The organism is Kitasatospora sp. NBC_01246 (assembly GCF_036226505.1).
Lineage (GTDB): Bacteria > Actinomycetota > Actinomycetes > Streptomycetales > Streptomycetaceae > Kitasatospora.
On the sequence record NZ_CP108484.1, the window covers coordinates 6,341,059 to 6,398,729 of the forward strand.

Sequence of the window (57,671 nt, forward strand, 5' to 3'; positions counted from 1 at the left end):
ACTCGGTACCTGGCCTGACGAGGGCCTCCTCAAGGCGGCAATCAGTCTGCCGGACGCCGCGACGCACGTCCGGTCCGCCCACGGCGACAGCTCCAACACCGGATCCGACCCGAACACCGCCCCGGAGCAGGCCCCCGACAACTCCTCCGTCGCCATCACCGCCGTCGACTGCCTCGACCAGCCACACCCGAGGGACTCGCAGCCCTACTGGGACCTTCTGGAGCACGCCAACCAGGAGGCCGGAGTGTTCGGCACCTCCGCCGTGCTCGCCGAACTCACCTGCAAGGACTGGCCCGCCGGGCGGCAGCAGCCGCACCGCGTGAACGCCGAAGGCCTGCCCCCGGCCCTGGTCGTCGGCACCACCGGCGACCCGGCCACGCCGTACCAGTGGTCGCAGGGCCTCGCCGCCCAACTGCCCGGCGGCATGCTGCTCACCTTCGAGGGGTCCGGCCACACCGCCTACGGCCGCAGCAACGCCTGCGTCAACGACGCCGTGGACGCCTACCTCATCAACCTCAAGCCGGTTCCGAGCGGGACGATCTGCTGAACGGCCGCGACTCCCGTCGCGCCGCCCTCGCCCCCGCTCGCCGCTCGCACCACTGGAGACCTTCCACATGCCCGTCGACATGTCCCCGGACTCCTTGCCCGCGTCAACACCCTTCCAGCCCCTGCAGCCCGACGACCCGGCCGAAGTAGGCGGCTACCGGCTCCACGCCCGGCTCGGAGCGGGCGGCATGGGGCGGGTCTATCTGTCCTACACACCCGGTGGCCGGCCGGTGGCCCTCAAGACGGTCCGGCCGGAGTTCGCGCAGGACACGGAGTTCCGGTGGCGCTTCGCGCAGGAGGTCACCAACGCCCGGCGGATCCACGGGCTGTACACCGCCCAGGTGATCGACTCCGACACGGACGACGGCGTGCCCTGGCTGGCCACCGCGTACGTTCCGGGCCCGTCGCTGCACCAGGTGGTCCGGGAACACGGTGCGCTACCGGTGCGCACGGTCCTGCTGCTGATGAGCGGGATCGCGGAGGCACTGCAGGCGATCCACGGCGCCGCGGTGGTGCACCGGGATCTCAAGCCCGCCAACGTACTGCTCGCGGCCGACGGTCCGCGCGTGATCGACTTCGGCATCGCCCGCGCGGCCGACGCCGTCGCGCTGACCGGCACCGGCTTCCGGATCGGTTCGCCCGCCTTCATGGCGCCCGAGCAGGCCCTGGGCCGGCCGGCCACGCACGCGACGGACGTCTTCGCGCTGGGCTCGCTGGCGGCGTACGCCGCCAGCGGCACCCAGCCGTTCGGCGAGGGACCGGAGACCACGGTGCTGTACCGGGTGGTGAACGAGCAGCCGGATCTCGGCCGGGTCCCGGGCGACCTGCACGCGATGCTGCTGCGATGCCTGGCCAAGCAGCCCGAAGACCGGCCGACTCCCGCCGAGATCATCGAGGCCGCCCGCAACCCCCCCGCTGCGGGCGGGGGGCTGCGCTTCGCCGACGACTGGCTGCCCACTCAGATCAGCACCGACATCACCTGCCGCTCGGACCTGCCGCAGGACTTGCCCCCCCGAGGTCGTTGCCGTCCAGGCCCTGCCCCGTTCCTACGGCGCTGCGCAGCCCCCGCCCGAGGTGCGGACCGCCTTGCTTCCGCCCCCACTGCCGACGGGTGTCGCTCCCGTGCTACCCCCGATGGGCAAGCCCCGCCGCAAGACCGCGACCTGGAAGACGGTACTGCTGTTGTCGGCGTTGGTGGTGGCTCTCGGCGGCACGGTCGGCGGCGTGCTCCTGTCCGACAAGCTCGACCGGATCCTCGCAGCCACGGGATTGGCCGGCGACAGCCCGACGGCCGGTGACACCGGCCCGGACACGGCGGCACCGGCGGCCGACGGCCCGAGGCCGACCGACCCGGCGAGCACGGCCGCGTACACCGCGGCGTACACCGAGGCGATCCTGACCGCACCCGACGACTCCTACGACTTCGACCTCGAGACCGGCAAGTTGATCCCCGCGCAGTCCACCGAGTGGTCCGTAGGGCACGACGCCAACGAGTTCCTGGTCCCGACGGGAAGCGACGCCGCCATCACCCCCAGCGGGCGGCCAACCCCGGCCGATTGCTCGACGGCCATCGACCGGCATCCGGCGCCGGCCCTCGACTTCAGTGACCTGCCGCCCGGCCGAGCCTTCTGCCTGCGATCGAGAAGCACTCACGCCATAGCGATCGTGCGGGTCATCTCCGTGACCGGCAACGGCCCGGTGAAGGTCTCGATGGACCACTACCGCAGCGACAGCTAACCCTCCCGCTCCCATCCGGCTGCCGTCGCCGGAGCATGAGCCGTGAACGCGGCGGGCGAGTGCGGTGAGGAGTCTCCCGTCCTGAGACGACTCCGGTCGTCAATTGCGCGGCTGCCGAGGAGCCGGCTTCACCCGGGCACGCGGCGGCGTATTCCGGGGTGATGTCCGCGCAGCTATCCGCCGGATCAGGGGTGCCGTCGGGTGCGGGAGCCGACGGCGGGAAGTCAGGGTCGGGGCCGGCGGTGAACCACTTGGCCTCGGTGGAGGGCACGAACACGTTCGGATGAGGTGTCACGAGATGTCACGGCTCTCACGCGCCTCTCACGGACTGACCGTCATGAGATGACATCAGGCATCCTGCGGGTGGACGAGATAGGCCCCGACCTGCGTCATTCCGACTGATGAACACCGGTCGGACACCCTCTCGGCCGCGGGAGGTCAAGGGGTCGCAGGTTCAAATCCTGTCGTCCCGACAGTGATGTCGGACCGCTGGCCTGGGAGCGATCCCAGGCCAGCGGCCTTTTTGTTGATGGGCCGACAGGTGGTCGGCGATTGTGGTGCCGTCGTCGTGGGTGCCGGCGACCGGGCCGTTGTCGGGCGGGGTCAGCGGCGGCTCAGGATTTCGGCGAGGCGGCTTACTCCGTCGGTGCCGTGGCCGAGGGCGATGGTGCGGCGGACCAGGCCCTCGGCGGCGCGCATCAGTCCGGACTCGATGCCGTGCGACTCGGCGGTGTGCACGACGTGGGCCATGGTGGAGACCGCCGAGGTGAGCGGGTTGATCGCGCCCGAGTAGCTGCCGCTGTCGAAGTCCTCGGCGAACTCGGCGAACAGCGGGGGCAGGATCGCACCGATTCCCTGGGCGAACGGCGCCAGCTCCCGCCCGGCGATGCCCTCGGCCTTGGCCAGCGCGAGCGCGTGCACGAAGCCGGCCATCGCCGTCCAGAAGATGTCCAGCAGCGCGATGTCGAAGCCGGCCGCCCGGCCGATCTCCTCGCCGAGGTGGGTGTGGGCGCCGCCGAGCGCCGCCAGCACCGGCGCGTACCGCTCGTAGAGGTCGGCCGGTCCGCTGTGGATGAGGACCGCCTCCGGTGTGCCGATGCTCGGGGCCGGCGTCATGATGGCGCCGTCCAGGTACCCGATGCCGTGCTGCACCGCCCAGGCAGCCGTGGCCCGGGCGCGGTCCGGCGAGTCTGCGGTCAGGTTGACCAGCGTCCGGCCCTTGAGCGCGGCCTCCACCTCCTCGCGGTGCAGCACGGCGTCCGAGGCGTCGTAGTTCACCACGCAGATGACGGTCAGCTCGCTCGCGGCCACGGCCTCCTCGGGCGTGGCCGCGCTCACGGCGCCCCGGGCGACCAGTGCGGCGTCCCGGCCCGGGGTGCGGTTCCAGACCGTGGCGTGGACGCCGGCGTCCAGGAAGGCGCCGGCCAGGGCGCGTCCCATCGGCCCGAGACCGAGCACGGTGACGGTGGGCCGGGTCAGGTTGGTGGACATATTTCATCTCCTGTAGACATGGTGGTGGACAGCGACGACTCCGGGGGGAAGAGATGACGCGCGGTCAGGCCGTGAACCCGAACGTGTGCGGGGTGACCGCCGTGGTCGCCGTGATCGACGGCAAGTGGAAGACATCCCTGCTCTGGCTGCTGGAGGCCGGCCCGCAGCGCCCCGCCGAACTGCGCCGACTGCTGCCCGGCCTCAGTGAGAAGGTCCTCACCCAGGCCCTGCGCGAGATGGAGTCCGACGGCCTGGTGCACCGCGAGGTGTACGACGTCCTTCCGCTGAAGACGGTCTACTCCCTGACCGACTTCGGCCGCCGACTCTCCGACGCGCTCGGCCCGATCTCCGACCTGGGCCACGAGCGGCTCGACCGGATGGCGGCCGAGCAGGCCGAGCAGGTAGGACGGGTCGAACTGCCGGTCTCCTGACCTTTCTGTCATCTCCCTTCGCCCCCTTCTGGGCACCAGTCTCGTGGCGCTGCATGCGGCTGCCCAGTACGCACAAAGAAGTGGCTACTGGGTAGGGACGCGCTGGTCGCCAGGTGACGGGACCACACCGCCGATATCGTGGCTGTCCGGCCGGACGGACAAGGGGCCGGTACTTCCCTGGGCCGGTAGCCCTCCGGCGGTTGACTGCGTCGGGTACGACACCGACCGACAGGGAGCGGCCTGTGGAGAAACCGGGTTCGAGGACTTGCCCCAATTCACCGGGACCAGCGGGAGGAGCGTGCGCTGCCGGTGGCTCGTCGCCACCCCGGAGGACTCGTGGCGGGTGCCGTCGCCTCCGGCCTTACCGGTGCTCTCCCGCTGGATGCGGGGGCGGCGCGGCGGCGACCGAGGCGTGGCGCGGGCAGCATCGATGACCCGAGCCGAACCCGCAGACGCTGGGTGCGGCGATCCACCATCCCATCCGGCTCGCCATGATGGCCTTCCTCTCGGGCGGTGCCAGGCGGACATGGCTCTCACCGTCCCGGGAGGGTCCGGGGGCACTCGACCGGCACTTGGCCGGGCTCCAGGCCCTCGCCGCCGGAGCCCGCCAGGTCGGATCGCGGGCCAGGCAACCGCCCTCGGACACGGCAGCAGGCTCTCGCGCGGGCTGAGCCGGAGCGTGGGCATCGGCAGCCGGTCAGGTCCGGTGCGATTCGCCGCTGTCCGGCGCCGGGGCGATCGCGTCGGTCGGTGACGGCTGTCTGGTCGATGTCGCCGAGCTCCACGCAGGTGAGTTCAGCATGGACGAACGGCGCGTCGCCCGCCGCGGCCACATCCTCGACTGGAACCGCGCGCCGGGCGGTAGGCAATCGTTCCGACAGGGCCGGCTCGTTGCCCGCGGCGATGGTTCGGCAGAGTTGATCGGCGCGCGCTCCTGCGGACTCGAAGGCGGACCCCAGCTGGCCGGCACACTACTCACGGGCCGGGGCTAACGCGGCCTCCGCGCAGATGCTCGGCCAGCCTGTGGAGTTCGTCGCGGCTGGCGGTTCAATGCCCGGCTCGCGCTCCTTCGGCACACTCGAGCGGATGCACGCGTGGGGCCGGTCGAGGAACGTGTCCCGTCCGGCGAGCACCGAGTAGCCGCCGACGCCCTTCGTGTCGCCCTGGACGCGGGGCGGGAACGACGGTAGCCCCCGAAGGCCGCCGCGGCGAGGTAGCGGGCGGACTCGTTCACGTATACGGCGACGGCCGGGTTCTGGGGCTTAAGTCTCGATCTTGCCTGGACCCCCGGATCAGGCTGCAGGACACTGCCATCAGGGCCACGCGCAGCAGCTGCTGCCCGGAGACAACCCAGGCTGGCTGGAGAGGGCCTCTGCGAGCCCGCGGCCGGGAGTCCTGGTGGTCAGCCTTCCGGGACCCGGCCTCTGCGCTTGTCCGGGCCTGCCGCAGTGGCGGAGGTGGACCCCCAGGCGGCGAGAGAGCTGCGGCTCGGAGGATCGGACGGGCAGTGCGGTGTGCTCGGTGCCAGGCCTCCGGTCGGCTGGTCCTCGCCTGTAGGGTCCTTTGAGCTGGCTGCTGATCCCTGCCAGCCGGGCAGGACTCGGCGATCCCGACCTCGCCATGTACGCACACTCTCGACACGGAGGACTGATGCCGACCCCCGGCGCTCCCGACATCCTGGACCTGTTCGCCGGCCCCGGCGGCTGGTCCGAAGGCCTGCGCCGATACCACGGCCTCACTGACATCGGCATTGAGTGGGACGCTGCCGCCTGCCAGACACGGGCTGCCGCGGGGCATCCGACTGTCCGCGCGGACGTCGCGCAGATCGCAACCGCGCCCATGTTCGGCCGCATCCGCCGTCTCATCGCCTCCCCGCCCTGCCAGGCCTGGTCGCGAGCAGGCAAGCAGCTAGGGCTGCAGGACCAGCCCCACGTTCACCAGGTGATCGACGACCTCGCCCGCGGCCGGGATACCCGTGCGGAGCTGCTGGCGGAATGCCTGGATCCCCGCTCCCTGCTCGCTGCCGAGCCGATGCGCTACCTCCATACCCTGCGGCCCGAGGACACCGTCATGGAGGAGGTACCCGACGCGCTGCCGTTGTTCCGCCACTACGCGGAGATCCTCCGGGGGTGGGGCTACAGCGTCTGGTGCGGCAACCTGAACGCGGCGGACTTCGGTGTGCCGCAGAGTCGGCGGCGAGCGCTCCTCATCGCGTCCTGCGTGCGTACCGCCCAGCCCCCCGAGCCCACCCACACCGAGCACGGCGAAGAAGGGAACCTCTTCGGCGAGTCCCGCGCCCGCTGGGTGTCCATGGCAGAGGGTGTTGGCTGGGGGGCCACCGACCGGCCCGCGCCCACCGTCACTGCTGGCGGTGGTAAGACCGGCGGCGCCGAGCCCTTCCCGACGCAGGCCCGCCGCGCCCTGGACGTATCCCGGGAACGCGGTGCGTGGAAGAACCGCATCGCCGCGTCGGACGGGGCGCGCATCACCGTCCGGGAAGCCGGCGTGTTGCAGTCCTTCCCGGCGGACTACCCCTGGCGGGGAACACAGACGAAGCAGTATGAGCAGGCCGGCAACGCCGTCCCGCCGCTGCTAGCCGCGCACGTGGCTGCGGCGGCCTTCGGCCTGCCCCAGCCACAGGAGGAGGAAGCAGCAGCGGTGCTCTGACCAGTCCGTTCCGTTCGACTCCATGAGACTGGGACCGTCTTCGTGCCGCTGGTTGGTGTGACTAGACGGGCGCGTCTTCAGGCTGGCGTCTCCGGCCTCCTGGACCTTTGCCTTCCTCCGTCGCTTGCATGACTTGCGGCGCGCTGACGGCAGCTCGGCGTTTCCGGCCGTCCGGGCAGAACTCCCGCTACCGCTTCTGCCGTACCCCGCAATCGGCCCGGGGCGAGTTCCGCACGTCCCAATCCGGATAACCCGGACACGCAGGCAGGGGCGACGCCTGGGTTGATGCCAGCCGCCTTGCTGAAGCTGTCTGTGCTTGATGCCAGACTGCAGCGCGTGACGATACAAGAGGGTCTGCCGTTCCCGCAGGACGCTGTTCAGGCTGGCATGCAGGAGTCGCGGGCGTTGGCAGCGAAGCACTCCCGCCGCGACACGTTCCGCACCTGGGATGTCCCGCGTGACGACATGAGCAAGATACCGCGTGAGTGGCGGATTCAGCCCGGCCTTGTGCAGCAGGTCCCCGATGACCTTGCCGAGTTCGTCGAGTGGTTCGACGGCCAGCCAGAGGCGCGGGAGCGCTTCCGATGGGCGTTGCGTGACTCCCTCGATGAGCTGCTCGACGGTCAGCGGACGGGGCGCTGGGCTTACCAGCACCTGACGAAGACCGAGAAGACATATCTGGGGACCGCCGTCGAGGTGAACCTCACGAAGGAGTTCGACATAGCCAACGGCAAAGACCTCGACTGGTCCATCGCCGACGTGGACATTGACTGCAAGTTCTCTAAGGATCTCGGCGGCTGGGAGATTCCGATGGAGATGTACCAGTGCGCTGACCACGGCGAGCGGGGCGGCCGCGCCGACCATCCTGCACTGGTGGCCTGGATGAGTGACGACACGAGTGAGTGGGCCGCGGGCATCGTACGGATCACTGATGAGCGCCTGCGCTGGAGGAAGGGGCTGGATGCAAACGGCGACCGCGTTCGTGCGTACAACCGGGACAACAAGCGCAAGCTTGCCGACACCGCCAAGTCTGACGTGTACTGGCTGTGGGGTGGCCTCCAGACAGATCTGCCGACGAACCTGCTGCTCCGCCTGGATATCGGTACACGCGAGCGGATCCTCACAGCGTCGCTGCCGCGTCGGCCGTCGTCGGGCCAGCAGCGGCTGAATCAGCTGTTTCGCGAGGTGCAGGACCGGATTGTCGGCCGACAGACCGTATTGACCGTCGGTCAGCAGGACGACTCGCCTAAGCGTGCCCGCGACGCACGCAATGATCTTCGTCCGGAAGGCATCGTCGTCCTGGGTCATCAGGGCTCGCACCCGCACGTCGCCCGCGCGCTCGAACTGCCAGCACCGGTCAAAGGTGAGTGGATCTCCACCCGCCTTGCCCCTGTCTCACCTGATGATGAGCGACCGAAGTTCTCGCTGGACGGCCAGTTCTGGGCACGCGCTCGTGGGAATGAGCCGACCCATCCCGCGCCTGATCTTCCTGACAAGCGAAAGATCGATGGGCAAATGGATTGATCAGGCCAGCGATCCATCTCCGCCTTGTCCATCCCGGCGTCGGGTAGACGGCTGGCCGGTCCGGCTGAGGGCAGCGGAAATAGGCGGAGTCAGCCGCTCGCGAGCCTCCATGGGCCTGGGGCAAGTGGTGGCAGTTCAAATCCTTTCGTCCGGGCAGTGATGCCGGAAGGCTGTCGGCTGGGAGGAATGCCAGGCCAGCTGCTCCTTGTGTGATGCGGCATCAGGTTCGACGCCGGGTTGCTGCCGTCCTGTTCGGGCCCACTGGGGACCAGGGTGCTCCCCGATAGGCCGGCCCGAGCGTGGCGGGCGGCGTACCTGGTTTTCGGGTTGTTGTAAGAGACCCGGGGTGGCCGGAGCGCCGCGTCCCGGGGCTGGATCGGGGTGGTGGGCTCCGGCCGGGTGTGGGTGGGTCAGAGGATGAGGTAGATCGCGGCCGCGAGGATGACTACCAGGCCGAGCACGGTGCCGCAGAGGATGAGGATGTTCCGGCCCTGGGGGTCGGGTGGGGGCGGAGGCGGCCGGCGGGGTGGGGACGGGACCGGGGGCGGGGCGGGGCGTCGGTCGGGTGGTGGGGGGTCGGGCGGGGCGGAGGGGCGTGGCGGGTCGGTGGGTGGGGTGAGGGTGCCGGGGGGGAGTTCGTGGAGGAGGCGTTGCCACAGTTCGGGTGGGAGGTCGGGGGGTGCGGCCTTGGCGCCGGGGGGTGGGACGAGGTGGCGCAGCAGCTCGTGTTCGACCGCGGTGCCCTCGTAGAGGAGCGCGCTCAGCAGGGCGTCGAGGGCCGGTGCGTGGCGCCGGTCGCGGACGTGCGGGGCGACGGCCCACTGGAACAGCCAGGCGGCGCGGCGGGCGAGTTCGGTGGTGGACTCGGCGGACGGGTCGGGCCGGCCCCGGTCGGTGCGGTAGAGGTACAGCCGTTGGTCCAGGACCTCCGCGCAGAGGCGGTGTTCGTCCTCCGGGTGCCGCTGGGGGCTGCGGCGGTGGAGGACGAGCAGCAGGCGGCGGGTGGCCGGGTCCGGGAGGTCCTCCTCGCGCAGGATGTCGAGCAGGGGCCGGTCGCCGATGCCGTCGGTCAGCCGTAGCAGGTAGGGCAGCAGGTCGTTGGTCGAGCCGGGCCGGAGCAGGGCCCGGCGCAGTTCTTCGGTGGGCGGCACCGCCGGCGGGGCGGGGCGCTTGGGCGGGACGTAGACGGGCTGGTCGTCGGGGTCCGGGGCGGGGACTGGGTCGGGTTCCGGGGCGGGGACTGGGGCGGGGCCCGGGGCGGGATCCGGTCTGGCCGCCCGGACGCCGAGGGTGCGGGCGAGGCGCCGCAGGCGCTCCTCGGCCGGCCAGGTCGCGGCGTCCCGCAGCTCGCCGGTCAGTTCGGGCAGACCGGCCGCCCGGCGGCCGGTGGTCTCCAGACAGCGTTCGACCAGGCGGGCCGCCAGCTCGTGGGCGAGGTCGGCCTCGGGGCGGCGCGGGTCCACCCGGGAGCGGGGCTGCTGCTGCCCGGAGTCGGTCGCCCAGTCGGCGACCCAGGTGACCAGCAGGTCGTGGCGGTCCGTCACGTCGTAGGTCGCGAAGGTCCACGGCTGCTGGAGCCAGGTGTGGCCGAAGATCTCGTGCAGGCCGCTGATCACCGCGGCGGACGGGTTCCGCTCGGGCCAGCCCGGTAGGGCGTCGCTGCGCAGGGAGAGGCGGTGCCGAGGACGGCGCAGCAGGGCCGCGGTGGCGACGGTGAGCGCGTCGGTCACCCCGGCGATCCGGGCCGGGGTGTCGGCCCAGGTCTGTTCGGCGCTGTCCCGCAGCAGGGCCCGGGAGACGGGCGGGCAGCGGTCGGTGGCCTCCTCGGCGAACCGCTTGGTGCCGAACGACCAGTCGCGCAGCGCCAGGGAGAGCCGGGCGCCGAGCACCTCCTGCTGGCCGAGCAGCAGGTGGCAGGCGGTGTTGGGCCGCCCGCCCAGGTCGGCGGTCGGCCACCGCCGGATGACCGCCGCCTCGCCGCGCTTGGTGACCGTCCGGACCAGGCTGGGGCGCAGCGCGCCGTCCACCCTGAGCAGCGGGGCGAGCTCGCGGGCCAGCTCGTCGGCGCGTTCCGGCGGGCAGGACCACGCGGCGGCGGCCATGCCCGCGCCGCGCCGCCCCAGATTGCCCTGCCAGCGGAACACGATCTGGTCGACGGTGCTGTCCGGGGCAGTGGCGCCCGGGGCGCTCATCCGGTCACCTCCCCGGGGGCGTGGCCGTCGGCCAGCTCGATGATGCCGTGCATGGCGAGCAGCGAGATCAGCGGCTCCAGCACCCGCTGCGCCCGGACGCCGCGCGGGTAGCGGCTGTCCTCCTGCCGCCCGCCGGTGGCGGAGGAGATGTGCAGGGTGCAGTGCAGGGCGGTGTCGAAGGGGCGCAGCCAGGCCTTCCCGGCGTGGCGGTGCAGCAGCGCGTACACGTCGCGGCTCTCCTCAAAGAGCCGTCGGCGGCTCAGCGGAAGGTGGCCGGGCTCGGTCAGCCAGCGGTCCACGGGGGGCTCGGAACGCAGCAGGTCGGCCTTGGCGACCACGACCGCCGAGGGGACGGTGAGGTACGGGCCGTTGCGGGGGATGCGGTCCAGGGCGGTGGCGAACGCCGGGTCCCCGTCCCGGTTGACGTGCAGGCCGAGCGCGGTGCGGATCTCGTCGAGCTGCGGCAGCGGCATGGCGAGGGTGGGGTCGACGACGAAGACCAGGGCGTCGATGCCGAGGAGGAACCGCAGCAGCGCGTCGGTGCGCAGGAGGTCCTCGCCGGCGAGGTCGAAGAAGGCCAGCGGGCGGACCCGGCCGCGCGCGTCGGTGATCAGCAGGGACTCCACGAAGCGGGCGGAGTCGCCGGCGCCGAGCCCGGCGGTGTGGGCGAGCACGTTGCCGTCGCGCAGCGGCACCACGCGGTCGTTGAGGAAGCTGGCGTGCTGCTCCGGGTTGACGGACTGCCAGCTGACGCCGTAGGGCTTCAGCCGGTCGTCGGCGATCTCGGCGATCATCTGGGTCAGCAGGTGGCTCTTCCCGGTGTTCGACTGGCCGATCATGGCGACGGTCAGCGGACGCCCGTTGGTCAGGTAGGGGACGGGGATGTGGTGCGGCGGCGTCGCCGGACCGCCCTCGCAGAGCTGGAAGGCGCCGCGCAGCTCGTCGGCGAGCACCCGCGGGTTCTGCTGGTCGGCGAACCGGTAGGGCTGGAGGTCCTGGACGGCGTCGGGCACGTAGAGGGCGTTCGGGTCGAACCGGATGGGTTCCAGGCAGTAGGGGCAGAGCACGCCGCCGGGGTCGGCGGCCGGGTACCCGTACGGCGCGCCGTCCGGGCCGGCCGTCGCGTCCTGGTCGGCGGCCGCCGGGGCGCCGTACCCGGGGAGCGCGGCGTACCCGGGCAGCCCGGTGTCGCCGGGGTGCTTGAGGGCGACGGCCCGGTCGAACTCGGCGCGGTGCCGGCCGAGGCCGTCGCCGCCGGCGGTGCGGCCCGCGCCCGGGCGCCGGTCGGGCGCGAGCAGGCCGAGGAGCGCGGCCGGGGCGGGCCGGTCGGCGGCGCGGGGGGCGAAGGAGGACCGCATGGTGTGGGCGAGCGAGCGGTGGTCCGCGAGGTCGGCGGGCTCCCGGTCCGGGTCGCCGGGCCGCCCGGTGACCAGGCGGTACATCACCTGGGCGGTGCTCCAGAGGGCGTCCCGCGGGTCGGTGCGTCCGGTGCCGCCGCGCACCTCCGGCGAGGCGTACGGCGCGGGGCCGCGCGGGGTGCGCGGCCGCCCTGTGTGGGCCACCGCGTCCAGGCCCCACAGCTGGACGGCCCGGCCGTCCCAGCGGACGGTGGCGGGGGTGATGCCGTGGTGGACGAGGCCGAGTTCGGCGAGCAGGGCGGTGGCGTCGACGAGGTCCCGTTCGACGGTGCGCAGCTGGGTGACGGCGAGGCCGTGCAGCCGCGCGGCCGGGGTGCCGCGCGGCGGCCGGTAGAGCACGAACGGCTCGGCGACGTCCAGGTCGTAGCCGATCACCACGGGGAAGAGCCGGGCGAACTCGGTGTCCCCGAACGTGCGGTGCAGCCGCAGGGCGGTCGCCGCCTCGGTGTCGAGCGCGTCGCGGGCGGCGTCCGTGACCCCCGTGCCGGGGGGCGCCGCCGCCCGGACCTGCACGCACTTGACCGCGCCGTCGAGCAGGGTGTTCCGCATCAGGGGGGCGTCGCGGACCACCGGCCCGGTCGGGTCGGGGCCGAACCTCGCGGTGGCGAGCAGGCGTCGCCCGGCGGGCGTCAGGTAGGGCAGGTCGACGCCCTTGGGGCGGCCGGGGTCGCCGGGGCTCCGCGGCCGGACGGGCCCGGTGGTGCTCACCACTGCTCCTCCTCCTCGGGCAGCGAGACGTGCCGCTGCCGGACGGTCTCGACGACGCCGGCCCGCAGCGCGGTGAGCCGCAGCTGCCCGGCGTAGCGGCCGGCCGCCGTCCGGACGTCCCGGACCTCGGGTCGGCCGGGCGAGGTCCGGTGCCCGCCGGAGCCGTCCTGGGCGGCCTCCGGGGCGAACCGGATCAGGGCGACGGCGTCGGGGTTGCGGCTGAGCAGGTCCAACTGCTCGGCCGAGTTCAGCTGCAGCAGGCCCTGGCCGTCCTGGTCGGGACCGGCCGCGTCGGCGGCCCGGCGGATGTCGATGCCGAGCAGCCCGGCCGGGCCGCTGCGGGCCCGGTGCGGCGCGGCGAACGGCGGGGCGGGCAGGACGTCGTTGCGCCGCAGGTGGTCACGGGCCACCGCGAGCAGCTCGCGCACCCGCTCGGCGATCCGCTCCTGGGCGGCGTCGCCGGCGTGGCCGCGCTCGACCGCGCCCCAGTAGGGCTCCAGGGCGGTCAGCGTGGCGTCCGTGAGGTCGCCGGCCAGGGTCGGCACCAGGTCGGGACCGCCCTTGGCCTCCCCGCGCTCCAGCCAGCGCGGGCCCGCGGCGGCGGTGCCGGGCAGGGGCCCCGCCGGGCGGACGGGGTCGGCCGTCCGGGCCTCCTCCCGCCGCTCGCTGCCGCCTCCGGAGGGGACGCTGGTCCAGTCGTACTCGTCGGGTTCGTCCGGTTCGGCCGGCTCGTCGCCCTGGTGGTGGTCGTCCCGCCCGTACGGGGTGGACGCGTCGTTCCCGGGTTCGTCGTCGGCGGTGCGGCCGAGCCAGTCGTCGTCGCTCTCCGCCATGGCCTCGGGCGGGTCGGCCCCGAGGTCGCGGGTGGCCTCCTCCTCGGCGGCGGTGACCGAGGCGCGGAGCACCCCGACCACCGACAGCGCCGCGTCGGCGCAGTACCGGCGCTCCTCGACGGCCCAGAACTCGCGCAGGGCGCGGGCGAGGAGCTCGTCCAGGCTGTTCAGTCCGTCCTGCAGCGGTGTCACACCGCGTTCCAGGCCCCAGCGCTGGGCGTGGTCGTGCCAGGTGCGCAGCAGCAGCCAGCCCCCGAGCCCGAGCCCGGCCGGCAGGCCGAGCGCGCCCGCCCAGACCGGCAGTCCGGCCGCGCCGGCGGTCGCGGCCGCCACCGCGGCGCCGAGGAGGGCGGCCACGCCGAACCGGCCGGCGTCGGAGGCCCGGCCCGGGCCGCCGGGCAGCCGGGTGACGGCCCGCAGCATGCCGAGCACGAGCAGCACCGGGACGGTGAGCGCGGCCGGCAGCGCCGGCCAGGTCCAGAACCCGCCGAGCGCGCCGGCCAGCCCGGTCAGGGCCAGCACGCCGGAGCCGGGCGGGTCGGGCGGCAGCGGACGGTCGGGTGGCGCGGCCTCCCGCAGCCGGTCCAGTTCGGCGATCCGCGGGGCGTTGGAGAGTGGCTGCACCTGCTCGGCGAGCAGCGACAACTGCTGCTCCACCGAGCGCAGCGACAGGCCGTCGCGCAGCAGCCCGAGGGCGAGGCTGCGCAGGCTCTCGCCGATCTGCTCGCCGGTGGTGGTGGCGGGATCCACGGCGACGCCCAGCCGGGCGAGCCTGGTCGCGGACTCGGCCGCGGACTGAGCGCCGACGGTGCCGCCGTCGCTGCGCAGCACCTTGCCGATCAGACTGCCGTAGCGGTCGAGCGCCGACCGGGCCCGGTCGAGCGCGGACTCCAGCTCACGGCGGCCGGCCCCGTTGACGAGTCCGGCCGGACTGCCGAGGGTGACCAGTTCGGCCTCGGCGTCCGACAGCGCGTCGACGACCTCGTGGCGCACCCGGGAGGTCTCGCCGCCGTCGACCGGCCGCCCTGGGGTGCCGGTGGTGGAACCGGCGACCAGACCGGCGAGGGTGGTGGGCAGGGTGGCGCCGGTCAGGACGGTCGGACCGGAGGTGTGCGAGCCGGCGAAGCGGAGCAGCGCCTCGCTCCAGGCCTGGCCGCGGACCTCAGGGGAGAGGCCGTGCTCCAGGACGCGCAGGGCCGGGGCGGCCACGCCGTCGGGCAGCGAGCCGAGCAACTCCAGTGTCTCGTCGAACAGTTCGGGCATCGCGAGGACGTCGACCAGGACGGCCAGGGCCTGCGGGTCGGCGGGCCCGGCCTGGTCGGCGGCGCCGTGACCGGCCTGGAGGTCGCCGGCCCAGAGCAGGCCCGCCTCGGGGGCGCGCAGGGTGGCGGGGCGCACCAGCCGGCGCTCCGCCGGGAGGTCCTCGTCGGAGCGGGCCGGGAGCCCGCCGACCAGGAGGCAGAGCACCCGCACCCGGCCGGGCGTGCGGTAGCCCATGATCTGCTCGAACCGGGTGCGGTGCTCGTCCAGCCCGGCGGGGGTGTCGACCACCAGGAAGCGCTGGTCGTGCGGTTGGACCAGGCCCTGCGTCGCGAGCCGGGCCGAGACGGCCGCCCGCAGCACGGCAGGGTCCTCGCCGGCGAGTTCGGCGGTGCGCAGATCGAGGTGGACGACCGGCGCGGACTGCGACAGGGGAGTGCTCAAGCGGGCTCACCGCCCCGGCGCTCCGTGCTGCCCGGCTCGCCCGGCTCGTCCCACCAGGAGGTGGAGCGCGGCTCGTCGGGGAACTCCCGCGGGGGTTCGCCCCGGGCGGCGGACCGGTCGGTGCTGCGGTCGGTGCTGCGGTCGGTGTCCCACCCGGTGTCCCGGTCGCTGCCACGGTCGGCGCTGCGGTCGGTGTCCCACCCGGTGTCCCGGTCGGGGCGTCCCATGAACCCGGTGTCCGGGGCGGGCTCCTCCCGCCGGTCCGCCGGCCGGGGGGAGGGCTTCGTCCAGTCGTCGTCGTACGCGGCTCCGGCCCGGTCGGCCCGGTCGGCCCGGTCGGCCCGGTCGGCGCGCGACTCGTACGCGGCTCCGGCCCGGTCGGCGCGGCCGGCCCGGTCCTCGTACGGGTCCCGCTCCCCGCCGGCGGTGCCGTGGCGGTCGTCGTCGTACGGGTCCCGCTCGCCGCCGGTGCGCTTCGGGGCGGGCTCCCAGCCGCGCGCGCGGCCCCGGCCGTCGGGCCGGTCGGCCGGGCGGGCGGTGCCGAAGTCGTCCTCCTCCCGCACCGGCGGGACGCGGGTGCCGTACGCGTCCTCCTCGGTGTCCTCGACGGCGCGCGGGGACAGCTCCCCGCGCTGGATGACGTCCAGCAGCGTCTCCAGGTTCGGCTGGACGGCCCGCTGGTCGCCGAACTCCAGCTTCAGCGCGGCCGGCAGGGTGTCCGCCCAGAACTGCCAGAGCGGGCGGAACCAGCCGTCGACCCGCTCCCCGCCGATCTCCCGGCGGGACCGGAGCATCCGCAGCTGCTGCGGGGCGATCTGCTCGACCAGCCGGACGAACAGCGGGTCCGGCCGGCTGGCGGAGCGGGTCAGCCCCGCCGGGCGGGCCGCCATCAGCCGGCTGCAGTAGTCCTCGACCGTCCGTTCGTCGTCCAGCACCGTCCAGCGCTCGTAGGCGCGCAGCAGCTCGGCCCAGCTGGAGACCCCGTTCTGCTGCTCGCCGAGCCGCAGCCGCACGCCCGGCACGTCCACGCCGCGGTCGCGGAACAGCCGCAGCCGGATCAGGTGCGGGGAGTCCTCCGGCCCCTCCAGCACGTCCACCTGTCCGTTCCAGAGCAGGCTGAGCAGCCGGTGCAGGATGAGTCGGCGGTCGGCCTCGGTGGAGACCAGCCAGTCGTCGCGGTGGCCGAGCCGCTGGCGCCAGCGCAGGACGTCGTCGCTCTGCTCGTTCTCCTTCGCCTTGGCCCACTGGCGCAGCATCTTGCGGGCCTCCGGCACCTGGGTGAGGCTCATCTCGCTGCGGAACAGCACGACCGTGATCGACTGCGTCTCGACGCCCCGGAACTCCGCCCGGGCGTCCTTCGGCAGCCGCAGCGCCTTGCGCAGGAAGTCCTCCACCTCGTCCGCGGACTTCACCCGCGGGTACGTCACCAGAGCCTTGAGCGGGCCGGTGCCCTCGGGCACGAACCCGGCCGGCAGCAGCCCGGCCAGCTTGCGGCCGAACTGCTCCAGCGCCTCCTTGCTGACCTGCTCGGCGTCCTCCGTGCTCCCGGCCGCCGCGGCCAGCAGCACCCCCATGGCGGGCAGCAGCGGGCGCTCCTCCAACTGCTCCCCGCTCTCCGCGAAGAGCCGCTTGACGCCCGCCTCCACGGCGGTTTTCACCTCGCCGACCGCGTTGCCGGGGTTGCGCCGGCTGAGCGCGTTGGCGGAGCGCCACTCCTCGCCGCCGACCAGGCGCATCAGCAGCGCGGCCTCGTCCTCGGTCTCGGGCAGGCCCTCGCGCGCGGTGAGGCGGGTCACCAGGTCGTCGTAGAAGTGCTTGAGGTCGCGCTGCGGCGGCAGCAGGTAGGAGACGCCGGTGCGGTCCTCGTAGAGCGTCTGGGACTGCTCGGCGAACGCCCTCGGCTCGTCCCGGGCGTGGTTGCGGAAGGCCGTGGCGAGCCGGCCGACCTCGGCCTCCAGCGCGCGGGCGGTCGGCTCCCAGCGCTGCTGCTGGCTCTTCCAGCCCTCGTGCCACAGCTGCCGGCTGCGCCAGCGGTACCAGGCGTCCTGGGCCCGCAGCACGGCCTGGACCTCGTCGTCGCCCCAGCGCGGCTGGGCGAGCCCGCCCATGCGGCGCCGGATCCTCGGGGCGGACGGCGGCTGCTCCCGGGTGCCCGGCGGCAGCGGGGGCGTGTGGGTGCGCTGGTCGAGCAGGCCGAGGAAGCCGAGGCGGGCGAGGTCGTTGCCGTCCTGCGGCACGCCCCGCACGATCCGCTGCACGGTGAACGGGTCGACCTTCGCCAGCAGCCGGTCGACCGCCCTGCGGGGCGCGAAGTCCTTGGCCATCTCGGCGGTGCGGACCGCCACCTGCCGGGCCAGGTTGGCGAGTTCGGACTGCATGTCGCCGAGCCGGGCGGCCAGCCCGGCCTCGATGGCCGAGCTGCCGCGCGGCTCGGGAGACGGCGGCTGGATCTCCAGGGCGGGCCGCAGCAGGAGCTCCTCCAGGCCGGAGTCGGTGAACATCTGCTTCACCAGCTCCTCGGCGGAGTGGCCCGGGCGGTGCGTGCGGTCGTCGAGCTGCTGGACGGAGGCGCGCAGGATGCGGCCGGATACGAGCGAGGCCAGTTCGTCCACCGGGGCGGTCATCGAGGCGACCAGGCTGGTGGAGACGCCGCGGCGGCCGATGCCGGACGGCGCGGTGGCGGCGCGCTGCGTGCCGCGGTTGATGAAGCTCGCGGCGAAGGTCTGGTAGTCGTCGTCGGCCCGGGTGCGGGCGGTGCGGCCGTCGCCGAGCTCGGTGCCGATCAGCGACATCACCAGCGACACCATCGAGCGGCGCAGGTCGTCCGGCCGGATGCCGGCGGTGCGGTTGAACAGGAAGGCCGTCGGCAGGATGCCGGTGCGCAGCCGGATCGGGGCGGTGTGCGGGTAGCGCACGCGCAGCGTCAGGTCCTCGTCCAAGTCGCCGAGTTCGGCTCCCTCGACCGGGGCGTTCTGCTCGTCGACCAGGCGGAAGAGGTCGACCAGGGCGCGGGCCGAGTTGAGTTCCGCCTCCCGGCCGCCGCCGCTCGCCGCCGGGAACGCGGAGGGCATCACCACCAGCGGGTAGATCTTGACGCCGTCGAAGCCCTTCTCCCGGAAGGCGTGGTTGATCAGGTACAGGTAGTCCAGGAAGATCCCGGCGCCGGTGCCGCCCGCGACGGAGAACGCCACGAAGACGTCGCAGCCGGAGACCGGGCCGCCGCCGAGCTGGCTGAGCACCCCGCCGGAGCGGGCGAGCGCGTCGATGGCCTGCATCAGCGGTTCCAGGACCGGGTCCAGCCCGCCGCGGAGGGTGCCGAACAGCCCGGCGCGGCCGACGGTGGGCAGCTGGCCGGCGCCGTTCTTCAGCGGTACGACCCGCGGCTCGTTGTTGCGGGGCGGCAGCCAGGCGGCCGTCTCGTCGGGCAGGCTGGCCCGCAGCATCTTGGTGACGTCGGGAGAACTGTCGAAGTTCGGCAGCAGGTCGTGGGTGGAGCGCGAGGTGCGGCTGAAGACGGGACGCAGCGCCGGGGCGGCGGAGGCGTGCGGCAGCCTCGACAGGTCGGTCTCGCTGAAGTCGGCGTAGACGAACTGCAGGCAGTCCGGCAGCTGGTAGGGGGCCATGGCGCCGAGGCCGGTCAGCGCCGTGCCGTCCGGCCCGCAGAGTTCGGCGCGCAGCCGCCGGTCCAGCTCGGCGCCGACGAGGCCGCCGGTGCCGCCCAGGCCGACGAAGAGCATCGGCTGGAAGATCTTCATGTGTTCCGCCTCCATCCGGCCGCGCGGTGCGGCCGGTTCGGGTGTGGGGTGGGGCGAGGTGGACGTGCGTGGGGTGGGCGTGGGTCGGGGTCGGCGTGGCTGGGGCGGGCGCCCGGGTCAGAGGTAGTCGGAGGACGGCGTGGACGGTCCCGTCGCGAACGGCCGTTCGTCGGATCGCGGTGGTGGCAGGGTCGGCCCGGTGCGGCGGCCCGCGCCGAGGCCGAGGCTCAGACCGTCGGCGAGCGGAACGGGGGTGTCCGCGCTCAGCCGCGAGGGCGACCGGCGGCGGATCTCCAGCACCGCGCCGCCGTCCTGGCTGCGCTGCACCCGGTACGTGCCGCCGGGCCGGCGGACGATGCGCGGGTGCGGCCCGCCGACACCGCTCACCTCGAACTCGTACCAGCCGCGGGAGCCGGCGGACGCGGTGTGCTTCCCGATCTCGCGCCCGCCGTCGTCGAGCAGGAGCAGCTCCAGCCCGGCCGGGGTGCTGCGGTCGCGGGTGATCCGGCGACGGACCAGCAGGCCCAGCACGGCCAGCACCACGACGGCGCCGGCGAGCGCCAGGGCCCACCACCACTGCTCCAGGAAGGTCGGCGGCGGGGTGACGGTGAGGGAGAGCGGGCTGTCGACCAGCACCCGGTCCCGGTCGGAGGTGTCGACGACGGTGACCTTGCCGCCCACCGTCACGCCGTCGTCGCCGAGCAGCCGGCCGAACGCCTTGGCGCTGCCCACGGTCAGGGTGACGTCGACCGTGCGCGACTCCTTGGGCGCCAGCGTGACCGAGCCCGGGGACACCGTCAGCAGGCCGGCGGCGAGGTCGGTGACGGCCGGGCGCAGGGTGTGCGGCACCGCGTCGTCGTTGCGCAGGGTCAGGGTGCCCCCGACGCCGTCCCCGGGGTGGGCGCTGGCGCCCCCGTCCAGCGAGAACGACGCGGTGACCAGCGGCACCGCCGGGGAGACCACCGAGGCGGCCGGGCGGTTCTCGTCGGCGGCCAGGCCGGAGGCGGTCAGGGTGCCGGAGGCGGTGATCCGGCCGGTGGCGCCGGCGGGGACGGTGACGGTGCCGGTGAACGTGGCATCGCCGCCCTTCGCGTCCGGGGCGGCGCCGTCGTCGGCCAGCGGGACCGGGACGGACGGGAAGCCCTCGCCCGCCAGGACGGCGGTGACGCCGAGGTCCTTGAGGTCCTGCTGGTCGGTGATCGCCAGGCCCTTGCGGGTCTGCAGCTTGAGCGTCACCACGGCCTTCTCGCCGGCCCGCGGCGACGGCGGGGTCAGCGTGATCGAGCTGTTCAGGGCGCCGCGCCAGAGCACGCTGACGCTGGCCAGCTGGTCCCGGTGCCCCTCGGGGGCGTCCAGGTGGACCCGCCAGTCGCCCGGCACCGGGTCGGTGATGCGCAGCGACTCGACGCTCTGGTCGCGGCCGGAGAACTCGAACGTCGAGTCGGGGTCGGACCCGGGCCCGGTGATCTGCTTCCCGGAGGGGTCGAAGTACGTCGCGGTGACCTGCGGGTCGCCCTTGTCGACCACGATGCTGCCGACGGTGGCGAGCGGGGAGATCCGCACCGGCAGGTCGGCCGGCGGGTGGCCGGTGTTGCCGGGCTCGGCGCGCAGGCAGTGGGCGGCGGCGAAGGCGGCCTCCAGCGCGGTGCCGACGGCGCCCGAGTCCTGCACCACCGAAGCTCGGGGCCTGGCGCCGGGCAGGCTGACGCAGCCCTCCTGGAAGCCGCCGGCCGCCATCCGGTCCAGGGCGGCCCGGTCGATCTCCGCGCCGAAGCCGAGCGGCCAGATCTGGATGTTGGCGGCCTTGGCGGCGGCCAGTGCCCTGGTCAGCGCCTCCTCGCCGGCGGCCGCCCGGTGCGCCGGGTCCCCGTAGGCGGGGCTGTCGCTGACGTCCAGCTTGCCGTCGGTGAGGACGAACAGGACCCGGGGGACGGCCGGGTCGGTGCCGTCACCGAGCCGGCCGACGCCCTGGAGAACGGCGTTCGGGAAGTCGGTGCCCTGGCCCTCGTCGGGGGCGCGGCTGTGCAGCTTGGCGATGCAGGTGCCGATCCGGTCGCGGCCGGCGGCGTCGAGGACGGTCGGCGGGCAGACCTCGTCCACCGGGTGCTGGCCCGCGTTGTCCGCGCTGGCGAAGCCGAACACGCCCACCGTCGAGGCGGGGTGCACCTCGCCGAGGGCGATCCGGACGGCGGCGGCGCGCTCGCGTTCGAGGTCGGCGGGCTTGAGGCTGCCGGACTCGTCGACGGCGACGGCGTAGTTGACCGGGCCGATGGACGCCGACGGTGTGCCGGGCGCGGCCGCGGGCGCGGGATCGTCGGCGGCGGCCGGGCCTGTGGGCAGGCCCGTGGTCAGCAGGGCCGCCGCCGCGACGACGGCCGCGGCGCGACCGAGGCGGTGGCGCGGCCGCCGGGGCCGGGCCGCGGCGGCCGTGGCGCGCCTGCGGGAGGGCCCGAGGGACAGGTGGTGCACCGTCATCTCCTCTGGATCAGGGTGCGTGCTCCCGGCCGACCGGTGTGGCCGGCCGGGGAGTCGGCGGGTGGGGGCAGGAGGGTGCGGTCAGGCGAGCAGCAGCCCGGCGGTGGTGAGGGCGGCGCCGGGCGCGAGGCAGCCGACGCCCCAGCGGATCCAGCGGTACTTGGCGGCGAGGATGGTGCTGACGTCGACGGCCTGGACGAGCAGCCAGCCGACCGGGTCGCGGCCCGCCGCCGCGACCCGGTCGGCCAGCGCCGTCCGGCCCTCGGCCGGCAGCAGGTCACCGAAGTAGGTGACGCCCTCGTGATCGCGCTGGGTGCCGGTGCGGGGCAGGATCGCCCGCACCAGCGCCACGGCTCCGGCCGCCCAGAGCGCGCCGCCGAGGGCGAGCAGGACGGCGGCGAGGCCGGTGGGCCGGCCGTCCGGCCAGCTGCGGCCGAGCAGCAGGGCCGGCAGGCCGAGGGCGGCGGTGAGCAGGATCGAGGCCTTGGTGTCGGCCCGGCCGATGTCCTCGCGGACGGCGGCCAGCAGGCGGTCCGCGACGAAGCGGGCCTCGTCGGGGGCGGGTGCCTGCGGGGACGGGGATGTGGTCGGGGACGGGGACGTGGTGGAGGTGGCGGCGGGGGGCGGTATCGGGGGCACGGTGGTGGTGCGGGGGTCGGGCACGGCTCACCACCCGCCGTTCGGCGACCAGGGCCGGTCGTCGTCGCGGGCGTCGTCGGGGGCGTGGTCGGGGTCGTGATCGCGGCGCCGGCCCCGGTCGCGGTCCGGGCCGTGGTCGTCGGTGCGCGGGGTGCCGGTCCGGTCGGTCCGGAGCCCGGGGGCGTCGCGGGCCGGGGCGGGTTCCCAGTCGTCGAAGGCCTCGCTGGGCCGGCGTCGAAGCCGGGTGTCGGCGGCGGGCCGCTGCGGCGGAGCCGGGTCGGCCTCCAACCAGGAGGGCGTGTAGGGGCGTTGGCCACCCGGACGGTCCGTCCGGTCGGTTCGGCGGTCGTCCGGCTCGGACCACCGGTTCTCGCGCCGCTCCGTACGGCGGTCGTTCCGGTGCGCGGCCCCTTCGTTCCGGGCGTCGCCGGGGCCGTCCGCCCTGGTGCTCCGATCGTCCCGGCGGTCGTTCCGGCGGCGCTCGCTCCGGTTGGTGTCGCTCCGGTTGGTGTCGCTCCGGTGGTCGTCGCTCCGGTGGTCGTCGTGGCGGTCCGACCGGTCGTCCCAGCTGCTGCGGCGCTCGTCCCACCGGCTGTCGTTCCAACCGTCGGTCCAGTCGCTGTTCCGGTCGTCCTTCCGGTCGTCGTCGCGGCTGCCGTCGCGATCGTGCCGGCGGTCCGACCGGTCGTCCCGGTGCTCGTCCCAGTGGCCGTCCGGGCCGTCGTCGTGCCGCCGGCCGGGCGGCAGCTCGCGGCGCGGCGGTGCGGGCCGCACCGGCGGTCGGCCGAAGCTTCCCTCCACCCGGTACGCCCCGGTGCCCAGCAGCTCCCGGACCTGGCTCTCCAGCTCGGCGGACTGGATCACCCCCTTCTCGACCAGGTCCAGGGTGTGGTCGAGGAGTTCGCGCCGGTCCTGGCGGGCCTCCTGGCGCAGCAGCTCCATGAAGGCCCGGGCCTCCGCCGGGTTGTCGGCGAGCATGAAGCAGATCTGGCTCCACTCGCCGCCTTCGAGCATCACCCGGAACTTCTGCATCCGCAGCTGGAGCAGCTCACCGCTGTGGTGTTCGCCGGCCAGGTCGTGCGCGTGCTCCCGCTCGGCCATCGTCCCGCGGTGGTCGTCGTCCCGGACCTGCTCGGCCTGCGCGATCGCCTTGCGGTCCACCGTGAAGCGGATGTACAACTCGGCCCGCAGGCCGAGGTCGTAGCCCAGGTCGTCCCACTGGCCGTTGCGGCAGGCGGACTTGACGGCGCGGTCGGCCTCGGTCGCGGCGGTGATCGGGTAGCCCGCGCAGACCCCGCGCAGGCGCTCGGTGAGCGGGGCCCGCATCCGGACGGCGACGTTGGTGACCTGCTCGTCCACCACCTTGAGGTAGTCGGTGACCGTCCACTGGATGTCGGCCTCGACCTCGAAGAAGGTGGTGCCGCCCGCGGCCGGGACCTGCAGCGACACCCGGGTCATATGGGTGCCCCGCGCCACCTCGCAGACCGTCACCGGCCGCGCCATGAACGGGCGGCCGACGTGCTCGCTGCCCCGCGCGGTGATGATGCTGTGGCCGCCGTTGCGGTAGAAGAGCACCTGGGCGACGCCGGCACCGGGCTGCGGGAGGCCGCCCTCCGGGCGCGGGTACTCCTTGAGCAGCGGGCCTGCCGGGTGCACCGAGGAGGCGCCGCCCCGGCCGGGGGACTTCCGGCCCGCCTTCGGGTCGTCCGTCATCGTTCGTCCTCCTCGGTGTCCCTGCGCTGCCGGTCCGTGCGCTGTTCGTCCGTGTGCCGCCGGTCCGTGCGGTTCGGGTCGGGGGCGGTACGGCTCCGGTCCGGACGGCCGACGGGGGCGGGCCGGGCCTCGGGGGCGGGGCGGCCCTCGGTGGCGAGGTGCCAGAGGCGGCGGGCCGCCGCCTTGTCCAGCGGGGCGTCGGGATCCTTCATCATCCGGCGCAACAACCAGTCCAGGAGCTGCCGTTCGCGGTCCCCGCCGAGCAGTGACGGCAGCAGTGCGGCCAGGCCCCGCCCGGTGTCCGGCCCGCCCTCCAGGCCGCCGTCCTCCTCGGGGACGGCCCCGCGCAACCAGTACTCCAGACAGTCCGTGGCGGCCTCGTGGGAGCGCGGGGTGCGCAGCGCCGTCCACATCAGGTCGGCCAGGGCCCGGACCCGGTCCGGCCGGGTCACGGCCAGGGCCAGCGGCAGCGGCCAGTCCAGGTGGTCCGCGAGGTCCGGCGAGGCCTCGCCGTCCCAGACCTCGCCGACCGTGGTCACCGCCAGCCGGACGATGGTGAGCAGCCCCAGGTCCTGGTGCGGCACGCGGCGGTCGGCCGTCCAGTCGGCGATCCGGCGCAGGACCGCCCGGTCGTCGGGGCCGGACAGCAGCCGGACGGCGCTGTGCGAGACGAGCGGCGCCTGGTCGTCGTGCTCGTCGGTGCCGATCCGGGCCAGCCGGTCCAGCGCCTCCTCCACCGGGGCGATGTGGCCGAAGCCGAGGGCCATCGCGGCGGTCCAGCGCAGCCGCACCGAGTCGGACCTCGTCCAGTCCCGGACCAGGGCCCGGACGGCGGGCCGGTGGCTCTCGTGCCGGGCGGTCTGGTCGAGCACGGTGGCCGCGAAGGCGCGGCGCTGGGTGGCGGGGGCGGTGGCCATCGGGCGGACCAGCTTCTCGTAGCCGGTGGCGAAGTCCCGGGAGCACAGCTCGCCCGAGGCCAGCGCGGCCCGGACCCAGACCTCGGGGCGCGGGTCGTCGGCGAGCAGCCGCATCCAGCGGATCACCGGTTCGCGGGCCGGGTGGTGGCGGTCCCAGACCTCGGCGAGGACGGCGGCGGGCAGGGCGGCACCCCGGTAGCGGACGATCCGGGCGGGTGCGCCGACACCGGCCGTCTCCACCTCGCCGTCGGTCAACTCGGCCCGCAGGAAGGCGAGGTCGGAGGCCGGGTCGTCGCAGAACAGCGGCCGGGCGGGCGCGTTGGCGGGATCGCGGGCGACCGCGAACTCCCAGGTGAGCAGGTGCGCGGCCTCCGCGACGGTGCTGTGCGCCGAGCCGTTCAGGACGGCGAGGGCGATCCGGGACGCGGTGGGGTGCAGCACGGTGGCGGCCGAGCGGCCGCTGTCCCCGGCGGTGTCGGCGATCTCGCGGTCGGCGCCCGCGAACCACTGCTGGGCCTGCTGCGGGGCGAGGCTGGCGCAGCCGTCCAGCAGGTCCTGGCGGGTGAGCCGGCCGAGCACGTGGGCGGAGACCAGGTCGGCGAGCAGCTCGGCCTCGGCGGGGCGGAGGTCCTCCAGGCCGACGGCGGCGCGCACCTCCGGGTCGTCGACCAGTTCCTCGGCACGCCCGAACGCGTCGGGGTCGGTCCGGAACGGCTCCCCGGTGGACCCTGCTGCGGACCCGGCGTCGGACTCCGCGTCCCGCTGCTCGCCGTCCGCCCCGGCGGGCTCCGCCGCGAGGCGCTCGGCCAGCCGGGCCCGGAGCAGTTCCTCGGTGGGCGCCGGCGGGCAGATCAGGCCGTACCGCCCGGCGAGCAGCGGGGCGGCGGTGGGGCCGGCGGCGACCACCAGGACCGCGAAGGAGTCCCGGGCGACGAGGGCGGCGGCGAGCGCGTCGAGTTCGAACTCGTCGGGCGGCAGTACCGTGCGGCCCCCGCCGGACGGGAGTTCGAGCAGGTAGCCGCGGTCGCGGTGCTCGCCCTCGGCGACCACGGTGGTCAGCCGGGGCACCCGGGTGTCCGGCGCGATCCGGGAGACCCGGGCGGGCGGCTTCTCGCCGACCGCCCCGCCGGGCTCCGCCCCGGCCGCGGGCTGGGCGGGGCCCGCCTGGGTCAGTTCGTCGAGCAGCGCCAGCGCGGTGCACGTCCGGCCGGTGCCCGGGGCGGCGGCGAGCACCAGCACGCGTTGGCGGCGCAGCGCCCGCTGGAGGCCCACGTACCCCTCCGGGTCGCGGTAGATCCGGCGGACCCGGCGCAGTTCCGCCTCCGGCACCGGGCCGCTGACCGCGCCGACCGCCTGCCGGCCGTCCAGGCTGAGGTGGACGTCGCCGATGTGGGCGCGGTGGAACACCGAGCGGTCGAAGAGGTTGTGGTCGCCGCCGACCTGGTAGGAGGACCGGGCCGAGCGGTGGGCGCGGGAGGTGGCGGCCATCCCGGTGGCGGCGCCGCCCTCGTCCTCCTGCTCGTCCAGGAGGCGGTCGCGGCTGCGCTCGCGGAAGCGGCCGGCGGCGCGCTCGCGTTCGGAGCGCTCCTGCTCCTCGCCGTCCTGTTCGGCGCGCCCCGGCTCCTCCCGGTCCGCCTCGGCGCGCGGTGGATCGTCCCCGGTGCGCACCGGCTCGTCGCCGGCCGCCGGCTGCGGCCCGCGGTCCCGCTCGGGGCGGTCCGGCCCGGGGCGCTCCCGGTCGGCGCGGTCGCGCCCGGGGCGGTGCTCACCGCGGCGGTCCCGGTCGCCCGGCTCGCGGCCGCGGTCGTGGTGCCCGCGGTTCTCGGGCCCGCCGGCCCGGGGCTCCGGGCGGGCCTCCGGCCGCCGGGCGGCGCGCTCGCGCGGCTCCTCCGCCCTGCGCTCGGCGGGTGCCTCGGTGGTGCCGGCGGGCTCAGCCACGGCGGTCTCCCTCGGTGGTGCGGCCGATGTGGACCGGCGCCTGGTACGTGTTGTCGTGGTGCACCGAGAGGTCGCCGGCGACGGTGGTGCCGTGGGGCAGACCGGTGGCGACCGGGTCCGCGGCGGGCCCGCGGCGGGGCTCGGTCCGGTGCGGGGCGCTCCCGGCCGCGTGGTCCGGTGCGCCCGTCGTCCCGCCGTCGGCCGTCCCGCCGCGAGCCGGCTCCCCTGTGGTCGGCTCGTCGGCGGGCGGCCCCTCGGCGGACGTGCCGCCGCCCTCGGGTACCGGGACGGGCCGTGGCCTGCCCGGTAGCCGGAGCCAGGCGTGCACCCCGCCGTCCTTGAGCCGCAGTCGCGCCGGAGCGTAGTGCTCGGGGTCGACGAAGCGGCCGCCGTGGCAGACGACCTCCCGGTACAGGGAGTCGGAGACGACCACCACCAGGTCGGCCCGGTCGCGTTCGAGCAGCCGGCGCGCGGCGTCCGAGTCGGTGAGCCGGCAGGCGAGGTCGACGGCGTGGCCGCTGATCCCCTGGGCGTCGTGGGTGACGGGGCCGACGTGCAGGCCGATCCGGAGCCCGAGCGGCATCCGCAGGTCGCGGTTGTCCTGGCGCAGCTGCTCGTGCACCTCGGCCACCCAGACGCCGATGATCCGGGCCGGCGGGACGGTCGAGGCGATGGCCGCCAGGATGCCGTCGCCGCGGTCCTCGCGGTGGACGAGCCGGGCCGGCACCCCGGCCCGGGCGAACGCCCGGTCGAGGACGGCGTAGAGCTGCCGACGCATCCGGGTCTTGCCCTGGTCGTCGTAGGACCCGGACCGCCGGACGTCCACGCCCACGACCAGCTCGTACACCGCGTCGACTGCCTGGTCGTCCACGTCCACCCCCATGGTTGTCTCTGCCACGTCGTCAGAATCGCCTGCCGCGCGCCGGGTTGTCTGTGACCGTTTACATGCGCCGTGCGGTGACGCCCGGCCGCGCCTCAAGTGCGCCGTCGCGCCTCCGGCCGCTGCTCGGCCGGTCCCCGCGCGAGCAGCAGCAGCGGGGCGGGGGCGAGGATCTCGACCTGCCGGGTGCCGGTGCGCACCAGGCCCTGGTCGCGCAGGAGTCTGAGTGCCTTGGCCACCGCCTCGCGGGTGGCGCCGACGGTCGCGGCGAGGTCCTCCTGGGCGAGGTGGACGACCGCGGCGGCGCCGTCCCGGCCCGGCCGGGAGGTGGCGTCGGTGCCGGAGAGCTCCACCAGGCGGCGGGCGAGTCGCTGGACCACGGTGAGCGAGGCGAGCGCGGACCGTTCGCGGTCCGAGTCCCTTAGCCGGGAGGCCAGTTGGGTCATCACCTGGCTGCCGACCCGGGGGCTTTCGGCCAGGAACCGGCGGAAGCTGTCGCCGGGAATCACCAGGGTCTTGACGGGCCCGAGCGCCTGGACCGTCGCACTGCGCGGTCGCTGGTCCAACGCGGCCAGCTCGCCGATGAGTTCACCCGGTCCGCGCAGGCCGAGCACGAGCCGGGTCGCCCCCCGGTCGATGGCCGTGAAGACCATGGACCAGCCGGCCAGCACCAGCAGGACGTGCGTGGACCGGTCGCCCTCGGAGAGCAGGTGCTGCTCCGGCCGGAACGTCCGCTCGGCCCCGAGCGAGACCAGGGCTTCGAGATCGTGGGCGGTGAGTGTTCGGGCGAAGGGCTGGTCGCCGCCGAGCAGACCCATGTCACCTCCTGGTCCTCACCAACCGTCTTGATCCGCTCCGACGTTGGGAGATCGTAGACCTGCCGGAGGAGGAATTTGGCCGAATTTCTCGCGGCGGGAGCGATGTGGTGCTGGAGGGATTCACGAGGCTGGTGTGACATCTCCGCGAGGAGTCGGCGGTGCCCGGGCCGTACGGCGAACGGGCAGGTCGGCAAGGCGATCGCGGGAAGAGCGGCGCGGTTTGGGACACGATTCAGACATCTCTTGGCAACAGTGCGGTGTACACGCTCGATGCGCCGTCGTGCGCCCCCGCGCACTGCGCCCCGGGGGGCGTCCGGCGAACCGGCCGGGTGGTCCCGGTCATGCCGGGTGGCCAGCGGCGGCGGGCGGGTCGGAGGTGGCCTGCGGGGCCGGGTGGGCGGGCCGTCCGACGGCCTTCTCCACCGTTCCGGCCAGTCGAGTCCGGTCCCTTGACACGATCGGCACAACTTCACCACTCTTGGCCCATCGCCGAGCTGGTGTGGACGACTGACCCATGGTCATTCATCTCAGCTGATGGCGTTGTTGCCAGCCAGTCATCGAAGGAGGTGTGTGCCATGAAGAAGATCGTCGTCCGCAAGGCCGGCCCGGTTCGCCTCACCAGCGCGGCCCGTGCGCTGTACCTGCCGTGGTCCTGCGCCGTGCAGAACTGATCCATCCCCCCGGGCAAGGGGGCACACGGTGCCGGCCGGACCCACGTGCGGCCGGCACCGCTCCACCTCGCCCCTCCGCCTACCTCCCGCAGGAGGATCCGTGCACTCCTCCACGGACAGCGGCTCCGCCGCCCCGGGCGTCGACCTGGACCGTGCGGTGCCACTGCGTCGCCTCGTCTATCTGCAGGAGGCCGACGAAGTCACCATCGGCAGCCCGGAGACCGACACCTACGCCGTCTTCCCGCCCGACGGCGCCGAGCTGGTCCGGATGCTGGCCGACGGCCGCACGCCCCGCGAGGCCGCCGAACGCTACGAGGCCGCGCACGGTGAGAGCGTCGACATCGCCGACCTGGTCGAGGCCCTCGTCGAGCTCGACCTCGTCCGCTCCGCCGGGGAACCGGTGGGACCGGACGGACCGGCGGGCGGTGCCACCCCGGTGCGCTGGCAGCGGCTGGGCCGGCTGGTGTTCAGCCGACCGGCCTTCGTCGGCTACGCACTCGTGACGGCCCTCGCCGTCGCCGAGATGATCCGGGTGCCCCGGCTGGTCCCGCGCGTCGACCACATCTTCTTCAGCTCGTCCTACACCCTCGTCGTGCTGATGCTGTTCGTCGGCCAGGTGCCGCTGCTCGCCCTGCACGAGGCCTTCCACGCGCTGGCCGGACGCCGGCTCGGCCTGCGCTCGCGGCTCTCCGTCGGACGCCGGCTCGTCTACCTGGTCCTGGAGACCTCCCTCGACGGCCTGGTCGGCGTGGAGCGGCGGAAGCGCTACCTGCCCATCATGGCCGGCATGCTGGCCGACACCCTGGCGATCGCCGTGCTCACCCTCGTCGCGGACCTGACCCGTGACACGAACGCCGGCGTCGCGTCGATCTGCCTCGCGATGGCCTACGCCACCGTACTGCGCCTCGCCTGGCAGGGGTTCTTCTACCTGCGGACCGACCTCTACGTCCTGCTCAGCACCGTCCTGGGCTGCGTGAACCTGCACGCCGCCGCGGCCGACGTGCTGCGCAACGCCGTCCGGCGCGGCACCGGACGGCCGCCGCTGGACCTGTCCGTCCACCACCCGGTGGACCGCCGCGTCGCGCGCTGGTACGCCTGGCTGATGCTGGTGGGCTACGTGTTCACGCTCACGATGTTCGCCGGGGTCGTCGTACCGACGGCCTACCGGCTGCTGCACGACATGTGGCTGCGGCTGACCGGCCAGGCCTCGCTCGCCGGCCGGCTCGACTCGCTCGCCCTGATGCTGCTCAGCGCCGCGCAGACGGTGGCCGTCCTCGTGCTCGCCGCCCGCGAGCGGCGCGCCGCCGCCTCGGCCTGACGCCCGCCCCCGCCCGTGCGCGGCTCGCCGCCCCGGCCCGACGCCCGAACCGACCCCTCTCTCCTGCGCCACCGCACGAAAGGCAGCTGTGTCATGGCCGAGCACCGCCACTACTGGGTCCGCGCCGCCGGGCGTCCCGCCCGCGCCGACGCCCGCGAGCGGCTCGACCTGCCGCCCGTGCTCTCCCTGGTGAACGCCAACCGCCGGCTCCGGGGGCCCTACACCGCCGTCGGCGCGATCCTGCGCGCGATCGTCCCGGACGCGCTCGCCCGCTGCCCCGAGGCCGTCACCGGGCACGACATCGAGATCCTCTCCACCACACCGGAGTTGCGCGACCTGGTGCCGGCCATCCGGGAGACGCTGACCTCGCTGGCGGTGCCCAAGGAGCGCACCCGCTTCTACTCGGCGCTGCGCACCCTGCGGATCGCCCACGGCCTGGTCGAGTTCCTGGAGGCGTACCTGCGCGCGGTCGGTTCCGCCCCGCGCACGCTGATCGTCGACGACGCCCACGCGGCCGACCCCACGGACGCCGAGTTCCTCGCCGTCCTGCTGCGGCGCGTCGATCCCGCGCTGCTCACCGTGGTGGTCACCACCGGCGACGAGCCGCCCGTGAGCCCGGCCGGCCTCGGCAGCGAGGACCTGCCGACCGCGCTGGCCGCGTACTGCACGGTGGTCGGCCCGGTGGTTGCCTCGGTGGTCGTCCCGAGGGGGGAGGGCGGCGCGCCGGACCAGGGGCGGCCGGCGGGTTCGTCGCCTTCGTCGCCTTCGGCGGGTTCGGCGGGTTCGGCGGGTTCGGCTGGCGAAGGCCCGGCCGGGACGCCGTCGGCCGCCGTGCTCGGCCGCCGGCACATCGACGGGGACGGCGTGGGCGACGACCCGGACGAGCTCGCCGCCTACCTGGCCCTGCCGCCCACCGAGCGCGCCCGGCTGCACGACCTGCGACGGGCCGAGCTGGAGACGGCCGGGGAGTCCTCGCTGCGGCTCGGCGCCATCGCCTGGCACGCGGAGCACGGCAGCGACCCGTCCGGCGTCGGGGCGGACACGCTGCGCCACGCGCTCGACCACTGCATGGACCTCGGCTACTACCACGCCGTCCTGGACCTCGGCGAGCGCGGCCGGCGGCTGGTCACCCACGAGAGCCACCCCACCCACTGGTGGGCCTTCACCACCAAGATGACCACCTCCTTCGCCGCGCTCGGCCTCGCCGAGCAGGCGCTGCCGCTGTACGACGAGGCCCGGGCGCTCAGCTCCTCGCCCGAGGTCCACATGCAGGCCGCGTACGCCACGGCCATGCTCCACACCCGGCACTTCGGCGCCGACCGGCGCGACCACCAGCTGGCCCGGAGCTGGGTCAACCAGGCGATCGCCTTCGCGAAGTGGCACCCCGAACCCAAGGAGCGCGAGGCGCGGGTCGTGTTCAACCGCAACGGCCTCGCGCTGATCGAGGTCCACCAGGGCCGCCTGGAAGCCGCGCTGGAGCTGCTGGACGCCTGCATCGCCCGGCTCGACGAGACCCTGGAGGAGCACGAGCACGCGCTGCACCGCTCCGTGCTGCGCTACAACCGCGCCCAGGTGTACGCGGGCCTCGGCCGCCACACCGACGCCGTCGCCGACTACACGGCGGTGATCGAGTGCGACCCCAACTACGCCGAGTACTACTTCGACCGGGGGATGCTCTGGCGCGACCTCGGCAGTCCGGAGCAGGCGCTGGCCGACTACGACCGCGCCATCCGGCTGTCGCCGCCCTTCCCGGAGGCGTACTTCAACCGGGCCGACGTGCTGGCCGAACTCGGCGAGACCGAGGCGGCCGCGGCGGACTTCGGCTACGTACTGGAGCTCGACCCGGCCTTCGCCGACGCCCGGCTCAACCGGGCCGCCCTGCTGTTCGAGGCGGGCGAGCACGAACGCGCCCTGGGCGAGGTCGGGACCGGATTGGCGGCGACTCCGGACAGCCCGCAACTCCTCTGCCTGAAGGGTCAGCTGCTGGCGGCCGAGGGCGACCCCGCGGCGGCGTCCGAGGCCTGCCGGGCCGCGCTCGCCGCCGACCCCGAGTACGCCCAGGCGTGGGCCCTGCTCGGCGAACTCCGCTACGAGGAGGGCGACCTGGACGGCGCGAGCGCCGACCTGGCCCGTGCGGTCGAGCTCTCGGCGGACCCGGGCATGCGGTTCAACCTGGCCGTGGTCCACCACGACGCCGGACGCTACGGCGAGGCCCTCGGGCTGCTCGACGAGGTGCTCGGCGCGACCGAGGACGTGGACGCCCGCTTGCAGCGGGCCCGTTGCCTGATCGGGCTCGACCGGGCGGACACCGCCAGGGCCGACCTGCTCGCCTGCCTGGAGGCCGACCCCGGGTCCGCGGAGCAGGTGTACGAGCTGATGCCCGACCTGGCCCGGGTCTGAGCGGGGCGGGGTCTGCGCGGGGGCCGTTCCTGAGCGGGCCAGTTCTTGATCCGGCCATTCCTGATTCGGCCCGTTCCTGAGCGGGCCCGCCGGTGCCGCCCCGGCCGCCGATGCCGCCCCGCCCACCGATGTCGCCCCGCCGCCCCGCCGCAGACGCCGGGCGGCGGGGCGGCCCCATGCCGTCAGTGCCGGAGCGCGGCGCGGCCCAGCTCGTCGCGCACCCGGGCGCGGACGTGCGCCACGGCGGGCGAGCCGGTGTAGGCGGCGGCCACCCGGACCAGCCAGGCCGCCTCCTCGTGGATGCCCGCCGCCACCGGGTGGGGTACGCACCCCTCGCCGGGGTGCCCGGCGAACCGGTGCCCGGCCCGGGCCGCCTCCAGGGCGGCCGCGATGGCGGCCGCCTCCACCACGGCCGCCAGCTCCTCCGCTTCGGCGGGGCCGACGGCCTCCGCCACCCAGTGCCGCACCTCGGGATGCAGATGGGGACGGAGGGCGAGCTGGCCGTCGCGGATCTCGATGATCCGCCGGTACAGCGCGAACTGGATGTCGCGGCGAAGCGGCCCGCCGGCGTCGCCGAACAGCCCGGTCTGGGCGGCGAGTTCGATCTCCGGTAGCGCCGTCCGCATCGCCGACCAGAGCGGACCGAGCCTGCGGTGATCGTGCCAGGCCCGGACGCGTCCGGCCCAGTCCGCCCAGCCGGACGCGGTCGCACCGGCGAAGCCGAGCGTCACGCAGACGGCGCCCGCCAGCGCGGACACTCTGCTCTCCGCGCCGTTCTCGTGGCCCGTGGCGAGGATGTTCGCCAGGTCGTGCAGGGTGTCCGCGGTCCACAGCAGGCCCGCCAGCGCGCTCAGTGCCATCAGGCGCAGGCCCAGCCGGAGGACTCCGCGCGGCAGGCACCGCGCGCAGCGCCCGATCAGGAAGCCGAAGACCGCCAGGCACCACGCGGTGTGGAGGGCGAACAACGTGACGTAGGCCGCCAGGACGGGCCGGCCCGCGGCGTCGACGCCGACCTCGGCGCCCCGTCGGACGGGCGAGGCGGCGAGGAAGAGGGCGACGCCCAGCAGGACGGTGACGGCCGTGAGGGCGGTCTGCCGCCGCACCGCGCGCCGCGCCGCCGCAGCCGGCCGGGTGGAGTACGCCATCATGGCCAGCGCGCCGGAGGCCGTGACCTTCAACTGGTCGGCCACCAGGGTGAGGTGGCTAGGATCGGGGAGCAGGGCGGCCAGCGCCGGACCGGTGGCGGGGGCACTCACCGCCATCCCCGCGCCGATCAGCGCCCCGCAGGCGTAGCCGTGGTGGAGCGCCGGATCGGACCGGCGTCCCCGGTCCATCAGGATCTTCCAGACCGTGCCCAGCAGTGCGACCGCACCGGCGAAGTACCCGGCGGCGTTGGCCAGCTGGTCACCCACGGCGGGCCGCGCCGGGCCGCAACGGCCGACCGAACACGTACCGTAACCGGACGACCTGGTCGGCGAGTTGGCCGACGGCGGTGGAGCGCGGCCGGTGCAGCGCGCGCTGTAGCGCGAGGGAGGCGACGAGTTCCGCCTCCTGCTCCATCCGCTGCGTGTAGCCGGACCGGCCGAGCACCCGGCGCACCAGGTCCTCCGGCAGCAGCGTCGTCAGCGCGGGCGACACGGCCGGGGCGGCCCCGGGGCCGCCGGTGTGCCCGCAGAGGAGGTGGCCGATCTCGTGCAGCACGATGTGCTGCTGGTGCAGCGCCGTGGTGTCGGCCGGATAACCGATGTAGTCCGCCCGGTCGGTGGTGATCAGCACGCCGCACGGCGAGTGCTCCGGACCGGAGAGCGGCATCAGTTCGATGGGTCTGCCGCGCCGCACGGCGAGCGCCTCGGTCAGCGCCGGTATGCCGAACGGTTCCGGAATCGGTATCGACTCCGCGACCCCCCGACATCGCTGCCAGAGCCCCTGCTCAACCCCACCCGGATACCCCACGATTCGCCCCCCTGGCGGTCGACCGGGAGGTGATACTACGGACGCGGCAACGCCGAGGGAATCCGCTTCACCATCTCGGAGCCGCCGCGGCAGCTACCGGCCGCCGGCCTCGCGGCGGGCGATCGCCTCGATCATGTCGCTGATCGTGCCGAGCCCTTCGGGGGAGAGGGTCACCGCGCGCAGCGCCACGTCCCGTACGCCCGCGTTGCGCAGTGCACCGAGCAGCGCCAGCTCCTCGGCGATCCTGGCACTCTGCCGGTCGTCGAAGAAGTACGTCGGCGGCACCTGGAAGAACTGCGCCAGCGCTTCGAGGTGACGCTTCGTCGGGTTGTTCCGGCGGCCGGTCCGGAGCTGCCAGAGGTACGTCGCCGAGAAGCTCTCGCCGGTCGCCTCCCGACAGGCCCGGGCGACCTCCTCGTGGCTGTACGGCTCACGGTCGGGACGGCGGACCACGTCGAACAGCCGGTCCAGCTTCGCCGCGAGCGTGGACGCACCGGAGTCCGCATCGGGCACGGCACACCTCTTCCCTCACCCCGGGCGCACGCGTCGTCCGTGCGCGGATCGACCTCTCGCGAACCGAGCCCCCAGTCTAGTTGCTCCCCCACGCGGGGCACCGGCCCGGAGAGCAGCCTCCTGCCGGAGCAGGTATGCGGCCCGAACCAGCCGCCCGGGCGCGAGGGCGCCGACTGATGACGAGGCGGTAAAAGGCGGCTGCATTGGTGGACCGCGACGAGACGGGGCGCCTTCCGATGTACCCCGGTGGACCTGTCGGCACTCGCACGCAGTGATGCGCTGCAAGGGTTGTGGACTGGCATGGTGTTCGTATGGGTCAGGGCGATTGCCTGCTGGGCGAGGAGTCGAGGCCAGCGGAGGACCGAGCTGCCTCCGACTGCAAGTCAGCGTGGTTACTGACTTCGGCTTGTCAGGGTGACGTTGGGGTGTCGAGGGTCAGGCCGGTGCCGGCTATGAAGCCGTCGAGGGATTCGGGGCGGTACTGCAGGCGTTTGAGCCGGTTGCGGACAATGGCCTCGAGTCGGTCGAGGGCCATGACGGCGAGGTTCGCCAGGCTGTGCTTGACGTGTGCCCAGACCCACTCCACCGGGTTGAGGTCGGGCGAGTATGCGGGAAGCAGGAACACTGTCAGCCAGGCCCGCTCGGCGATCAAGTCGCGCATGGCGTGGGAGACGTGGGTGTTCAGGCGGTCCCAGACCAGCACGATCGGCGCCTTGACGAGGTGGTGGACACCGTCGATCAGTGCGATGAAGTCACGTTCGCCCATGCTGCGGCGCTTCCCCTTGCCCGCGGGGTGGGTGCGCAGGCGGTGGCACAGCCGGGTGCGTGAGCCGGGGCGCATGGCGATCATCCCGGCCACCGACAGCCGTCCCGACCGATGGCCGCTGACCGTTACGAAAGGGGTGCGGCCTCGCCGACCCCAGGTGCGTCCTCTGGGCGGACGGCGGGTGAAGCCTGCCTCGTCCTCGAAGCAGATGTAGCCCCCGCAGGCCGCGCGGGCGCTTTTACCTCCGTCCAGGTCGCCTCCTTCCACGTGGTGACGGCCCGCTCGTCCCGCTCGGCCACCCGACGCGCGGGTACCTGCGGACTGAAGCCGAGCCGGTGCATCAGCCTCGTCGCCCCGGACACGCTGTAGGAAACGTGGAACCTTCGCCCGATCAGCGTGGCCACCCGCGCCGCGGTCCACACCTGGTCCTCCACCCAGCCGTGTGCGGCCGGGCCCTGGTCCAGGTACGCGGCGAGTTTCTCCAGGCAGTGCGGCGACAGACGGCACTGTGACCCACCCGGGCCGCGAGAGGACAGAGCCCGCACACGCCATCACGCCACAACTGGTGCCACCGGTAGGCCGACTTTGGGCTCACCCGCAGACGCCGTGCCACTTCCGGTGGCTTGATCCTCTGCTCGAGCAGCTCGGCTGCCTGCATCCGCAACGTCTCCCGGCGCAACCGTCCCGCAGCGGTCAGCCCGCCGCCATCCGCATCATGCTGGTGTCCTGGAACGGATCGGGTGTCGGTGGGCAGCGAGCCTCCTTGCCGTCGGAGTGCTAGAAGATCACCGACGCCGGGCCGCGGTCCATGGCCGCCCGGTCGGTCGAGGCCGAGGTTTCGGACTCTCCCGGCATGGCACGCCGGTGACCTTTCACGTGGTGCTGGCTTTGTGACGCTGTGCCGGGTGCAAGGGCCTCAGGTTGTTCTCGGCCGTGGTGAGGACACCTGCTGGGCCTTCGCGCGCCCTCACCACCGGGTGTCCCTTGATGACAAGACGCGAGCCGAGCTCGAACTCTCGCACGAGCGCCGCCGTCCACCCCTCGTGGTTCACCGAGCCGCAAAGACCACCACCTGAGTTCTGTCGTGGCAGGACTCTGAAGCTGAGGGCAGCCCAACTCGGGAAACGTCGAGGAGGGCGGGAGCAGCCCTGACAGAGCCGAGGTGAATCTAGCACTGCCAGATAGAGGCATGCTCGGGCGCGCAAGTTGGAAAGGTGTACGAGAGGAACCGGTGCGTGAAGCCCCCTACTGACTTCGGCTGGTCAGGGTGAGGTTGGGGTGTCGAGGGTCAGGCCGGTGCCGGCTATGAAGCCGTCGAGGGTGTCGGGCCGGTACTGCAGGCGTTTGAGCCGGTTGCGTACGAGGGCCTCGAGTCGGTCGAGAGCCATGACGGCGAGGTTGGCCAGGCTGTGCTTGACGTGTGCCCAGACCCACTCGACGGGGTTGAGGTCGGGCGAGTAGGCGGGAAGCAGGAACACCGTCAGCCAGGCGCGCTCGGCGATCAAGTCGCGCATGGCGTGGGAGATGTGGGTGTTCAGGCGGTCCCAGACGAGAACGATCGGCGCCTTGACGAGCTGGTGGACACCGTCGACCAGGGCGATGAAGTCGCGCTCGCCCATGCTGCGGCGCTTGCCTCTGCCCGCGGGGTGGGTGATCAGGCGGTGGCACAGCCGGGTGCGCGAGCCCGGCCGCATGGCGATCATCCCGGCCACCGACAACCGTCCCGAGCGGCGGCCGCTGACCGTCACAACCGGCGTGCGGCCCCGCCGGCCCCAGGTGCGTCCTCTGGGCGGACGGCGGGTGAATCCTGCCTCGTCCTCGAAGCAGATGTAGCCCCCGCAGGCCGCCCGCGCTCTTTTACCTCCGCCCAGGTCACCTCCTTCCACGCGGTGACGGCCTGCTCGTCGCGCTCGGCCACCCGCCGGGCGGGGACCTGCGGGCTGAAGCCGAGCCGGTGCATCAGCCTCGTTGCCCCGGACACGCTGTAGGAAAGGTGGAACTTCCGCCCGATCAGCGTGGCCACCCGCGCCGCGGTCCACACCTGGTCCTCCACCCAGCCGTGTGCGGCCGGGCCCTGGTCCAGGTATGCGGCGAGTTTCTCCAGGCAGCGCGGCGACAGACGGCACCGCGACCCACCCGGGCCTCGAGAGGCCAGAGCCTGCACACCGCCATCGCGCCACAACTGGTGCCACTGGTAGGCCGACTTCGGGCTCACCCGCAGACGCCGGGCCACTTCCGGCGGCTTGATCCTCTGCTCGAACAGCTCGGCCGCCTGCATCCGCAGCGACTCCCGGCGCACCCGTCCCGCGGCGGTCAGCCCGCCCCCATCCGCATACCTCACACACCACCGGATACAACCACCGCAGCGAGCCCGTCAGGCAATTCGGGACAGTTCACCCTGACGAGCCGAAGTCAGTATCAGAGAAACGGAGGCGGGGTGGGCCGGTCGGACCGTTTCGAAACCAAGAGCCTCGTTCGGCTCGGTCGGGCGAGGTGCGGCTGTCTGGTGCACCTTGATCGTTCGTTTCAGGCCCTTGACATGCTGTCGTGGTGCGATGATGTGCGGCATGGTGCTTCATGTGGGGGCGCATGCTCTCCGCAGACGACGGATGCAGCTGCGGGACAGTGCGGGCAGGGTGGCGGAGGGCGGGGACGCGGTCACGTCGTGCCTCCTGCTCTTCTATGCGGCGGAGTGCGCGCTCAAAGAGCGGGTGTTGATACGTAAGGGTCTTCGGGACACCTCACTCCTCGAACCGACTCATGATCTTTGGAAGCTGGCCAAGGATCTGGGGCTGCCACGGCGCCTCGGGGCGGCGCTGAGGGGAATGCAGAACTGTCGGACAGCAGGACAACCGGCGGTGAACGTGGCCATTGCCGATTTGCACCAGGCCTGGCGCTATGGTGTCAAACTGCATGTAGAGGACGAGAAGAGGGCTCGCGACCTCTTGGACGAACTCATCACATGGTGCGAGCAGGACTAGGGGGGCTGGGTCGTGGCGGAACTGGGAAAGCTGGAGATCATGGATAGCGGAATCGCGCCTCCCGGCCGTCTCTTCAGCTGGGTGGATGTTGATGATCACCTGACGAGACTGGCGACAGCTGGGGTATGGCCCGACTGGCTTGTCGCCGCAGATGGCTGGTGGGACTGCCTGGAGTTGGTGACCGCCAAAACCGTCGCGCCCGAAGCGGTCAAGAGCTGGCTGGACGAGGTATTCGGGACCGGGTCCGCAGGATGGGTCGATGGGGAACTGCTGCTTGGTCTCGATGACCCTCGCACCATGGAGTTCACCGGACTGAGAGTCGAACTCAGTATGGAAAGCGAGGACACCGGCGGCCGGGGGCGGCGTGTCCCGTTGCTTCGCGAGAAGCACATCACGCGCTATTTGGCCGAACCTCTCAGCAGGCCGATGGAGCCATTCTTCGCCGATGATGTGCAAGTCCTGGCGTTCCACTCCTTCAAGGGGGGAGTCGGCCGCACGGTGCATGCAGTAGCCGTCGCCGATAGGTTGGCCAAGAATGGTGGAAAGGTCCTGCTGGTAGACGCAGACCTCGAAGCTCCGGGCATTACCTGGATGCATACGGAACAGGGAGGGCAGTGTGACTTCTCCTACGAGGACTTCATTACCCTCCTCCAGGGTGCAGAGGGCCATGACTGGACCGGGGCGGTCGACGTCGCTGGGGCCTACCTTCCCAATCAGCAGGCGGGTCACTATCCGGGCGGCGGAAGCATCACGGTCATGCCGTCGAGCCGTCGGCCGACCTTGGTCCCGCCCCGGATCGAACCGGCGGATCTTCTCTCGCCCGGCCGTCCCGTGTACTTCGTGACTGAAGCGCTCGCGGCCCTGGGGGCGCGCCTGGGTGTCGACACTGTTGTCGTCGACCTCCGGGCAGGAGCGTCCGAGCTGTCCGCCCCAGTGCTTCTGGACCCCAGGGTCCAGCGCGTCTTCGTGACAACGTTGAGCCATCAGTCCTTGGCCGGAACGGAAATGTTGGTCCGTCAGCTCGGGCAAAAGGCGCCTGCTCTGCAAGGTGTGGACCCGGCTACGTCGATCATCATCACCCAGTACCGGATGGACGCTCACACGGTCCAGGTTGATGCTGCGCGTAGGGCGCTCTCGGCAGCCCTCGGCGCAGCGCTCGGCGGATCGGCCGCGACGGCCGACGACACCGATACCGTAGCCGTGGATACGGCCTTGTTTGCGCAGCCGGTCCTGAGCCCCTTCAGGGAGGAGTTGCTTGCGCTCCCCTCGTCCTGGGACGCGGTACTGGAGGTCGTCTCGTCGTGCGGAGTCGCTGATGGGCTCGAATCGATCCTTCCGGCACCTTCACTGCGCGCCGTAGCCGGGGCCGCACCCTTGGCGCATGCGGGGGTGGACTACGCGCAATTGCGAGGGAACCTGGCTCGTACCGCCGGCAACCTCGTCTACGCGGAACAGAGCGGCCTGTCGTCTGCCGGTGGGTTCCTGGTGACCGAACCGCTTCGTCGCCTGCTCGCCGACCACCGTACCGAGCTGCCCCAGGTCCTCGTCGTAGGGGCAAAGGGAGCGGGTAAGACATTCATGTACGCGAAGGCGTGCGCGGCGCGTACGTGGCAGACCTTTGCGGGACAGTCAGGGATCACTGGTGTGACGGTGGAAGCCCCCATCGTTCCTGTCCTGGAATCGGCAAATCTGGAGTCCACGGACTTTGAGCCGCAAGACCTCCGCGATGAATTCGCGGCGCAGCACGGAGATGGCGCCCACCTGGACATCACCGTGTCCAGTGCGGACCGGCTGAAAGCGGGCCTGGGAAAGCTCAGCGGTCAGGACGAACTCGGTTGGCGGAGTCTCTGGCTGGAGTGCCTTGCTGTGTCATGCGGACTGGAAGTCTCCGATGGCACGACTCCCGAGGAGGCGCTGATCAGCCTTGGTCGGCGGGCCAGGGCGGTATTTGTGATCGACGGCCTCGAGGATCTCCTGCAGAACCTTGACAGCGATGCTAAGCGCACGGCGCTGAGAGTTCTGCTGATCGACGTCCTCGGATGGCTTCGGTCGTTGCGTGGTCGACCCTTCGGGCTCGTGGTGTTCGTTCGCCGGGACCTCGTGACCGGGGCGGTTCGGCAGAACAGTGGTCAGCTGCTTGGTCGATTCAGTCACTATGCCCTGCACTGGAGTAAGGAGGAGGCGCTGAGGCTGGCATTGTGGGTGACCGCACATGCTGATGCCCTGCCCGAGCCTGTCCCCCTGTCCAGGATCACCGATCTTTCAGAGGATGAGCTGATCAATAGCCTCATCCAGGTGTGGGGCTGGAAGATGGGTAGCGAGAAGTCCAGAGAGGCGCGCTCCCACCTGTGGGTCCCCGCTGCTCTCGGGGATTTCAACGGCCAAGTGCAGGCGCGGGACGTCGTTATGTTCCTCGCGACAGCCGCGAAGAATTCGGAGCAGTACAACGACACGGTAGAAGATCGTGTACTCGTGCCGACCGCGATGCGGAAGGCGCTGCTCGAGTGCAGCAGAAACAAGATTGTTTCAGTGGGGGAGGAGGACAAGGAGATCGGCAAGCTGCTGGCGCACATGCAAGGCCTCGGCCACTCCGTCACGGTTCCGTTCGAGCTGGAACAGGTCGACCTGACCACGGCGCAGGCCGATCTGCTGATCGAGTCCGGCGTTTTCAGCAAGGGCCAGGACGGGCGCTTCTGGGTGCCGGAGATCTACCGGCATGGCCTCGGGTTCAACAGCGAGCGGCGTGCCAGGGTGCTCTGGTAACCGGCTGTGCTGTCCTGAGGGTCCCGCCCGTGAAGTGTCGGGCAATTGATCAACTGTGCCACGGCAGCTCTTAGGTGGTGGTCTTCACGGGCGAGGCGTCCATGAAGACCACCACCTATGCGGAACCCCGCTGGTTGTGGGTCGTGACTGGCAGCTGGTCTCGTGCGACCTCGCACCGTGAGGCGCGATCTGGGGGCGCCGAGCGAGACGGTGTCAGGGTGTGCAGTGCTGGCTTAGGAGGACTTGGCGATAGTCGTGTCCTCCCGGAGCAGCGTGGCGAACGCTCTCAGTTGCGCCTCCGCTCATGGCTGGAGTCGGTCCTGGGGGAGCGGGCCATGTGTGCCGCGAGACTTCGGAAGACCGCGAGGAGTTCGGTGGGCTTGACGGTCAGATCGAGGGCGTGCTGGTGGAGCCGGATGCCCTGGCCGTGCGGGCCGGCGGAGCCGCGCACCTCGTGTGCCCGGATCCGGCCCCGATCTCGTCCGAAGCGGTCAGGACAGTGACGCCGACGCGGTGGACATCGCCCTGGCCCGTTCCTCGCTCGCCGACTACGGTGATGTCAGGGTCGCCCACGGCGACTCCCTGCGGGCCGACCGCCACCCGGGGCTCGCTGCCGACCTGGTGCTCTGTGACCCACCGGTCGCCGCCGGGGACTGGGGCCGGGACGAGCTCCTGCTCGACCACCGGTGGGAGTTCGGCACTCGGTCCCGCGCGGAGGGCGAACTCGCCTGGCTCCAGCACGCGTACGCGTACGCGCACACCGCACCGGGCGGCCATGTGCTCATGGTGATGCCCGCCTCGGTCGCCTACCGGAAAGCCGGCCGGCGGATCCGTGCCGAACTCGTCCGCCGCGGCATCGTCCGCCAGGTCGTAGCCCTGCCCGGCGGGGTCGCCTCCGGTCACGTCCTGCCGATCCACCTCTGGACCCTGCGACGGCCGGAGGAGGGCGAGCCGCGTCCCGACAGCGTCCGCCTGATCGACCTGACCGAGAACAAGCCCGGCGGCCCGCTGCGGCCGACCGACGCATAGGTCGTCGATGTTCCACTGGTCGATCTGCTCGACGATGTCGTCGACCTCACCCCTGCCGTGCACCTGTCCACTGTCCGGCGCGACCTCGCCCACGAGTACGAACAGGCACGTTCCGACCTTGCCGACGCCCTTGCGGGGCTGCAGAGCCGGCTGCCCGAGCTGCGCCGCGGCGACGGTGCGGACCTGTGGGACGGAGCCACCGTCACCGTCTCCGACCTCATCCGGGCCGGTCTTGTCGAACTGCAGGACGGCGAGCTCGCGTGGTCGGCGGCCAGGTCGACCCCGAGTACCTCGACGGGTTCCTCCGCGCCGGTTCCAATGTCCGCCGCTCCACGTCCCAGAGCGGCTCCTACCGCCTCGACGTCAAGGGCGCCCGCATTCCTCAACGCGAACTTCCCGTCCAGCGGCGCTACGGCGCCTCGTTTCGTGTGCTGCTCGACATGGAGTGGGAGGCCACTCGGCTGGCCCGGGCTGCTCAGCGACTCGCTGAGATCGCGCGAGGGACTGAGTGCTGGAGATCTCGAACCTGGCGGTACGTGAGCCGGACGGCTGTGGCCGCTTGTGTCGCCGGGACGGCCCGCTGGGCCGCCTCCCCGGGGAGGCGGCCCAGCGGGCCGGGGGGACGGTCAGGCGAGGGTGCAGGTGGTGACGGTGAGGTCGGCGGGGCAGGGGGTGAGGGAGACGACCTGGAGGCCGGCGGCGGCGGCTTCGCGGCGCATGTCGGCCTCGGTGCGCTCGCGGGTGTTGGGCTCGCCGACGATCATCTTGATGACGTTGCGGAAGGCGGCGCCGGAGTCGTGCTCCGCGAGGGGATCGATGACCAGGAGGGTCGGGGAGCCGTCGGCGCCGGCGCTCATGGCGCGGCGGATGTTGCCGAGGATCTGGATGCCGCTCTCGGAACTCCAGTCGTGGAGGACGTTCTTGAGGATGTAGAGGTCGCCGCCCTCGGGCACCTCGCGGAGGATGTCGGCGGGGCGGTAGGTGAGTCGCCCGGCGAGGTCCGCGTCGCCCGAGGCGCGGAGTTCGGCCTCGGCCCGCCGACAGGTGTCCGGACGGTCCACGCAGACGCCCTTGAGGTGCGGGTGGGCGGTGAGGATCGCCTTGAGGAGCGTGCCGTTGCCGCCGCCGACGTCGATCACCGTGCGGACGTCCTCGAACGGGACGTGCTCCGCCAGGATCTTGCCGATCGGCCGGGCCCAGTCCTGCATCGCGAGGTCGAAGATCCGCGCGGTCTCGGGGTCCTTCTCCAGGTACTCGTAGAGCGGGACGCCGAAGGCGTGGGGCATGACCGAGGTGCCGGTCCGGACCGCCTCGGCCAGGCCGCCGGCGGCGGCCTGGGCGTAGAGGCCGCAGAGCAGCGCGGTCAGGTGCCGCATCGAGTCGGGGTGGTCGGTGCGGAGCAGCTCGGACTGGGGCGAGTTGGTGTAGCGGCCGTCCTCGTCCCGGGCGAAGATCCCCAGCGCCGTCAGGGCCGTCATCAGGGAGACCAGCGCGTCGCGGTCCGCGTCGACGGCCTTGGCCAGTTCGGCGGCCGTGGCCGGTCCGTCCGCGAGGGCGTCGGCCACACCCAGCCGAGCCGCGGCGCCGACCGTCGCGGACGTCAAGGATCCCATGACAAGACTCACCAGCGACGTTTCCATGGCCCCGTTCACTTCCTAGGCTTAGACGGCAGGTTGCGCATGACGGTTCGTTCGGCCGACGGTAATGCGGGGAGGCGCCGTGCGTCGCGTCGTTCAACTGCCCCGCCGTGAGACGGGAGTTCGCGGCCGGGCGGCGCCCGGGGATCCGGTCCGGCGCGCGGGGGCCACCAGTTGAACACGGCCGAATGTTCCGCTTGCGGTCGAAGGGACAAACCGGTGTCATGTACCGTCGATTCGAGGTGACTCCCCAGAGAAGGATCAGGCCGGAGACATGACGGATGACACGGCGTCGAACGGTCGCAAGGCCGGGGACGTGTCCGCGGAGGACATCAGGGCTTCGCACGCCGACCGGGACGAGGTCGTCGAGATCCTCCGCGACGCCGCGGCGGACGGCCGGCTCACGGCCGAGGAACTCGACGAGCGCCTCACGGTGGCGCTGAACGCCCGCACCTTCGGTGAACTGGCCGGGCTGACCCGCGATCTGCCGGTCGCCCCCCTCGCTCCGGTCGTCCCCGCGCCCGCGCCCGTTCCCGCGCCCCCGGTGCGGACGGGCCCGCCGGGCAAGGACATCGTGGAGATCAACCAGCGCTTCGGCACCCTGCGCCGGTCCGGGCCCTGGGAGGTCCCGCGTCGGCTGGACGTCCGCATGCACGGGGGCGACGTCAAGCTCGACTTCACCCAGGCGGTGATCACTCACGACACGCTCGACCTCGACGTCTACCTGAGCATCGGCGGTGACCTGGTCATCGTGGTCAGGCCCGGCATCGTGGTGGCGACCCACGACCTGGCCGTCGGGGTGGGCGACCTCAAGGTCCGCGTGCCCAAGGCGGCCTGGAACGAGCCGACGGAGCTCCGGGTGAACGTGACCGGGCGGGTGCGCGGCGGCGACGTGGTGGTGCGGTACCCGCGGCGGACGCTCGGGCAGTGGATGCGCGGGGAGAGCGCGCTCTGAGGTAGCGGTGGGAAGGACCGCGGTCCGGCAAGGGGCGGTGGTCCCGGTGAGGGCGGTGGTCGGCTCGCAGGAGCCGGCCACCGCCCCTTGCGTTGTGCGAGGAGGGTGTGCGAGCGCGCACGCATCGCGCTGGACCTGAATAGCCGGGCGATGGTATTCAATGGTGTCCGGTACCCGCGCGCACCGGTGGAACGAGTGCTGGATTCCTCGATTCCCAGGCGTGGTTCAAGTGTTCAACTGCCACGTTGCGCCGCCCAACAGGGGCTGGATACGTTCCTGTTGATGGTGGGCTCGATCATTTGCAGGTATTGAGAACTCTCGATTTTGCCTAATTTCCGCGGTAATCCCGCACCGCGGCTGTGCAGATCAGAACTGGCATATCCTCGGCAAGCAGGGATGGCGGAATTCACATGGCGAACGAAGAAAAGCTCCGCGATTATCTCAAGCTCGTGACGGCTAATCTGCGCCAGGTCCGCCGTCGCCTGGCTGAGGTCGAGGAGCGGAACCAGGAGCCGATCGCGATCGTCGGCATGGGCTGCCGCTTCCCCGGCGGGGTGCAGGGCCCCGAGGAGCTGTGGAGGCTCCTGGCCGAGGGGACCGACGCGATCGGCCCGTTCCCGCAGGACCGCGGGTGGGACCTGGAGAACCTCTACGACCCCGACCCGGACCACCCCGGCACCTCGTACGCGCGCCATGGCGGGTTCATGTACGACGCCACCGAGTTCGACGCGGGCTTCTTCGGCATCTCGCCGCGCGAGGCGGTCGCGATGGACCCGCAGCAGCGCCTGCTGCTGGAGGTGTCCTGGGAGGCGCTCGAACAGGCGGGCATCGACGCCGCCTCGCTGCGCGGCAGCCGGACCGGCGTGTTCGCCGGCGCCTACACCCAGGGCTACGGCACGGACCCGGCGGTGCAGACCGGCGGCTCGGAGGGCCACCTCCTCACCGGCATCGCGACCAGCGTCACCTCGGGGCGTGTGGCGTTCACCCTCGGCCTGGAGGGCCCGGCCGTCACGGTCGACACCGCCTGCTCCTCGTCGCTGGTCTCGCTGCACCTGGCCGCCCAGTCGCTGCGCTCCGGTGAGTGCTCGCTGGCGCTGGTCGGCGGCGCGACGGTGATCTCCAGCCCGTCCGTCTTCGTGGGCTTCTCCCGCCAGCGCGGCACGTCGGTGGACGGGCGCTGCAAGTCCTTCGCCGAGTCGGCGGACGGCTCCGGCTGGGCCGAGGGCGTCGGTGTGCTCGTCGTGGAGCGGCTGTCGGACGCCCGGCGCAACGGGCACAAGGTGCTGGCCGTGATGCGTGGTTCGGCGGCCAACCAGGACGGTGCGTCGAACGGTCTGACCGCGCCGAACGGTCCGGCGCAGCAGCGGGTGATCCGGGCCGCACTGGCGAACGCCGGGGTCCGCGCCGACGAGGTCGACGTGGTGGAGGCGCACGGTTCGGCGACCACGCTGGGCGACCCGATCGAAGCCGAGGCGCTGATCGCCACCTACGGTCAGGAGCGGACCGAGGGCCGGCCGTTGTGGCTGGGCTCGGTGAAGTCGAACATCGGGCACACCCAGGCGGCCGCCGGTGTGGCCGGTGTGATCAAGATGGTGCTGGCCCTCCAGCACGAGCAGCTGCCCGCGACGCTGCACGCGGACGTGCCGACGCCGCACGTGGAGTGGGCGGCCGGGGAGGTCCGGCTGCTCAACGAGGCGGCGGCCTGGCCGGCCGGCGAGCACGTGCGCCGGGCCGGCGTGTCGTCGTTCGGGATGAGCGGCACCAACGTCCACATCATCCTGGAGGAGGCCCCGACCGCGGACGGTGAGTCCACGGGGACGGACGAGCCCTCCGGTGAGGACGCGGACGAGGCGGACGCCCTGGACGAGCCGGCCGGTGAGGCCGGGGCGGTGGCGGTGCTGGAGCCGGCCGGGCCGGTGGCGTGGCCGGTGTCGGCGCAGTCGTCGGAGGCGCTGACGGCTCAGGCGGATCGGCTTCGGGAGTGGGTGTCGACGCGGCCGTCGGTGGATCCGGTGGATGTGGCGTGGTCGTTGGCGGCGACGCGGTCGGTGTTCGAGCACCGGGCGGTGGTGGTCGGTGGCGGGCGTGAGGAGCTGGTGTCGGGGCTGGGCGGCCTGGTGGCCGGGTCGGGTGCGGCCGGGGTGGTGTCGGGGGTTGCCCGTTCGGGTGGCCGGACGGCGTTCGTGTTCGCGGGTCAGGGTGCGCAGTGGGTTGGCATGGGCCGTGAACTGGCCGTGTGCAGTCCGGTGTTCGCGGCACGTCTGGCGGAGTGTGAGGCGGCGCTGGCGCCGTATGTGCCGTGGTCGCTGAGTGAGGTTCTGGCGGGTGCGCCGGGTGCGCCCGGTCTGGACGCGGCTGACGTGGTGCAGCCGGTGCTGTGGGCGGTGATGGTGTCGCTGGCGGCGGTGTGGGAGGCCGCCGGGGTGACGCCCGATGCGGTGGTCGGTCACTCTCAGGGTGAGATCGCCGCGGCCACGGTGGCGGGGATGCTGTCCCTGGAGGACGGCGCGCGGGTGGTGGCGGTGCGGGCTCGGGCGCTGACGAGTCTGTCGGTGCAGGGTTCGATGGTGTCGGTGGTGATGCCGTCGCAGGCGGTGCGGGAGATCGTCGAGGGCTGGGGCGAGCGCCTGTCGGTCGCCGCAATCAACGGCCCCGCTGCGGTGGTGGTGTCGGGCGAGCCGGAGGCACTGTCGGAGTTCGAGCGTGAGTTGGCGTCGCGCAAGGTGCTGCGGTGGCGGATTCCGGCGACGGACTTCGTGGCGCATTCGCCGGCGGTGGAGCCGTTGGAGGCGGTGCTGGCGACGGAGCTGGCCGGGATCGTGCCGCAGGCGGGCCGTGTCCCGATGATCTCGACGGTGACGGGCGAGTGGTTGTCCGGTACGGAGGTGGACGCGGGCTACTGGTTCGCGAACCTGCGGCGGATGGTCCGCTTCGAGGAGGCGGTCCGCACGCTGCTGGGTGGCGGTTACGGCTCGTTCGTGGAGGTGTCGACCCATCCGGTGCTGACGGCGGCGGTGGCGGAGACGGCCGAGGACGCCGGTGTCGCCGACGTCCTGACGGTGGGCACGCTGGAGCGTGACAATGCGGGCGCCTCCCGCCTCCTCACCTCGCTCGCCCAGGCCTACGTCGGCGGTCTCGCGGTGGACTGGAAGATGGTGCTGCCCGCCGCCGAGACGGTGGAGCTGCCGACCTACGCCTTCCAGCGCCAGCGGTACTGGCTCCAGGCCCCGGCCCGGACCGTCACCGTCGGCGGGGACGGCTCCGGCACGGCGGCGGAAGCGGAGTTCTGGGCCGCCGTCGAGGGCGGCGACCTGGCCCGGCTCGCGGACACCCTGGCGATCGAGGACCAGCAGCAGCTCAGCACCGTGCTGCCCGCCCTGGCGACCTGGCGCCGCCGCGAGCAGGACCGGTCGGTCACGGAGGCCTGGCGCTACCGGGTGACCTGGTCCCCGGTGACGGAGCAGTCCGCCGGTGCGCCCGCCGGTCGCTGGCTGGTCGTCACCCCGAGCGGCACCGCCGACGAGGCCTTGGCCCGGCAGTGCACGGCGGTCCTGACCGCCCGCGGTGCCGAGGCGGTGTCCCTCGACGTCCCGGCCGGGACGGTCGACCGGGCGGACCTCGCCGCACTGCTCGCCGAGGCGCTGCCGGACGGCGGGGAGCTGTCCGGCGTGCTGTCACTGCTGGCGACCGACGAGACCCCCCTGCCGGCCCACCCGGCGGTGTCCACCGGCCTCGGCACGACGCTCGCGCTCGTCCAGGCCCTCGGCGACGCCGGGGTGGCCGCGCCGCTCTGGGTCGCCACCCGCGGCGCCGTCGCGGCCACGCCGGGCGAGGTGCCGGCCGGTCCGGCGCAGGCCCAGGTCTGGGGCCTCGGCCGGGTCGTCGCACTTGAACACCCCGACCGCTGGGGCGGGCTGATCGACCTGCCCGAGGTGCTGGACGACCGGGCGGGCACCCAGCTGGCCGCCGTGCTGGCCGGCTGCGGCGAGGACCAGGTCGCCATCCGGCAGACCGGTGTGCTGGGCCGTCGCCTGACCCGCGCGCCGCAGCCCAAGGCGGGCCGGGACTGGACGCCGGGTGGCACCGCCCTGGTCACCGGCGGCACCGACGCCATCGGTGGGCACGTCGCCCGCTGGCTGGCCGACCGCGGTGCGTCCCGGCTGGTGCTGAGCAGCGCCGCGGGTCCCGCCGCTCCCGGTGTCGCCGCGCTGGCGGCCGAACTGGCCGCCCGGGGCGCCCGGGTGGACGTGCTGGCCTGCGACGCGGCCGACCGGTCCGAGCTGGCCGGCCTGCTCGACCGGATCACCACGACCGGCCCCGCGCTGTCCTCCGTCCTGCACCTCGCGGAGGCCATCGACAACCAGCCGGTCGAGAACCTCGGCCTCGCGGACCTCGCCGCCGTGCTCGCGGTCAAGGCGGAGGCCGCGCGGTGGCTGGACGAGCTGACCGCCGACCTGGACCTCGACGCCTTCGTCCTGTTCTCCTCGGTCGCCGCCGTCTGGGGCGGTGGCCAGCAGCCCGGCTTCTCCGCCGCCAACTCCTACCTGGACGCGCTGGCGGAGCGCCGGCTGGCCCGGGGCCTGGCCGCCACCTCGGTGGCCTGGGGCCCGTGGAGCGTCGGCGCGATGGGCTCCGGGGACGACGCGGCCCAGCTGGAGCGGCGCGGTCTGCGGCTGCTGGGCCCCGACCCGGCCACCCGCGCGCTGTCCCGGATCCTGGACGGCGGCGAGGCACTGACGACGGTCGTCGACGTGGACTGGGCGCGGTTCGCCCCGCCGTTCACGCTGCGCCGGCGCAGCCCGCTGATCGAGCACCTGCCCGAGGTCGCCGGGGCGCTGGCCGGCGACGGGCCCGACCCGGCCGTCGACCGGGAGGCCGGCACGCCCCTGCGCCGGCAGCTGGCCGACCTGCCGGCCGCCGAGCAGGACCGCGCGCTGGTCACCCTGGTCCGGGCCGAGGCCGCCGCGGTGCTGGAGTACTCCTCGCCGGAGGCCATCGGCAGCGGCCGGGCCTTCAGCGAGCTGGGCTTCGACTCGCTGACCGCCGTCGAGCTCCGCAACCGGCTGGGCGCCGCCACCGGCCTCAAGCTGCCCGCCACGCTGCTCTTCGACTACCCGAGCCCGGTGGTGCTGGCCGGCTACCTGCGGACCGAGCTGCTGGGCGACCGGACCGCGCACGCCGGTGCGGTCGCCGTCACCGGCCGGGCGGCGGTGGACGACGACCCGGTGGTCATCGTCGGCATGGGCTGCCGCTTCCCCGGCGGAGTGCGGAGCCCGGAGGAGCTCTGGGAGATCCTCGACTCGGGCACGGATGCGATCGGTGCCTTCCCGCAGGACCGCGGCTGGGACCTGGACGGCCTCTACGACCCGGATCCGGAGAACCCCGGCACGGCGTACGTGCGTCAGGGCGGATTCGTCTACAACGCGGCCGAGTTCGACGCCGGCTTCTTCGGCATCAGCCCCCGTGAGGCGCTGGCCATGGACCCGCAGCAGCGGCTCCTGCTGGAGACCTCCTGGGAGGCCCTGGAGCGGGCCGGCATCTCCCAGGCGGCGCTGCGCGGCAGCCGCACCGGCGTGTTCGCCGGTGCGAGCTACGCGGGGTACGGCCTGGTCGGGCCGGACGCCTCGGAGGGCCTGGAGGCGCACCTGCTGACGGGCACCACGACCAGCGTGCTCTCCGGCCGGGTGGCCTACACCTTCGGCCTGGAGGGCCCCGCGGTCACCGTCGACACGGCCTGCTCGTCGGCCCTGGTCGCGGTCAACCTGGCCAGTCAGGCGCTGCGTTCGGGCGAGTGCTCGCTGGCGCTCGCCGGTGGCGCGTTCATCGCCTCCACGCCGGACCTCTTCGTCTGGGTGAGCAAGCAGCGGGGGCTGTCCCCCGACGGCCGGTCGAAGTCGTTCTCGGCCGGGGCGGACGGCATGGGCATCGCCGAGGGCGCGGGCATGGTGGTGCTGGAGCGCCTCTCCGACGCCCGCCGCAACGGGCACCCGGTGCTGGCCGTGGTGCGCGGCTCCGCGGTGAACCAGGACGGCGCGTCGAACGGTCTGACCGCGCCGAACGGCCCCTCGCAGCAGCGGGTGATCCGGGCGGCCCTGGCCGACGCCGGGCTGACCACCGCCGACGTGGACGTGGTCGAGGCGCACGGGTCCGGCACGGTGCTCGGCGACCCGATCGAGGCCCAGGCGGTGATCGCCACCTACGGCCAGGACCGGCCGGAGGGCCAGCCGATGTGGCTGGGGTCGGTGAAGTCCAACATCGGTCACACCCAGGGCGCGGCCGGTGTCAGCGGTCTGATCAAGATGGTGCTGGCGCTGCAGCACAGGAACCTGCCGGCCACGCTGCACGCGGACGAGCCCTCGCCGTACGTGGACTGGTCGGCCGGGGACGTCCGGCTGCTCACGGAGTCGCGGCCGTGGGAGACGGACGGACGGCCGCGCCGGGCCGGGGTGTCCTCCTTCGGGGTCAGCGGCACCAACGCCCACCTGATCCTGGAGGAAGCCCCCGAGCCGGCGGCCGTCGAGGCGCCCGCCGGGGACGACCCGGCCCCGGCCCTCTTCGACGCCCCCGGCGCCGGCGCCTGGGTGGTGTCCGGGCGGACGGCGGACGGTCTGCGCAGGCAGGCGGCCCGGCTGGGCGAGTACCTGGCGGCCCGGCCCGGGCTCGACCCGGCGGACGTGGCCTGGTCGCTGGCGGCGACCCGCTCGGTGTACGAGTACCGGGCCGTGGTGACCGGCACCGACCGCGCCGAGCTGGCCGAGGGCCTGGCCGCGGTGGCCGCCGGGGAGCGCGCCCCCGGGGTGGTCGCCGGCACGACCGCGGCCACCGAGGCGAGCGAGGCGGTCTTCGTCTTCCCCGGGCAGGGCGCCCAGTGGGAGGGCATGGGCCGGGAGCTGCTGGGGGTCTCGCCGGTCTTCGCGGCCCGGCTCGCCGAGTGCGAGCGGGCCCTGGCCCCGCACGTCGACTGGTCGTTGACCGAGGTGCTGGCCGGTGCGGACGGCGCGCCCGCGCTGGACCGCGCCGATGTCGTCCAGCCGGCCCTGTGGGCGGTGATGGTGTCGCTGGCCGCCGTCTGGGAGGCCGCGGGCGTCACCCCGGGTGCGGTGGTCGGCCACTCGCAGGGCGAGATCGCGGCCGCGACGGTGGCCGGGATCCTGACGCTCGAGGACGCGGCCGAGGTGGTGACGGTCCGCAGCCGGGCGCTGTCCGGGCTCGGCACCGGCGGCGGGATGCTGTCGGTCGTCATGCCCGTCGCGGCGGTGCGCGAGGTACTGGCCCCGTGGGGCGACCGGCTGGCGGTCGCCGCGGTGAACGGGCCCGCCGCCACCGTGGTCTCCGGCGAGACCGAGGCACTGGCGGAGTTCGGTGCCGAGCTGGCGGCCCGGCGGGTGATGCGCTGGCCGATCCCGGTGACCGACTTCGTGGCGCACTCGGCCGGGGTCGAGGAACTGGAAGGCGTGCTGACCGAGCGGCTGGCGGGGATCCGGCCGGGGGCCGGGCGGGTCCCGCTGTTCTCCACGGTCGAGTGCCGCTGGATGAACGGCCCGGAGCTGGACGCCGGCTACTGGTTCGCCAACGTCCGCCGCACGGTGCGCTTCGACGAGGCGGTCCGGGAGCTGGCCGCGGCCGGGAACCGGACCTTCGTCGAGGTCTCCCCGCAGCCGGTGCTGACCACCGGGATCGCCGACACGATCGAGGACCTGGGCACGGCCGGCGTCCCGGTGATCACCGGGACGCTGGACCGCGAGAACAGCGGCCCGCGCCGACTGCTCGCGGCGTTCGCCCAGGTGCACGTCGGCGGCACGCCCGTCGACTGGCGCAGGGTCCTGCCCGCCGGGCGGCGCACCGACCTGCCCACCTACGCCTTCCAGCACCAGCGGTACTGGCTCACCGGCTCCCGCGCGGCCGCGCCGGTCGCGGCCGGCGGGGACGGCACGTCGTCGGAGGCCGAGGCCCGGTTCTGGGCCGCCGTCGAGGGCGGCGACCTCCAGCAGCTCGCCGACACGCTCGCCGTGGACGGACAGCGCTCCTTCGGCGAGGTGCTCCCGTCGCTGGCGTCCTGGCGGCGCCGCGAACGGGACCGGGACGTCACCGGCGCCTGGCGCTACCGGGTCGCCTGGGCCCCCGTCACCGACCCGGCCCCGGCCAAGCCGGCCGGCACCTGGCTGGTGGCCGTCCCGGCGCACCGCACCGGCCGCACCGCGGACCTCGTCGAGGCGTGCGTCCGCGCGCTGGCCGCGCGGGGTGCCCGGGTCGAGGTCGTCGAGGTCGAGACCGGGACGGCACGGCGCGAGCCGCTGGCCGCCGACCTCGCCCGGGCACTGCGCGACCCCGCCGTCGAGGCCGCGCCGCGCGTGACCGGCGTGGTGTCGCTGCTCGGCCTGGACGAGACACCGCTCGCGGAGCGGCCCGTGGTGCCGGCCGGCCTGGCAGCCGGCCTGGCCCTGCTGCAGGCACTGGCCGACGCCGCGATCACCGCCCCGCTGTGGACGCTCACCTCCGGGGCGGTCGCCACCGGCCCGGGCGACCCGCTGACCAACCCCGTGCAGGCGCAGGTCTGGGGCCTCGGCCGGGTCGTCTTCCTGGAACAGCCGGACCGCTGGGGCGGTCTGATCGACCTGCCCGCCGTGCTCGACGACCGGGCGGCGAGCCGCCTGTGCACCGTCCTCGCCGGCTGCGGTGAGGACGAGGTGGCGATCCGCCCCGCCGGAATCCTCGGCCGCCGCCTGACCCGGGCCCCGCAGCCCGCGCCCGGCCCGGACTGGACGCCGCGCGGCACCGTGCTGATCACCGGCGGGACCGGAGCGGTCGGCGGGCACGTGGCCCGCTGGCTGGCCGGCCGCGCCGAGCGGATCGTGCTGGCCAGCCGCTCCGGAGCCGCCGCCCGGGGCGCCGTGGCCCTGGCCGCGGGTCTGGCGGCCGCCGGGACGGACGTCGAGATCAGCTGCTGCGACAGCGCGGAGCGCGCCGACCTCGCCGGGGTGATCGACCGGATCGCCGCGGGCGGCCCGCCGCTGACCGCCGTCCTGCACACCGCCGGTGTGCTCGACGACGGCGTCCTCGACGGCCTCGACAACGACCGGCTGGCCAGTGCCCTCGCGCCCAAGGCCGCCGGCGCCGTCCACCTCGACGAGCTCACCGCGGACCTCGACCTCGACGCGTTCGTGCTGTTCTCCTCGGCCGCCGCCACCTTCGGTGGCGCGGGCCAGGCCAACTACTCGGCCGCCAACGCCTTCCTGGACGCGCTGGCGGAGCACCGGCGCTCCCGCGGCCTGCCCGCCCGCTCGGTGGCCTGGGGCCCCTGGGCCGGCGAGGGCGTGTCCGGCGGCAGCGAGGCGGCCCGGCAGCGGCTGCGCCGCAACCGCTGGGAGGTCCTGATGGACCCCGAGCTCGCGGTCAAGGCCCTGGGCGGCGTGCTGGCCGGCCCGGACACCGTGCTGACCGTCATGGACCTGGACTGGCCCGCCTTCGCGGCCGCGCCCGGCCAGGCCCAGATCCTGGATGTGCCGTTCCTGCGCGCCCTGCCGGACGCCCAGCGGCTGAAGGCGGCGCAGCGCACCGAGAGCGCCGGCGGACCGCAGGCCGAGGGCGAGCTGGCCCGGAGCCTGAGCGGCCTGTCGCGGGCCGAGCAGGACCGGATCCTGGTGGACACGATCCGCGACGAGGCGGCCGCCGTGCTCGGGCACGCGAGCTCCGACGACGTCGAGGCCGGGCGCGCCTTCAGCGAGCTGGGCTTCGACTCGCTGACCTCGGTCGAGCTGCGCAACCGGATCGCCACCGCGACCGGGCTGCGGTTGCCGACGACGCTGATGTTCGACTACCCCACCCCGACGGTGCTCGCCGAGCACCTGCGGACGGAGCTGCTCGGTGCCCTGGCCGGGCACGCGTCGGCGCTGGCCGTGCCGACGGCCGCCGTCTCCGACGACGAGCCGGTCGCCATCGTGGCGATGAGCTGCCGGTTCCCCGGCGGGCTCGACACCCCGGAGCAGCTCTGGGACCTGCTGGCGGTCGGCGGCGAGGGCATCTCCGGCCTCCCGCAGGACCGCGGCTGGGACGCGGAGGCGCTCTTCGACCCCGATCCGTCGCACGCCGGGACCAGCTACGCGCGGGAGGGCGGCTTCCTGCACCAGGCGAGCCGGTTCGACGCGGGCTTCTTCGGGATCAGCCCGCGCGAGGCGCTGGCGATGGACCCGCAGCAGCGGTTGATGCTCGAACTGTCCTGGGAGGCCCTGGAGTCCGCCGGACTCGACCCGGCCTCGCTGAGCGGCTCGCGCACCGGTGTGTTCATCGGCGGCTACTCGTCGAACTACGCGCTGGCCAGCATGCAGCTCGGCGGCCAGGACGGCGCCGCGCAGGTCGAGGGCCACCTGGTGACCGGCAACGCGACCAGCATCATCTCCGGCCGGGTCTCCTACGTCCTGGGCCTGGAGGGCCCGGCGCTCACGGTGGACACGGCCTGTTCGTCCTCGCTGGTGGCGCTGCACACGGCCGCCCGGTCGGTGCGGTCGGGCGAGTGCTCGCTGGCGCTGGTCGGCGGGGTCGCCGTGATGGCGACGCCGTGGGAGATGGTGGGCTTCGCCCGGCAGCGCGGACTGGCGGCGGACGGCCGCTCAAAGGCGTTCTCGGCCGCGGCCGACGGCATGGGCATGGGCGAGGGCGCCGGCATGGTGGTGCTGGAGCGGCTCTCCGACGCCCGCCGCAACGGGCACCGGGTGCTCGCGGTGGTGCGCGGTTCGGCGATCAACCAGGACGGCGCCTCCAACGGTCTGACGGCACCGAACGGTCCCTCGCAGCAGCGGGTGATCCGGGCGGCGCTGGCCAGTGGCGGGCTGACCGCCGCCGACGTGGACGTGGTGGAGGCGCACGGCACGGGCACCCCGCTCGGGGACCCGATCGAGGCGCAGGCCCTGCTGGCCACCTACGGCCAGGAACGCGCCGGGGAGCAGCCGCTGTGGCTGGGGTCGGTGAAGTCCAACATCGGGCACACCCAGGCGGCCGCCGGTATGGCCGGGGTGATCAAGATGGTGCTGGCGCTCCAGCACGAGGAGCTGCCGCGAACGCTGCACGTGGACGAGCCCTCGCCGCACGTGGACTGGTCGGCGGGTGAGGTGCGGCTGCTGGCCGAGCCGGTGCCGTGGCCCGCCGGGGACCGCCCGCGCCGGGCCGGTGTGTCGGCCTTCGGGATCAGCGGCACCAACGCGCACGTCATCGTGGAGGAGGCGCCGGCGGCCGTCGAGGCGGAGGAGGCACCCGAGGACCTCGACGCGGCGCCGGTGGTGTCGGGCGCCGGTGCGTGGCTCGTCTCCGGCCGGACGGCCGAGGGGCTCACGGCCCAGGCGGAGCGGCTGCACGACTGGGTGGCGGCGCGGCCGTCGGTGGACCTGGCGGATGTCGCGTGGTCGCTGGCGGCGACGCGGTCGGCGTTCGAGCACCGGGCGGTCGTGCTGGGTACCGGGCCGGCCGAACTGCTGGGTGGCCTGCGGAGCCTGGCCGCCGGGGCGTCTTCGGCCGCGGTGGTGTCGGGTGTGGCGCGGCCGGGTGCCCGGGTGGGTCTGGTCTTCGCCGGTCAGGGTTCGCAGTGGGTCGGGATGGGCCGGGGGCTCTACGAGGGCAGCGCCGTGTTCGCCGAGGTCTTCGACCGGGTGTGCGGGCTGCTGGAGTTGGAGTTGGGCGTCTCGGTCCGGGACGTGGTCCTGGGCGCAGAGGGCGTCGACGAGGCGCTGGCGCAGCAGACGCTGTACGCGCAGGCCGGGCTGTTCGCCTTCGAGGTGGGCGTCGCGGCGGTCCTGGCGGCCGCCGGTCTGACGCCGGACGCGGTGGTCGGTCATTCGGTGGGTGAGGTCGCGGCCGCTTATGTGGCCGGGGTGCTGGCGCTGCCGGACGCGGTGCGGCTGGTGGCGGCGCGGGCGCGCTTGATGCAGGCGCTGCCGGACGGCGGGGCGATGGCGGCGGTGAACGCGCCGGAGGCCGAGGTGCTGGCCGAGCTGGTGCCCGGAGTGGTGATCGCGGCGGTCAACGGCCCGGAGTCCGTGGTGGTTTCGGGTGAGGCCGACGCGGTGGACCACGTGGTGGAGCTGTGGCGGGAGCGGGGCCGCCGGGTGCGGCGGCTGCGGGTCTCGCACGCCTTCCACTCCCCGGCGATGGACCCGGTGATCGACGAACTCACCACCATCGCAGCCGGGTTGGAGTACCACCGGCCGAACCTGACGTGGGCGGGCGCGCTTTCGGGTGAGCTGGTCACCGAGCCCGAGGCGGGCTACTGGCCGGCCCAGACGCGGGGAGCGGTGCGCTTCGCGGACGCG

The 57,671-nt window shown here is 73.6% G+C and carries 30 protein-coding genes and 1 pseudogene (1 of these 31 running past the window's edge); 13 read left to right on the forward strand and 18 right to left on the reverse strand.

All coding sequences use genetic code 11. The features are described from left to right. Positions 1-244: 244 nt before the first annotated feature. The 3 genes from OG618_RS27440 to OG618_RS27450 all read left to right on the forward strand — a co-directional run bounded on the left by OG618_RS27440 (position 245) and on the right by OG618_RS27450 (position 2,283). Entirely contained in the window at positions 245-547 is a 303-nt protein-coding gene (locus OG618_RS27440) for an alpha/beta hydrolase (RefSeq protein WP_329490208.1), read from the forward strand. 67 nt (positions 548-614) lie between these two features. Further along, the gene (locus tag OG618_RS27445) at positions 615-1,844 is read left to right on the forward strand and encodes a serine/threonine-protein kinase (protein WP_442906871.1); all 1,230 of its coding nucleotides are present in this window, start codon (positions 615-617) and stop codon (positions 1,842-1,844) included. Continuing rightward, the gene (locus OG618_RS27450) at positions 1,771-2,283 is read left to right on the forward strand and encodes a hypothetical protein (RefSeq protein WP_329490210.1); all 513 of its coding nucleotides are present in this window, start codon (positions 1,771-1,773) and stop codon (positions 2,281-2,283) included. Before OG618_RS27445 ends, OG618_RS27450 begins: the two co-directional genes overlap by 74 nt. Positions 2,284-2,886: 603 nt before the next feature. Here the strand turns inward: OG618_RS27450 and OG618_RS27455 are convergent. After that, positions 2,887-3,774 (reverse strand): NAD(P)-dependent oxidoreductase, encoded by an 888-nt coding sequence (locus tag OG618_RS27455; RefSeq protein WP_329490211.1) that lies wholly within the window; start codon positions 3,772-3,774, stop codon positions 2,887-2,889. Positions 3,775-3,827: 53 nt separating this feature from the next. Between OG618_RS27455 and OG618_RS27460 the strand changes: the two genes are divergently transcribed. From OG618_RS27460 to OG618_RS27470, 3 genes are all read left to right on the forward strand, one after another. Further along, a complete protein-coding gene (locus OG618_RS27460; RefSeq protein ID WP_329490212.1) occupies positions 3,828-4,205 on the forward strand; it encodes a winged helix-turn-helix transcriptional regulator in 378 nt (125 codons plus the stop codon). Positions 4,206-5,855: 1,650 nt separating this feature from the next. Then, on the forward strand, positions 5,856-6,872 hold the full coding sequence (locus tag OG618_RS27465) for a DNA cytosine methyltransferase (RefSeq protein WP_329490213.1): 1,017 nt from the start codon (positions 5,856-5,858) through the stop codon (positions 6,870-6,872). 336 nt (positions 6,873-7,208) lie between these two features. Then, complete coding sequence (locus tag OG618_RS27470; RefSeq protein ID WP_329490214.1) at positions 7,209-8,396, forward strand: NaeI family type II restriction endonuclease; 1,188 nt, start codon at positions 7,209-7,211, stop codon at positions 8,394-8,396. A 410-nt stretch (positions 8,397-8,806) separates the two neighbouring features. Here the strand turns inward: OG618_RS27470 and OG618_RS27475 are convergent, their stop codons facing one another. The 10 genes from OG618_RS27475 to OG618_RS27520 all read right to left on the reverse strand — a co-directional run bounded on the left by OG618_RS27475 (position 8,807) and on the right by OG618_RS27520 (position 28,386). Next, entirely contained in the window at positions 8,807-10,588 is a 1,782-nt protein-coding gene (locus OG618_RS27475; RefSeq protein WP_329490215.1) for a hypothetical protein, read from the reverse strand. Then, on the reverse strand, positions 10,585-12,714 hold the full coding sequence (locus OG618_RS27480) for a hypothetical protein (protein ID WP_329490216.1): 2,130 nt from the start codon (positions 12,712-12,714) through the stop codon (positions 10,585-10,587). Before OG618_RS27480 ends, OG618_RS27475 begins: the two co-directional genes overlap by 4 nt. Then, positions 12,711-15,251: a hypothetical protein gene (locus OG618_RS27485; protein WP_329490217.1), complete on the reverse strand. Its 2,541-nt coding sequence runs from the start codon at positions 15,249-15,251 to the stop codon at positions 12,711-12,713. The genes OG618_RS27480 and OG618_RS27485 overlap by 4 nt, the downstream gene beginning before the upstream one ends. Further along, a complete protein-coding gene (locus tag OG618_RS27490) occupies positions 15,248-19,006 on the reverse strand; it encodes a tubulin-like doman-containing protein (protein ID WP_329490218.1) in 3,759 nt (1,252 codons plus the stop codon). Before OG618_RS27490 ends, OG618_RS27485 begins: the two co-directional genes overlap by 4 nt. 117 nt (positions 19,007-19,123) lie before the next feature. Beyond that, positions 19,124-21,475 (reverse strand): VWA domain-containing protein, encoded by a 2,352-nt coding sequence (locus OG618_RS27495; protein WP_329490219.1) that lies wholly within the window; start codon positions 21,473-21,475, stop codon positions 19,124-19,126. Between the two features lie 87 nt (positions 21,476-21,562). Beyond that, positions 21,563-22,144 carry a Pycsar system effector family protein gene (locus OG618_RS27500; protein WP_329490220.1) on the reverse strand — a complete coding sequence of 194 codons (582 nt, stop codon included), beginning with the start codon at positions 22,142-22,144 and terminating at the stop codon, positions 21,563-21,565. 3 nt (positions 22,145-22,147) lie between these two features. Further along, positions 22,148-23,833 carry a hypothetical protein gene (locus OG618_RS27505; RefSeq protein ID WP_329490221.1) on the reverse strand — a complete coding sequence of 562 codons (1,686 nt, stop codon included), beginning with the start codon at positions 23,831-23,833 and terminating at the stop codon, positions 22,148-22,150. Next, positions 23,830-26,688, reverse strand: a complete 2,859-nt coding sequence (locus OG618_RS27510; RefSeq protein ID WP_329490222.1) for a hypothetical protein — start codon at positions 26,686-26,688, stop codon at positions 23,830-23,832. Before OG618_RS27510 ends, OG618_RS27505 begins: the two co-directional genes overlap by 4 nt. Next, positions 26,681-27,586 (reverse strand): hypothetical protein, encoded by a 906-nt coding sequence (locus tag OG618_RS27515; RefSeq protein WP_329490223.1) that lies wholly within the window; start codon positions 27,584-27,586, stop codon positions 26,681-26,683. The genes OG618_RS27510 and OG618_RS27515 overlap by 8 nt, the downstream gene beginning before the upstream one ends. Before the next feature lie 77 nt (positions 27,587-27,663). Beyond that, a complete protein-coding gene (locus OG618_RS27520) occupies positions 27,664-28,386 on the reverse strand; it encodes a Crp/Fnr family transcriptional regulator (RefSeq protein WP_329490224.1) in 723 nt (240 codons plus the stop codon). Positions 28,387-29,157: 771 nt separating this feature from the next. Between OG618_RS27520 and OG618_RS27525 the strand changes: the two genes are divergently transcribed. Both OG618_RS27525 and OG618_RS27530 read left to right on the forward strand, forming a co-directional pair. Further along, positions 29,158-30,375 carry a hypothetical protein gene (locus OG618_RS27525; protein WP_329490225.1) on the forward strand — a complete coding sequence of 406 codons (1,218 nt, stop codon included), beginning with the start codon at positions 29,158-29,160 and terminating at the stop codon, positions 30,373-30,375. A gap of 93 nt (positions 30,376-30,468) precedes the next feature. After that, a complete protein-coding gene (locus OG618_RS27530) occupies positions 30,469-32,775 on the forward strand; it encodes a tetratricopeptide repeat protein (protein WP_329490226.1) in 2,307 nt (768 codons plus the stop codon). Positions 32,776-32,957: 182 nt separating this feature from the next. On the opposite strand, the gene OG618_RS27535 is transcribed toward OG618_RS27530, so the two are convergent. The 5 genes and pseudogenes from OG618_RS27535 to OG618_RS38065 form a co-directional block, all read right to left on the reverse strand. Beyond that, positions 32,958-34,187, reverse strand: coding sequence for an MAB_1171c family putative transporter (locus OG618_RS27535; protein ID WP_329490227.1), 1,230 nt, complete (start codon positions 34,185-34,187; stop codon positions 32,958-32,960). Continuing rightward, positions 34,180-34,614 (reverse strand): ParH-like protein, encoded by a 435-nt coding sequence (locus OG618_RS27540; RefSeq protein WP_329490228.1) that lies wholly within the window; start codon positions 34,612-34,614, stop codon positions 34,180-34,182. Before OG618_RS27540 ends, OG618_RS27535 begins: the two co-directional genes overlap by 8 nt. Before the next feature lie 207 nt (positions 34,615-34,821). Beyond that, entirely contained in the window at positions 34,822-35,241 is a 420-nt protein-coding gene (locus OG618_RS27545) for an XRE family transcriptional regulator (RefSeq protein WP_329490229.1), read from the reverse strand. A 409-nt stretch (positions 35,242-35,650) separates the two neighbouring features. Further along, positions 35,651-36,761, reverse strand: a pseudogene (locus OG618_RS38060) (IS630 family transposase). Positions 36,762-37,269: 508 nt separating this feature from the next. Then, positions 37,270-38,348, reverse strand: a protein-coding gene (locus tag OG618_RS38065) for an IS630 family transposase (protein ID WP_442906872.1) whose coding sequence is annotated in 2 segments (ribosomal slippage) — positions 37,270-37,847 and positions 37,847-38,348 — 1,080 coding nt in all. Because the reading frame shifts where the segments join, the coding sequence is not laid out codon by codon here. Between the two features lie 226 nt (positions 38,349-38,574). On the opposite strand from OG618_RS38065, the gene OG618_RS27575 reads away from it, so the two are divergent. Together OG618_RS27575 and OG618_RS27580 are read left to right on the forward strand one after the other, a co-directional pair. Then, entirely contained in the window at positions 38,575-38,988 is a 414-nt protein-coding gene (locus OG618_RS27575; protein ID WP_329490233.1) for a hypothetical protein, read from the forward strand. Positions 38,989-39,000: 12 nt separating this feature from the next. Further along, on the forward strand, positions 39,001-41,751 hold the full coding sequence (locus OG618_RS27580) for a KGGVGR-motif variant AAA ATPase (RefSeq protein WP_329490234.1): 2,751 nt from the start codon (positions 39,001-39,003) through the stop codon (positions 41,749-41,751). 286 nt (positions 41,752-42,037) lie between these two features. Here OG618_RS27580 and OG618_RS27585 read toward each other — a convergent pair whose 3' ends face one another. Then, a complete protein-coding gene (locus OG618_RS27585) occupies positions 42,038-42,202 on the reverse strand; it encodes a hypothetical protein (RefSeq protein WP_329490235.1) in 165 nt (54 codons plus the stop codon). 5 nt (positions 42,203-42,207) lie between these two features. On the opposite strand from OG618_RS27585, the gene OG618_RS27590 reads away from it, so the two are divergent. Further along, a complete protein-coding gene (locus OG618_RS27590) occupies positions 42,208-42,780 on the forward strand; it encodes an HsdM family class I SAM-dependent methyltransferase (RefSeq protein ID WP_329490236.1) in 573 nt (190 codons plus the stop codon). A gap of 626 nt (positions 42,781-43,406) precedes the next feature. Here OG618_RS27590 and OG618_RS27595 read toward each other — a convergent pair. Further along, positions 43,407-44,420: a methyltransferase gene (locus OG618_RS27595; protein WP_329490238.1), complete on the reverse strand. Its 1,014-nt coding sequence runs from the start codon at positions 44,418-44,420 to the stop codon at positions 43,407-43,409. Between the two features lie 271 nt (positions 44,421-44,691). Here OG618_RS27595 and OG618_RS27600 point away from each other — a divergent pair, with 271 nt between their 5' ends. Together OG618_RS27600 and OG618_RS27605 are read left to right on the forward strand one after the other, a co-directional pair. Next, a complete protein-coding gene (locus OG618_RS27600; protein ID WP_329490239.1) occupies positions 44,692-45,372 on the forward strand; it encodes a DUF1707 domain-containing protein in 681 nt (226 codons plus the stop codon). A gap of 410 nt (positions 45,373-45,782) precedes the next feature. Then, positions 45,783-57,671, forward strand: partial view of a type I polyketide synthase gene (locus tag OG618_RS27605; RefSeq protein WP_329490240.1) — the 5' portion only. The gene runs 2,454 nt beyond the window's last position; 11,889 of the gene's 14,343 nt are visible here — the first part of the coding sequence; its start codon is at positions 45,783-45,785; the stop codon falls past the right edge of the window.

Bases quoted from the DNA above. Each gene is read 5' to 3' on its own strand.
- OG618_RS27445 (WP_442906871.1), top strand. From the start codon at position 615: ATGCCCGTCGACATGTCCCCGGACTCCTTGCCCGCGTCAACACCCTTC.
- OG618_RS27455 (WP_329490211.1), bottom strand. From the start codon at position 3,774: ATGTCCACCAACCTGACCCGGCCCACCGTCACCGTGCTCGGTCTCGGG.
- OG618_RS27460 (WP_329490212.1), top strand. From the start codon at position 3,828: ATGACGCGCGGTCAGGCCGTGAACCCGAACGTGTGCGGGGTGACCGCC.
- OG618_RS27465 (WP_329490213.1), top strand. From the start codon at position 5,856: ATGCCGACCCCCGGCGCTCCCGACATCCTGGACCTGTTCGCCGGCCCC.
- OG618_RS27475 (WP_329490215.1), bottom strand. From the start codon at position 10,588: ATGAGCGCCCCGGGCGCCACTGCCCCGGACAGCACCGTCGACCAGATC.
- OG618_RS27490 (WP_329490218.1), bottom strand. From the start codon at position 19,006: ATGAAGATCTTCCAGCCGATGCTCTTCGTCGGCCTGGGCGGCACCGGC.
- OG618_RS27505 (WP_329490221.1), bottom strand. From the start codon at position 23,833: ATGACGGACGACCCGAAGGCGGGCCGGAAGTCCCCCGGCCGGGGCGGC.
- OG618_RS27520 (WP_329490224.1), bottom strand. From the start codon at position 28,386: ATGGGTCTGCTCGGCGGCGACCAGCCCTTCGCCCGAACACTCACCGCC.
- OG618_RS27530 (WP_329490226.1), top strand. From the start codon at position 30,469: ATGGCCGAGCACCGCCACTACTGGGTCCGCGCCGCCGGGCGTCCCGCC.
- OG618_RS27575 (WP_329490233.1), top strand. From the start codon at position 38,575: ATGGTGCTTCATGTGGGGGCGCATGCTCTCCGCAGACGACGGATGCAG.
- OG618_RS27595 (WP_329490238.1), bottom strand. From the start codon at position 44,420: ATGGAAACGTCGCTGGTGAGTCTTGTCATGGGATCCTTGACGTCCGCG.
- OG618_RS27600 (WP_329490239.1), top strand. From the start codon at position 44,692: ATGACGGATGACACGGCGTCGAACGGTCGCAAGGCCGGGGACGTGTCC.